Annotated in this window: 33 protein-coding genes and 1 pseudogene; 22 read left to right on the top strand and 12 right to left on the bottom strand. The window is 62.7% G+C overall.

Features of this window, described 5'->3' with window-relative positions:
* Positions 1–314 precede the first annotated feature (314 nt).
* The 3 genes from VIZ63_RS19965 to VIZ63_RS19955 are packed head-to-tail and all read right to left on the bottom strand — an operon-like array spanning position 315 to position 2,565.
* Entirely contained in the window at positions 315–1,400 is a 1,086-nt protein-coding gene (locus VIZ63_RS19965; RefSeq protein WP_331611514.1) for a phosphotransferase family protein, read from the bottom strand.
* Complete coding sequence (locus tag VIZ63_RS19960) at positions 1,400–2,167, bottom strand: enoyl-CoA hydratase/isomerase family protein (RefSeq protein WP_331611513.1); 768 nt, start codon at positions 2,165–2,167, stop codon at positions 1,400–1,402. Before VIZ63_RS19960 ends, VIZ63_RS19965 begins: the two co-directional genes overlap by 1 nt.
* Positions 2,164–2,565, bottom strand: a complete 402-nt coding sequence (locus VIZ63_RS19955) for a hypothetical protein (RefSeq protein ID WP_331611512.1) — start codon at positions 2,563–2,565, stop codon at positions 2,164–2,166. The genes VIZ63_RS19960 and VIZ63_RS19955 overlap by 4 nt, the downstream gene beginning before the upstream one ends.
* 338 nt (positions 2,566–2,903) lie before the next feature.
* On the opposite strand from VIZ63_RS19955, the gene VIZ63_RS19950 reads away from it, so the two are divergent.
* The 4 genes from VIZ63_RS19950 to VIZ63_RS19935 all read left to right on the top strand — a co-directional run bounded on the left by VIZ63_RS19950 (position 2,904) and on the right by VIZ63_RS19935 (position 9,160).
* Positions 2,904–3,884, top strand: a complete 981-nt coding sequence (locus tag VIZ63_RS19950) for a nitronate monooxygenase family protein (protein WP_349261234.1) — start codon at positions 2,904–2,906, stop codon at positions 3,882–3,884.
* A complete protein-coding gene (gene fadB / locus VIZ63_RS19945) occupies positions 3,881–6,049 on the top strand; it encodes a fatty acid oxidation complex subunit alpha FadB (protein ID WP_331611510.1) in 2,169 nt (722 codons plus the stop codon). Before VIZ63_RS19950 ends, fadB begins: the two co-directional genes overlap by 4 nt.
* A 145-nt stretch (positions 6,050–6,194) precedes the next feature.
* A complete protein-coding gene (locus tag VIZ63_RS19940; RefSeq protein ID WP_331611509.1) occupies positions 6,195–7,343 on the top strand; it encodes an acyl-CoA dehydrogenase family protein in 1,149 nt (382 codons plus the stop codon).
* Between the two features lie 134 nt (positions 7,344–7,477).
* Entirely contained in the window at positions 7,478–9,160 is a 1,683-nt protein-coding gene (locus tag VIZ63_RS19935) for an AMP-binding protein (RefSeq protein WP_331611508.1), read from the top strand.
* A gap of 175 nt (positions 9,161–9,335) precedes the next feature.
* Here VIZ63_RS19935 and VIZ63_RS19930 read toward each other — a convergent pair whose 3' ends face one another.
* Positions 9,336–10,535, bottom strand: coding sequence for an acetyl-CoA C-acetyltransferase (locus tag VIZ63_RS19930; RefSeq protein ID WP_331611507.1), 1,200 nt, complete (start codon positions 10,533–10,535; stop codon positions 9,336–9,338).
* 435 nt (positions 10,536–10,970) lie between these two features.
* On the opposite strand from VIZ63_RS19930, the gene VIZ63_RS19925 reads away from it, so the two are divergent.
* From VIZ63_RS19925 to hisC, 8 genes and pseudogenes are all read left to right on the top strand, one after another.
* On the top strand, positions 10,971–13,682 hold the full coding sequence (locus VIZ63_RS19925) for a LuxR C-terminal-related transcriptional regulator (RefSeq protein ID WP_331611506.1): 2,712 nt from the start codon (positions 10,971–10,973) through the stop codon (positions 13,680–13,682).
* 89 nt (positions 13,683–13,771) lie between these two features.
* The gene (locus tag VIZ63_RS19920) at positions 13,772–13,921 is read left to right on the top strand and encodes a hypothetical protein (protein WP_331611505.1); all 150 of its coding nucleotides are present in this window, start codon (positions 13,772–13,774) and stop codon (positions 13,919–13,921) included.
* Complete coding sequence (locus VIZ63_RS19915) at positions 13,918–16,245, top strand: TonB-dependent receptor (RefSeq protein WP_331611504.1); 2,328 nt, start codon at positions 13,918–13,920, stop codon at positions 16,243–16,245. Before VIZ63_RS19920 ends, VIZ63_RS19915 begins: the two co-directional genes overlap by 4 nt.
* Positions 16,246–16,393: 148 nt before the next feature.
* Positions 16,394–18,187, top strand: a complete 1,794-nt coding sequence (locus VIZ63_RS19910) for an acyl-CoA dehydrogenase C-terminal domain-containing protein (RefSeq protein WP_331611503.1) — start codon at positions 16,394–16,396, stop codon at positions 18,185–18,187.
* Positions 18,076–19,169: pseudogene (locus tag VIZ63_RS25705) on the top strand (zinc-binding dehydrogenase). Before VIZ63_RS19910 ends, VIZ63_RS25705 begins: the two are co-directional and overlap by 112 nt.
* Before the next feature lie 476 nt (positions 19,170–19,645).
* Complete coding sequence (locus tag VIZ63_RS19895) at positions 19,646–22,591, top strand: TonB-dependent receptor plug domain-containing protein (RefSeq protein WP_331611500.1); 2,946 nt, start codon at positions 19,646–19,648, stop codon at positions 22,589–22,591.
* Positions 22,592–22,737: 146 nt separating this feature from the next.
* Positions 22,738–23,871 carry a hypothetical protein gene (locus VIZ63_RS19890; protein WP_331611499.1) on the top strand — a complete coding sequence of 378 codons (1,134 nt, stop codon included), beginning with the start codon at positions 22,738–22,740 and terminating at the stop codon, positions 23,869–23,871.
* Between the two features lie 104 nt (positions 23,872–23,975).
* Positions 23,976–25,133 (top strand): histidinol-phosphate transaminase, encoded by a 1,158-nt coding sequence (hisC, locus tag VIZ63_RS19885; protein ID WP_331611498.1) that lies wholly within the window; start codon positions 23,976–23,978, stop codon positions 25,131–25,133.
* Here the strand turns inward: hisC and VIZ63_RS19880 are convergent.
* The 5 genes from VIZ63_RS19880 to hutI are packed head-to-tail and all read right to left on the bottom strand — an operon-like array spanning position 25,130 to position 31,014.
* Positions 25,130–25,720: a HutD family protein gene (locus VIZ63_RS19880; protein ID WP_331611496.1), complete on the bottom strand. Its 591-nt coding sequence runs from the start codon at positions 25,718–25,720 to the stop codon at positions 25,130–25,132. The genes hisC and VIZ63_RS19880 overlap by 4 nt on opposite strands.
* 14 nt (positions 25,721–25,734) lie before the next feature.
* A complete protein-coding gene (hutU, locus tag VIZ63_RS19875) occupies positions 25,735–27,405 on the bottom strand; it encodes a urocanate hydratase (RefSeq protein WP_331611495.1) in 1,671 nt (556 codons plus the stop codon).
* A 14-nt stretch (positions 27,406–27,419) separates the two neighbouring features.
* Positions 27,420–28,250: an N-formylglutamate deformylase gene (hutG, locus tag VIZ63_RS19870; protein ID WP_331611494.1), complete on the bottom strand. Its 831-nt coding sequence runs from the start codon at positions 28,248–28,250 to the stop codon at positions 27,420–27,422.
* Positions 28,247–29,788, bottom strand: coding sequence for a histidine ammonia-lyase (gene hutH, locus VIZ63_RS19865; RefSeq protein WP_331611493.1), 1,542 nt, complete (start codon positions 29,786–29,788; stop codon positions 28,247–28,249). The genes hutG and hutH overlap by 4 nt, the downstream gene beginning before the upstream one ends.
* Positions 29,785–31,014: an imidazolonepropionase gene (hutI, locus tag VIZ63_RS19860; protein WP_331611492.1), complete on the bottom strand. Its 1,230-nt coding sequence runs from the start codon at positions 31,012–31,014 to the stop codon at positions 29,785–29,787. The genes hutH and hutI overlap by 4 nt, the downstream gene beginning before the upstream one ends.
* A 103-nt stretch (positions 31,015–31,117) precedes the next feature.
* Here hutI and VIZ63_RS19855 point away from each other — a divergent pair, with 103 nt between their 5' ends.
* Both VIZ63_RS19855 and hutC read left to right on the top strand, forming a co-directional pair.
* Positions 31,118–32,473 carry a formimidoylglutamate deiminase gene (locus tag VIZ63_RS19855; protein ID WP_331611491.1) on the top strand — a complete coding sequence of 452 codons (1,356 nt, stop codon included), beginning with the start codon at positions 31,118–31,120 and terminating at the stop codon, positions 32,471–32,473.
* A gap of 32 nt (positions 32,474–32,505) precedes the next feature.
* Positions 32,506–33,282: a histidine utilization repressor gene (gene hutC / locus VIZ63_RS19850; protein ID WP_349261233.1), complete on the top strand. Its 777-nt coding sequence runs from the start codon at positions 32,506–32,508 to the stop codon at positions 33,280–33,282.
* A gap of 185 nt (positions 33,283–33,467) precedes the next feature.
* Here hutC and VIZ63_RS19845 read toward each other — a convergent pair whose 3' ends face one another.
* A complete protein-coding gene (locus VIZ63_RS19845; protein WP_331611489.1) occupies positions 33,468–33,839 on the bottom strand; it encodes a LysR family transcriptional regulator in 372 nt (123 codons plus the stop codon).
* 176 nt (positions 33,840–34,015) lie between these two features.
* Between VIZ63_RS19845 and VIZ63_RS19840 the strand changes: the two genes are divergently transcribed.
* The 8 genes from VIZ63_RS19840 (at position 34,016) to bla (ending at position 45,766) form a co-directional block, all read left to right on the top strand.
* Positions 34,016–35,251, top strand: a complete 1,236-nt coding sequence (locus VIZ63_RS19840; protein WP_331611488.1) for a cytochrome c — start codon at positions 34,016–34,018, stop codon at positions 35,249–35,251.
* 243 nt (positions 35,252–35,494) lie between these two features.
* A complete protein-coding gene (locus VIZ63_RS19835) occupies positions 35,495–36,952 on the top strand; it encodes a sodium:solute symporter (protein ID WP_331611486.1) in 1,458 nt (485 codons plus the stop codon).
* 55 nt (positions 36,953–37,007) lie between these two features.
* Positions 37,008–38,744 carry a DUF1592 domain-containing protein gene (locus tag VIZ63_RS19830; RefSeq protein ID WP_331611485.1) on the top strand — a complete coding sequence of 579 codons (1,737 nt, stop codon included), beginning with the start codon at positions 37,008–37,010 and terminating at the stop codon, positions 38,742–38,744.
* A gap of 34 nt (positions 38,745–38,778) precedes the next feature.
* Positions 38,779–40,122, top strand: a complete 1,344-nt coding sequence (locus VIZ63_RS19825) for a DUF1552 domain-containing protein (protein ID WP_331611484.1) — start codon at positions 38,779–38,781, stop codon at positions 40,120–40,122.
* Positions 40,122–41,492, top strand: a complete 1,371-nt coding sequence (locus tag VIZ63_RS19820; protein WP_331611483.1) for a hypothetical protein — start codon at positions 40,122–40,124, stop codon at positions 41,490–41,492. Before VIZ63_RS19825 ends, VIZ63_RS19820 begins: the two co-directional genes overlap by 1 nt.
* Before the next feature lie 7 nt (positions 41,493–41,499).
* Positions 41,500–42,621: a hypothetical protein gene (locus VIZ63_RS19815; RefSeq protein WP_331611482.1), complete on the top strand. Its 1,122-nt coding sequence runs from the start codon at positions 41,500–41,502 to the stop codon at positions 42,619–42,621.
* A 939-nt stretch (positions 42,622–43,560) separates the two neighbouring features.
* On the top strand, positions 43,561–44,118 hold the full coding sequence (locus tag VIZ63_RS19810; RefSeq protein ID WP_331611481.1) for a hypothetical protein: 558 nt from the start codon (positions 43,561–43,563) through the stop codon (positions 44,116–44,118).
* Between the two features lie 691 nt (positions 44,119–44,809).
* A complete protein-coding gene (gene bla, locus VIZ63_RS19805) occupies positions 44,810–45,766 on the top strand; it encodes a subclass B3 metallo-beta-lactamase (RefSeq protein ID WP_331611480.1) in 957 nt (318 codons plus the stop codon).
* An 18-nt stretch (positions 45,767–45,784) separates the two neighbouring features.
* Here bla and VIZ63_RS25700 read toward each other — a convergent pair whose 3' ends face one another.
* Positions 45,785–46,120 (bottom strand): hypothetical protein, encoded by a 336-nt coding sequence (locus VIZ63_RS25700; protein ID WP_331611479.1) that lies wholly within the window; start codon positions 46,118–46,120, stop codon positions 45,785–45,787.
* Between the two features lie 43 nt (positions 46,121–46,163).
* A complete protein-coding gene (locus VIZ63_RS19795) occupies positions 46,164–46,739 on the bottom strand; it encodes a cytochrome P460 family protein (protein ID WP_331611477.1) in 576 nt (191 codons plus the stop codon).
* Positions 46,740–47,022 lie beyond the last annotated feature (283 nt).

Here is a 47,022-nt window from a genome sequence, read left to right as displayed (position 1 = left end):
ACTTGTCCTGGCTGGCTCGAATCCGGCGGATTGCCGCGGTGCCGCGGCGTCGGCCATGTACACACTGCCGTCATAGATGGCGACGCCATTCGTGCCCGCGACCCGGGCGATGGTCGGCAGGATTCGGGGCGTCGCGCTAAGGTCAATGCACTGACTTTAGCTGTAAGTCCGAATTCCGAGCTTCGTGGGTCCGACTTCAGTGCCCCGTGTCACCCCGTCCCGCGGGATTTCCTTCGGTCATGTATCCCGCGGAGTTCTTCGGCTTTTCACCGCCCGCCACCGCCGCGATGCTCAGGTGAGTGCCATGGGCGGGTTCAGAACACACGCCCCAGGGAAATGTCTCGCGCGAACTCCAGCAGTCCTTCGCCCAGTTCGCCGAAGTTCGCATAGCGGGGGTCGCGCGTTCCGCCGTGGCGCCAGCGCGTGTGCAATTGCTGAAAGATGACCGCGGTCCGCAATTGCGCGAGTACGCGGTGAAAGCGAAAGGCCGAGAGATCGCGTCCGAGCGCCGCCGCATACCGCTCAGCGGCCTGCTCGCGCGTGGCGAACCCCGGGTGTGCTGTGGGCATCTGCGCCATCTGATGCATGGCGGGCGGATCGTCGCGCTCGGTCCAGTAACTGAGCAGGATGGCCAGATCGAACAGGCCATCGCCGCGCGTCCCTTGGTCCCAGTCGAGCACGGCGAGCGGCTGCAGCGACTGCGGATCGATCAGGACATTGTCCAGTTTGAAATCGTTGTGCAGCAGCACTGCGCCGTGGCCGTCCACCTGGTTTTCGCGCAGCCAGTGCGCGAGTTCGATGATCAGCTGCCGCGTATTGTTGGTGGCCCAGCCTTCGACCGCAATGCTGGCGCGCTTGATCCATCCCTCGGCGGCCCGCTGCAGAAAGCCTGATGGTTTGCCGAGTCCATCGAGTCCCACGCTGACTGGATCGACCCGATGCAAGTCGGTCAGCAGATCGATGAGCGTGTCACCCAGACGGCGCGCAATCGCCGGATCGTCGGCCAGTGCTGGCGGCAGACTGTCGCGCAGTGAAATCCCCTGGCGATACTCGATGATCTGGAACGGCGCGCCGATGACGCGCGTGTCCTCGCACAGATGCAGGCCGCGGGGTGCGAACGGAAACTCCTGCCACAGGGTCGAGAGGATCCGGAATTCGCGGGCCATGTCGTACGCGCCGGGCGGCCACGGTCCGCGCGGGGGGCGGCGCAGTACTGCCTGGGTGCCATCGATCCTGATCAGATAGTTGAGATTGGCGAAGCCGCTGGCGAACTGTTCCGGCGGCTGCTCGAGGTCGAGTCGTATCCCCTGGTCCGCGAGATAGGTGGCCAGGCGTCGCCAGTGTTGCGGCACGGTTTCGATGCGGGCGCGCATGGGTTCGGGTGCGGGGAGGGTGCTCATCATTCTCCCCGGAATCGCGCGGTGCGCCGTTCCGCGAACGCGCGCAAGCCTTCGGCCACATCGCTCGTATGCACCAGCAGGGATTGGGTGTCGCTTTCCCAGGCCAGCATCGTGTCGAGCGACAGCGGCAATCGCGACAGCACGGCCTTGGTCGTGGCGAGCGTCGCCGGCGGCGCCAGCGCCAGACGTTCGGCGAGCGCGATGGCTTCATCGAATACGCGACCAGGCTCGACGAAGCGGTCGATCAGCTGCCGCGCCTCCGCTGCCGCGCCGGTGATCGGCTCGCACAACATCAGGAGTTCACGCGTCTTCGCAATTCCTATTCGTTGCGGCAGCGTCCACATCAGGCCGTAGTCGGGTGTGAGACCGACTCGTCCGAAGGCGGCGCAGAAGGTCGTGGTTTCATCGCCCACGACGAAGTCGCAGGCCATCGCCAGCGAGAAGCCGGCGCCGAATGCATTGCCTTCCACGGCAGCCACGACCGGTAGTCGGCCGCCCGCCAACGCACGCACCGCGCGATGACCGATCGACATCGCCTGTCGCATCGCGAGCGGCGAGGTGCCCAGCGACGAAAGATCGCCGCCGGCGCAGAAATGCTTGCCGCCGTACAGCACCAGCGCGCGCAGCGACATGTCGTCCTGCAACTCGACGAGCGTGCGGGACAACGCCGCATAGAGATCTGCGCCAAGTGCGTTGCGCTTCTCGGGCACGTTGAGGGTGACGACCGCAACTTCATCGCGGCGTTCGACACGGACGACTTCGGTCATGCTGCTTTCCAGGTAAGAAGGCCGTCGTCGCCGGGGCTGACGATGCCAGGGTGGCCTATGGGTGATCGATCGAGGTTGGTCAAAAGCGCGAGCGATGCCGTGTCGTCTGCGCGGCTTTCACCACCGACTGTGCCGTATTCGCAGTGGCGCGGCCGATGACCCAGCCGTTGCGTCAGCAGCGAGCAGGTGTCGGCGTAGGGCCAGGAGTACTGCGCCACGATGTCCAGCGAATCGATCAGGCTGGCGGCGCGGTCAGCGGTAGCGTCCGCCGCTGCACGACGCACTGCTTCCTCCATGAGCGCGAGAGGTTCTCTGGCGGCCGACAGGTCCGGCGGCCCGTCGGTGATTTCGCCGCAGCCAACGATGACGGGGATTCGATCTGGGGCGAGTGCAGGCATTCGATGGTTCTCTCGTGCATCGTGCCTGTGCCGATCAGGCAGGGAATCGTCAGATCGGACGATGTCCATCCGCCGGCACCTTCCTATGGTTGCATCGCTTGGAGAGTCGGTTGACAGCTCTCGTATATACCAGCGCGCCGCTCGGCGCCTGGACCCTGCCACTACTCGATCAGTCCACGGTTCGCGCGCCATAGATGGCTTGCCTGCCAGGGCAAGCAGGTATGAACACGAATCCGGTCTTGTCTGCTCCGTCTCGTCGCATCGGACGATGCACCCCCAGCCTCCTGCCGGCCATTCTCGAGCCGAACAGGGGCTGATGTTTTTCAATGACCACGACTATTCAAACCCGCGTTACCGACCTGCTCGGCGTGCGCTATCCCATCGTGCAGGGCGGCATGATGTGGGTCGGTCTCGCCGAACTGGCGGCGGCTGTTTCCAATGCGGGCGGGCTGGGCATTCTCACGGCCCTGACCCTGCCGACTCCCGAGGGGCTGAGCGCTGAAATCGCGCGTTGCCGAACGCTGACCGATCAGCCGTTCGGCGTGAATCTGACGATGCTGCCGTCGATCGACCCGCCGCCGTACGAGCGCTATCTCGACGCCATCCTCGATGCGAAGGTCACGATCATCGAGACCGCCGGCAAGGTGCCGCCGGAATTTTTCGCCAAGGCGAAGTCTGCGGGCGCGAAGATCATTCACAAGTGTGTCTCGGTGCGCCACGCGCTTGCTGCGGAACGACTGGGTGCCGACGCCATTTCCATCGACGGCTTCGAATGCGCGGGGCATCCCGGCGAGGACGACATCGGCGGCCTGGTGCTGATTCCTGCGGCGGCGCGCCAGGTGAAAATTCCATTGATTGCCTCCGGCGGCATCGGCGATGGCCGCGGCATGGCGGGCGCACTGGCACTCGGCGCCGAAGGCGTGAACATGGGAACGCGTTTCTGCGCCACCCGCGAGGCGCCGATCCATCACAACATCAAGCAGGCGCTGGTCGCCGCGAGCGAGCGCGATACGCGCCTGATCTTCCGCACGCTGCACAACACCGCGCGCGTATTGCGCAATGCCGTTTCGGTCGAAGTCGTCGCGACCGAGCAGCAGGGCTGTCAGTTCGAGGACATCCGTCATCTCGTCGCCGGCCAGCGCGGCCGGACGGCGCTGCAGAGCGGCGATACGGACGGCGGCATCCTGGCGGCCGGCCAGGTAGTCGGATTGATCGACGACGTGCCGAGCTGTGCCGAACTCATCGAACGCATGGTCGCAGAATGCCGCAGCCGTCTCGACGCGGCGCAAGGTTATTTCGAGCAAGGGTATCCAGCATGAATGCAGTGACGCGGGACGCCGCCAGTCTGTTCGAGGGTCGGTCCATCCAGGTGCATTCGCTCGGCGATGGGCTGATCGATCTGTGCTTCAACGCGCAGGACGGCGCAATCAATAAATTCGATACGCGTACGGTCGAGGAACTCAAACAGGCCGTGGCCACGATTGCAGCGGCCGATGGCGTGACGGGCGTGCTGATCACGAGCGCCAAGGAGGCCTTCATCGTCGGCGCCGACATTACCGGCTTCGATAAACTGTTTGCCCAGACCGAAGCAGGACTCAGCGCCACGAACAGCCGCTCAAACCAGGTCTTCATCGCGCTCGAATCGCTGCCCGTGCCGAGCGTCGTGGCGATCAACGGCCTCGCGCTCGGCGGCGGACTCGAAGCGGCGCTCGCGGCCGATTTGCGCGTCATGTCGACGTCGGCGCAGATAGGACTGCCTGAAGTGAAGCTCGGACTGTTTCCCGGCTTCGGTGGCACGGTCCGGCTGCCGCGCATCGCGGGCGCCAAGGTGGCCATCGACTGGATCACCAGCGGCCGTTCGATCAAGGCCGGCGAGGCACTGGCAGCCCATGTGGTGGATGCAGTCGCGGAACCGGCGTCGCTGTGCGATCGCGCCATCGAACTACTCAAAGCCGCCATCGCGGATGAGGCGGGCTGGCGCGCACGTCGCGCGACCCGCGTCGGACCGCTTCACGAGCCGGGCATCGAGCAGTTGTTTGCCGAAGCGAAACAGACCGTGGCGGCGCGTTCGCCGCGCCATCAACCCGCGGCGCTGGCTGCCGTGGAACTACTCGAACGCGCTGCGCCGCTGGACCGCGATGCGGCGTTGGCGCTCGAAGGTGAAGCGTTCGCGCGCATCGCGAAGACCCAGGCGGCCGGTTCGCTGATTCAGGTGTTTCTCAACGATCAGTTCATCCGCAAGGCGTCGAAGACCTATGCACGCGGCGCGCGCGCAGTGAAAAGCGTCGCAGTGATCGGCGCGGGCATCATGGGTGGCGGCATCGCATTCACGAGCGCTTCGCGCGGCATGCCCGTGCGCATGAAGGACATCCGTCAGGACCAACTCGAGCTGGGTATTACGGAAGCGCGGAAACTGCTGGGCAAGCAGGTGTCCGCCGGACGCGGATCGCAGCAGCAGGCGGAGGCGGTGCTGGCCTCCATCGTGCCGCAGCTCGACTACACGGCCATCGATGGCGTCGATGTGATCGTCGAGGCCGTGGTCGAGAATCTGCGCATCAAGCACTCCGTGTTGCAGGAAGTGCAAGCGCTGGCGCGACCCGATGCGGTAATCGCCTCCAACACCTCCAGCCTGCGTATCGACGATCTCGCGCAGCCGCTCTCGCGGCCGGAGAATTTCGTCGGGATGCATTTCTTCAATCCCGTCCCGTCGATGCCGCTGGTGGAAGTGATCCGCGGTCGTCAGAGCAGCGACGTCGCCGTGGCAACGGTCGTGGCCTACGCGCTGGCGCTGGGCAAGACGCCCATCGTCGTCCGGGACGGTCCAGGCTTTCTCGTGAATCGCATCCTCACGCCCTACATGCAGGGCTTCGGCCGGCTGGTGGCAGACGGCGCGGACTTCGCCAGAATCGATCAGGCGCTCGAAGCGTTCGGCTGGCCGATGGGACCTGCGTATCTCAACGATGTCGTCGGCATGGATACGGGGATTCACGTCGCGGAGCTCATTTGCGCTGGATTCCCCGAGCGTCTGCGACGCACCTGGCCGGATGCATTGGGCGTGATGGTCGGGTACAAACGCTTCGGTCAGAAAAGCGGTGCCGGTTTCTATCGCTACGAAATCGATCCGCGCGGCAAGCCCAAGAAAATACTGGCGCCGGAAAGCTACGAACTGCTCGAGGCTGTCCAGCCGAATGGGCTGCAGGAGTTCCCGGCACAGGAAATGGTGGAGCGCATGATGCTGCCCATGATCATCGAAGCCGCGCGCTGCCTGGAGGAGGGGATCGTTGCCAGCGCACCGGAACTCGACATGGCCATGCTGCTCGGCGTGGGCTTTCCGCAGTATCTCGGCGGGCCGCTCAAGTACGCCGACTGGCTGGGAATGAAACAGATCGTCGAACTGTCGGAGCGCTACGCGCATCTCGGTCCGCAGTACGCGGTGACGGCGCGCATGCGTGAGATGGCAGAGAAACATGAGCGCTACTACTGAGGGGCCTCTGATTGATTCGTCATTCCCGCACGGGCGGGAATCCATCCGGGTCAGCAAGATGGACTCCCGCCTGCGCGGGAGTGACGAATGGGCAATTCATCAGACCTTCCAAAACGCTCGATTCACGAGAATGGACGACTGACTCATGCTCCCACGAACACTCTTCACCGCCGACCACGACGAATTCCGCAAGAACGTGCGCCGCTTCCTCGACGAGGAATGCGTGCCGCATCACGCCCGCTGGGAGGAGCAGCAGCATATCGATAGATCGCTGTGGAACCGCGCCGGCGCGCTGGGTTTTCTGTGTCTCACGATCCCCGAGGAATACGGCGGCATGGGCGGCGACCGGCTCTATAGCGCGGTGCTGATGGAAGAACAGATGTACACGGGTGTCACCGGCCCTGGCTTCGCGGTGCATTCGGACATCGTCGCCAACTACCTGCTGAACTTCGGCACCGAAGCGCAGAAGCGCGAGTGGCTGCCGAAGATGGCGAGTGGCGAGGCGGTCGGCGCGGTGGCAATGACCGAGCCGGGCACCGGCTCCGACCTGCAGGCGATCAAGACCCGCGCGCAGCTCGATGGCGATGAGTACGTCATCAACGGTTCGAAGATCTTCATCACCAACGGCTACCTGAGCGACATCGTCGTCGTCGCCGCACGCACTGGCGACAGCGGCTCAGGCGCGAAAGACATTTCGCTGATCCTGGTGGAGAACGGCCGGGCTGGTTTCACCAAGGGAGCGCCGCTGAAGAAGGTGGGCATGAAGGCGCAGGACACCTGCGAACTGTTCTTCGAGAACGTACGCGTGCCGCGCTCGAATGTGCTGGGTGGCGCGGAGGGCGAGGGCCGCGGCTTCATCATGCTCATGAAAGAACTGGCCTGGGAGCGGCTGATCATCGCCATCCTGTCGATCGCAAGCGCGCAGGCGGCACTCGACCTGACCGTCGAGTACACGCGCGGCCGCAAGGTCTTCGGCAAGGCAGTCGCGGAGTATCAGAATTCGCGATTCAAACTCGCGGAAATGAAAGCCCAGATCGCGGTCGGCCAGGTCTTCGTCGACCGCTGCCTCGAGCAGGTTCTGAAAGGTCAACTGACGCCCGAAGCGGCGGCTGTGGCGAAGTTATTCACCTCGGATCTGGTCTGCAGCGTCGTGGACGAATGCGTGCAACTGCACGGCGGCTACGGCTACATGCTCGAGTATCCGATCGCGCGCGCCTTCATCGACAATCGCGCCAGCCGCATCTACGGCGGCACCAACGAGATCATGAAGGAATTGATTGCGCGGACGATGTAGGAAGGGGAGAGCCGCAAAAGACCGCATGAAAGAAGGGATGTTTCCCTGAGCCTTTCGATATTCTATGCGGTCTTTCGCGGCCTCTCTGTTCCGTCCGTTTCCGCCACGAGCAGGAATGACGAGTAGCCGTTGCCATGAATGAAAGAAATAATCCGCTCGAAGCTCTGCAGCACTGGGCCACGACCGCGCCCGACCGGGTCTATCTCACCCAGCCACACGCGGACGGTTCCATCGCTGAATACACATGGGCCCAGGTGTGGGACCAATCGCGGCGCATCGCTGCGTACCTCGCGTCGCTGAATCTGCCTCAGGGCAGCAGCATCGCGCTGTACGGCAAGAACAGTGCGCACTGGATCATGGCGGATCTGGCGATCTGGATGGCAGGGCACGTCAGCGTGCCGCTATACCCGACGCTCAGCGCCGACTCGGCGAAGTACATTCTCGATCACTGCGACGCGAAGCTGCTGTGCATCGGCAAGCTCGACGGCAAGGCGGACAGCTGGAACGAAGTGCGGCAGATAGTACCGGAGTCGTTGCCATTGCTGCGTTTGCCGCTGGCGTCAGAGGGACGCGGCGAGCGCTGGGACGATCTGCTCGCCCGGTACGAGCCGCTGCCATCCATCGTGCAGCGCGACGCCGAGGCATTGGCCACGATCATCTACACCTCCGGCACGACGGGCCGACCCAAGGGCGTGATGCACAGCTTCCGTTCGATCACTGCGGCGTGTCTTGCGACCGCGGGAATGTGGGCGACAGGCGCTGACGATCGAATGTTGTCGTACCTGCCGCTCGCACACATCGCAGAGCGAGTCGCGCTGGAAATGCCGTCGCTGATCTTCGGCTTCAAGGTGTTTTTCAACGTCGGTCTCGAGACCTTCCCGGACGATCTGAAACGCGCCCGTCCGACCCGCTTCTTCTCGGTGCCACGTCTGTGGACCCGCTTCTATCTCGGCGTGCAACAGAAAATTCCCGCGGAGCAGCAGCAGAAGCTCTTTGCCGATCCGGTGCAGGGACCAGCGGTCAGGAAGAGCATTCTCGCGGGACTGGGGCTCGATGCCGCACACATCGGTTTCACCGGCGCAGCGCCGCTGCCAGCGCACATTCTCGGCTGGTACCGGGAACTCGGTCTGGATCTGATCGAGGTGTTCGGCATGACCGAGAACGCGGCGACGTCGCATGCGTGTCGGCGTGGCGATGTGAAGCCGGGCTACGTGGGAACCCCGCTGCCCGGTGTCGAATGTCGCATCGACGACAATGGCGAGGTGCTGGTCAAAAGCCCTGGACAGATGCTCGGTTACTACCGGATGCCGGGACAGGCGGAGTCCGAGACGACAGCCGACGGCTTCTTTCGCACCGGCGACCGCGGTGAACTCGACGACGCAGGACGCTTGCGCATCACCGGTCGCGTGAAGGAGCTGTTCAAGACCAGCAAGGGCAAGTACATCGCCCCGGTGCGCATCGAGAATAAACTCGCGCTGCATCCGCTCATCGAAGTCGTGTGCGCGACCGGTCACGGCGAGCCGCAGCCGTTCGCGCTCATCATGCTGCCGCCCGATCGCCATCAGCAGGTACGCAACACGCCGCAGGCAAGCGATGATCTGACGCGGCAGTTCGACGCGTTGCGCAATGAGGTGAACGCCGGCCTCGACGAACACGAGAAGCTCGACTATGTCGTCGTCGTGAAAGATCAGTGGACCATCGAAAGCGGACTCTTGACGCCAACGATGAAGCTGCGTCGCAACGTCATTGAGGACCGCTACCTGTCGCGCGCCGCTGCGTGGCGAGACAGCGGCCGCAAGGTGATCTGGGAAGAGTAGTAGTCCCCCCTGACAGGTTCTCGAACCAGTCTGACTGACTTTGTGTCGGTCCGACTTTGGTCGGACTTCTGAGATATCCACGGGGGCCACGGGGAACACAGGGTTCGGGACAGAAAGAAATTGCCTTCCCCGTGTTTCCCCCGTGTTCCCCGTGGAAATTCCTGCTTTTCCCTGATCAGAGTCTTTCGATGATCGTCACATTCGCCATGCCGCCGCCTTCGCACATGGTCTGCAGGCCGTAACGCTTGCCGCGCTTTTTCAATGCATGAACCAGCGTCGTCATCAGTTTTGCGCCGGAGGCACCCAGCGGGTGGCCGAGGGCAATGGCGCCGCCGTGGACGTTGAGGCGTTGCGGATCGGCGCCGGTGGCCTGCAGCCAGGCGAGCGGCACGGGTGCGAACGCTTCGTTCACTTCGAACAGATCGATGTCATCGATGCTGAGACCGGATTTACGCAGCGCGGCCATGGTAGCCGGCAGGGGCGCTTCGAGCATGATCACAGGATCGTCGCCCATCACGCTCATGTGATGGATGCGCGCGAGCGGCTTGGCCCCGAGGCGCTTGAGGCCTCGCTCGTTGGCAATCATGACGCCCGCCGCGCCGTCACAGATCTGGCTGGCCGTTGCCGCGGTGACGCAGCCGCCTTCGGCGAGGAGTTTGACGTTGCGGATGCTTTCGGGGGTGGCATCGAAGCGGATGCCTTCGTCGGCAACGTGCAGTTCGCCGGGGATCTCGGGTGCGGACGTCACGCCGCCTGCACCGATGCGTCGCACCTCGACGGGCACGATCTCGTCGTCGAACACGCCGCCCTGGGCTGCGGCGATTGCGAGCCGGTGACTGTGCAGCGCGTAGGCGTCGAGATCGTCCTTCGACAGTCCGTATTTCTTCGCCATCATTTCGGCGCCGGTGAACTGGCTGAACTCGACGTTCGGGTAGCGCGCCGCCATGGCGGATCCGACGTAGAAGCCGAAGCCGCTTTTCTGTGGCAGCGACACGCTCAGACCCATCGGCACACGTGTCATGCTTTCGACGCCGGCGGCGATTGCGATGTCCATGGTGCCCGACATCACGGCCTGCGCCGCGAAGTGCAGGGCCTGCTGGGAGGAGCCGCACTGCCGGTCGACCGACGTTCCGGGAACGCTCTGCGGCAGGCGCGAGGACAGCACCGCGTTGCGGGCGATATTGAATCCCTGCTCACCAACCTGGCTGACGCAGCCCATGATCACGTCTTCGATTGCGTCGGGCGGCGCCTGCGCGCGGTCGAGCAGTGCGTTCAGAAGCTGGCCGCCGAGATCGGCGGGATGCCAGCCGGAAAGACGGCCGCCCTTGCGAGCGCCGGCCGTGCGTGCAGCAGCAACGATGAATGCTTCGGACATGATTGTGGGATCCATGGAAAGATGAATGAGTGCGCCACAGTGCCTGCGGAGCGCCGGAAATTCCTCTCCGTTCGCCTGACGTTCCATGGGCGAGCGCAAGAGCTGGAGTGCTTCGACCAGGCTCAGCACGAACGAAGAAAGAAGCTCAGCACGAACGGAGAAAGAGTTGAGTCCATACTCCGTTCGCCCTGAGCTTGTCGAGGGTCCGGAATCTTGCGGAAGCGCTTCGACTCTTCGTCAGGCTCAGGGCTCAGCGCGAGCGGGGGAAGGAATCTTCCCGGGCACGACGCTGGCTGCCGGTGTGAATTCTCGGCGACGGACCCGCTCCCGGGCTTCGTCCGAAACGACGAAACCGGACGTAGGACCGACGAACCGGCTCGCGGCTTGCGCGCCTCGCCTCTATCATCCTGGTCAGGCGCTCCCAACGGCTTTCGCATGCACGACGTCCGGTCCACAACACTCGCACCGCGCAATCACCTGCTGCGCGCCAAGCTGACGCCGCCGCAATCTGCGCCTTTCCAGATCGCCCGCACGCAATTGTGCGAGCGGATCTGTACCGGCGTCGAAAAGCTCGTGCTGGTGCAGGCGCCCGCCGGGTTCGGCAAAACCACGCTGATGCTGCAGGCGATGTCGGCGCTGCAACAGCAGGGCGTGCGGACCTCGTGGCTGACGGTCGACGCCGCGGACAATGACGTCGGTCGCTTCCTGAGTTTTCTGGGTGCGGCGATCGATCGACTGGTGGATCACACTGATTCGCCCGTCGAAGAACAGGGGACGGAGGCGACGGGCCTCATGGCACTCGATCTGATCGACCGCGTGTCGCTCGCCGCGGTGCCGTTCGTGCTGTTCGTGGACGACGTCGAAGCGATCCAGAACGTCGCGGCCTTCGCGCTGGTGCGCCAGGTGATCGAGCATCTGCCGGCCGGCGGACGGGTGGTGATCGGTTCGCGCATGGTTCCCGACATCGGTATCGCACGACTCCTGGCACGCGGCCAGCTGCTGGAGGTTGAACCGGCGCAGTTGCGTTTCTCGCTGACCGAAGCCGGCGATTTCCTGCAGGCGCGTCGCGGCCTGAAGCTGCAGAGTGGCGACATCGCACGTCTGCAGGGCGTCACCGAAGGCTGGCCGGTTGCGCTGTGGCTCGCGTCGCTCGCGCTCGAACGCCGCGAACGTCCCTCCGAACTGGTCGCGCATTTTTCCGGCTCGAATGCCGCGGTGGCCGACTATCTCGCAGAAGAAGTGCTCGCGCAGCAGCCCGAGCACGTCCGCGACTTCATGCTGCGCACGAGCATCCTGCACCAGATGAACGCGCAGCTGTGCGATGCGGTGCGCGGCAGCAACGACAGCCGCGAGATTCTCGAACACCTCGAGCGCACCGGCCTGTTCGTGCAGCCGCTGAGCGAAGAGCGCGACTGGTTCCGTTATCACAGTCTCTTCGGCAGCTTCCTGCGCACGCAGCTCGAGCGGACCAGTCCACAGAACGTTTCGAAGCTGCATCGCGCGGCGGCTGGGTGGTACGAAGCGCAACGCCGGCCGATTCCTGCGATCGAGCATGCACTCGCATCCGGCGATTCTGCCTATGCCTTTCCGCTGCTCGATAGCCACGCGGAGCGGCTGCTGGACGAAGGACGATTCCGCCTGCTCGCACGCCTGCTTGATGCGGCGCTGCCGGAAGATCTGGTGCACTGGCCCGGCCTGCGCCTGATGCATGCGTGGTCGCTGTCGTTCTCGCGCGGCGGCCAGGATGGTATCCGGCTGCTCGAAAGCATCGAGCGGGTGGGGCCGCTCAGCGACGACCTGCAGGCGCATGCGCTCGCACTGCGACCCATGATCCTCAACATGCTCGACCGGCTCGACGAGGCCTATGCCGCGGGCCTCGCCGCCATCGACAAAGTGACGCCGCGGCAACCCTTCCCTTACAGCATCCTGCGCACCACGCTGGCGAACCTGTACGTGATCATGGGGAAGTACGCGAATGCGCGCGAACTCCTCGACCGCAGCCGCGGTTCGCAGGATGCGCCAGTGGGTCCGTTCATGATGATCTTCGCGCAATGCGTCGACGGCGTGATCGATCTGCTGCACGGTCGCCTGCGCCAGGCCACGGCGCGCTTCCGGCATTCCGCGAGCATCGGTTCGCGCAGTGCGTTCATCGATACCAACGGCAATGCGATGGCCGGCATCCTGTTGTCGGAAGTGTTGTACGAGCAGAACGAATTGCCCGAGGCCGAACGCCTGCTGAATGTGTACGTGCCGCTCATGCAGGAACTTGCGATGGCCGATCATCTGATCTGCGGCTACCGGATCCTGGCGCGCATCGCCTGGCATCGCGGCGAACACGACCGTGCGTTGCAGATCGTCACCGAGCTGGAATTCATCGGGCATCGCATCGGCCTGTCGCGCGCGGTTGCAAGCGCACAGCTCGAGCGCGCACGGCTGGCCCTGTGGAGCGGTGACACGCGCGGTGCGAAGGAAGCGCTGCAGCGCGCGCGGGTCACTGCCGACTGGAGCGAAGTCGCGAACCGGTCGCTGTTCGGCAATGACGCCGATACGCTTGCCGAAGGTCAGCTGCGCTGGATGATCCACAGCGGCGCGGCTGAGGAAGCCGTGCCCGAGTTGAAGCTGGAACTGGAGCGTGCCGAGGGCGCGCGTCGCCACCGCCGTGCGTTGCGGCTGCGCATCTTGCTGGCACTGGCGCTGGACCGCAGCGGCAATGAGAAAGCGGCGATGCGCACCTTGCGCGATGCGCTGCGCTTCGGCTCCACCGAGAAGTTCGTGCGCATGTTCCTCGATGAAGGCGAGCCGTTCCGCCAGTTACTGCAGAAATTATCGGCAGCAAGGCAGGCGGACGTCGTGGAAGGAGTCGCGGACGCCCTGCAGTATTTCCAGCGACTCACCCAGCCAGCACCGACGCCGCCGGAACCCGGTGCACCGCTCGCAGCGATCGGACAGTTCGAAGCCCTCACCCGCAAGGAGCTGGAAATTCTGCAGTTGCTGGCCGAGGGCCTCTCGAACCTCGCCATCGCCGGTCGACTGTTCGTTTCCGAAACCACCGTTCGTACGCACCTGCGCAACATCAACGCCAAGTTCCGCGTACACAACCGCACCCAGGCCATCGCCGTCGGCCGCAAGCTGCGCCTGATCGCTTGAGACGAAGCCAGGAAGATTCTCCTCGGGGGTCACGGGGTAACACGGGCTCGGAATAGAAACGTCTTGTCCCCGTCTAGCCCCGCCCCCCCGTGGAGATCCTGTTCTGGTCCGATGCCCGGCAATCAAAATTCGTCACTTCGGACGAGTCGCCCGACCCCGACCGGGCGGATGCTGACATCGAGAAACAACAAGCGGCGCCGATGGGCGTGATCATTCATATGCAGGGGGCTTTGCCATGACGGGTCGATCAGGTTGGACGTCGGGTAGCAAAAATGGCGGCATGAATCTGAAGGCCTGGGTCGCGGCGCTCGCGACGGTGCCGGCCGCCACGGCCTGGGGTGCTACGAGCGAGGGCGTTCCCGGCGGCCTCGAAGAAGTGATCGTCACGGCCCAGCGGCGCGCAGAAAATATCCAGCGCGTACCGATTTCGGTGACGGCAGTGACTGCCGAGCAGCTGGATGCGGCGCGCGTCGACAGCATCTCCAACGTGCAGGCCATTTCGCCGAGCATCTCCTTCGACGCCACCAACAGTGCGTCCAACAGCGCCAACATCCGCATCCGCGGCATCGGCACCGTCGGCAACAGCCGCGCATTCGAAGGCGCGGTCGGTGTGTTCGTCGATGGCGTCTATCGCACTCGCAGCGGTCAGGCGCTGCAGAACTGGCTCGACGTCGACAGCCTGCAGGTGCTGCGCGGGCCGCAGGGCACGCTGTTCGGCAAGAACACGTCCGCGGGCGCGCTGCTGATGGCCAGCAAGCGGCCGGAACTAGGCGACTTCGGCACCGACTTCGAGCTGACCTATGGCAACTACGACACGCTGATGGGGCGTGCCGCGCTGAATGCGCCGCTCGGCAACAAGGCGGCGCTGCGCATTGCAGGCCTGTGGGGCCAGTCGGACGGCACCATCGAGAATCCCAATGGCGGCAACTACAACGATCGCAACCCGCGCGCCGTCAAGGCGCAGTTCCTGTTCGAACCGACCGACTCGTTCAGCCTGCGCGTCATCGCAGACTGGTCGGAAGAAAAGAACAACTGCTGCTACGGGCAGCTCGACGATGTCGATGGTCCGCTGCAGCCGCTGATCAACAATCTCACCCTGGCGCGCGGTATGCAGTTGCCATCGGCAGACCTGGATGACTACGAGCAGGTGTTGAGCAACGACACCCGGCAGGACATCGTCGACAAGGGGATCGTCGTGCATGCCGACTGGCAACTCGCCAATGGCGACTCGCTGCACTCGGTTACCGGATATCGCAGTTGGGACTTCCAGCAGGACGAGATGGACGCCGACTTTACCGGCGCGAGCGTGCTGATCATCAACGAAGGATTCCAGACCGACTTCTTCTCGCAGGAGTTCACCTATAACGGCAGCGTCGGCGAGGCTGAGTACGTGGTGGGTGCGTACTACGCCGATGAAGACATCAAGGCGACGTACGAGATTCTCTGGGGCAATCAGGCCCAGACGTACTTCGACGTGCTGTTCTTTGCGCAGGCCGGGTTGCCGCCGGGCACCAGTGCTGCGCCGGAAGGTACATGGAACTACGCGGAGTTTCCGGCCACGAGTCGTTCATACGCTGCGTTCACGCACTGGACGATTCCCTTGAGCGACCCGCTCAAGCTGGTCGCCGGCCTGCGCTATTCCAAGGAAGACAAGACCGGCGCGTTCGATCTCCAGTACTTCACGCCGGCACCGAATGCCGCGTTCCGCTTGCTGGGCGTACAACCGGGGCCCGAATACAGCGACAAGCACAGCGACGAAGCCGTCAGCGGCACGCTTGGTCTGCAGTATCAGTTCAGCGACGACGTGATGGGCTATCTCACGTACAGCCGCGGTTTCAAGGCCGGTGGAGTGAACATCGACAATACGGCCGCCGGTACACGCCTGAACAATCCGGCGGAATTTCCCGGCGCGATACCGCAGGATCCGACGTACAAGCCGGAGTTCATCGACGGCTACGAACTGGGACTGAAGACGCAGTATGCCGATAACCGCGGCCGGACCAACGTCGCCGTGTTCTACGACGAGATGAAGGATCTGCAGGTCGCGCAGTTCCTCGGCACGCAGTTCATGATCGTGAATGCGCCCGAGGCGACGGTCTACGGCGCCGAAATCGAGAACAGCTGGTCGTTCACCGACGCGCTGTCCCTCGGTCTCGACGCCACCTGGCTGCCGAAAAAGGAGTTCGGCGAGTCCGCGAATATCCTCAACCTGTCGGGACGCGAATTCGCGCAGGCGCCCGATATCGCCGCCAACCTGTCGCTGAACCTGGATCAGCCCGTGTCGGGCAGTCTTGCACTGATCGGTCGCGCCGCGGCGCAGTACAACGGCGAGGTCTACACCACCACGTCGAACGATCTCATGCGTGATGCGCAGACCGAAGTGAATCTGAGTCTCGGCCTGCGCTCGCTGGACAGCGGCTGGTCGATTACCGCGTGGTGCCAGAACTGCACAGACGAACGCTACGTCGTGCAGCACTTCAACACGCCCCTGCAGGGAACGGATTCCAACGGCTACGTGTCAGCACCGCTGACGTATGGACTGACGGTGCGGATGTCGTTCTGACATAGCTGAGGCGGAGAGGGAGAAAGACTCCACGGGGATCACGCGGCTACACGGGGAAAGAATCCCGGGTTTGAACCCCGTGGTGCCCCGTGTCCCCCGTGGAGTTTCTTTCTCCGTTTTCCTGTTCTTTCCTTGCCCCCTGATTTCGATGACTTCCTATCATCCCCCGCTACGCGATCTGCAGTTCTGCCTGGACGAACTGCTCGACTATCCCGCGCATTACGCGACGCTGTCGCTGGCTGCGGATCTGGGGCGCGAGGATGTCGGGTTCATCCTCGGCGAGGTGGCGAAATTTTCGCAGGAGGTGCTCGCGCCGTTGTACGTGAGCGGTGATACAGAAGGCGCGCATTGCGATAACGGCCGGGTCACATCGCCACACGGATTTGCCGATGCGTATCGACGCTATGTCGATGGCGGCTGGCCGCGGCTCGGCAATCTTCCCGAGCATGGCGGTCAGCCAGCGCCGTACTCGCTCAAGGTCGCCGCCTCCGAGTTCATGCAGACCGCCAATCATGCGTGGTGCATGTATGCGCTGCTGAACGATGGCGCCATCAGGACGCTCATGAGTTTCGCGTCGCCGGCGCTGGTCAAAGCCTTCGTGCCGAAGCTGGTCAGTGGCGAATGGATGAGCACCATGTGCCTGACGGAGCCGCAATGCGGCTCCGATCTCAACCTGGTCCGTTGCAAGGCGGAGGCGACTGCCGACGGCAGCTATCGCATCACGGGCAAGATTTTCATCAGTTCGGGCGAACAGGATTTCTCGCAGAACATCGTCCACCTCGTGCTGGCCCGCTTGCAGGACGTGCCGGTCGGTACTCGCGGCATTTCTCTGTTCGTGGTGCCGAAGCGGAAGTTGCTCACTGACGGTACCGCGGGCGATGCGAATGCCATGCGCTGCCTTTCCATCGAACACAAAATGGGTCTCAAGGCGAGCGCCACCTGCGTCATGGCGTTCGACGCGGCTGAGGGCTGGCTGGTCGGCGAGCCGAATCGCGGACTGAATGCGATGTTCGTCTACATCAACAAGTCCCGGCTCGGCACCGCGCAGCAGGGCCAGGCGCATGCCGAGGGCGCGTACCAGACCTGCCTTGCCTACGCGCGCGAACGTCGCGCTGGTCGTGCGCCATCGGGTCGCGTGAGCGACAGGGACGCCGATCCGCTGCTGGTGCATCCGGACATCCGCCGCATGCTGCTCACGCAGAAAGCCATTGCCGAAGGCGGGCGGACGCTGGTGCTGTACTGCGCGCAATGGGTCGATCGCGCTGACGGTGACGATCCGGTTCAGCGGGAGACTGCAGAACGTTATCTCGCACTGCTGACGCCGATCGCGAAAGGCGCAGTCTCGGAGTGGGGCAGCGAAGCCTGTGATCTGGGGATTCAGATTCTCGGCGGCCACGGCTACATGAAAGAGTGGGGCGTCGAGCAGCGCGTGCGCGATGTGCGCATCACGCGCATCTACGAGGGCACCACCGGCATTCAGGCGCTGGATCTGCTGGGTCGGAAAATACTCGGACCACAGCGTGAGACATTGCAGGCGTTCACGCAGGAGATCCTGGATTTCTGCGCGGGCGCTACGTCCAACGGTCCGCTGCGCGTGATGACGGCGGCATTGAACGATGCCGTAGCGCGCTGGCGCGCAGCCACGAATCGCATCGAGCAGCAATCCGGCGATGCCAACCACGTTCCTGCCGTGGCCGTCGACTATCTGATGCTCGCCGGTTACGTCACTGTGGCCTGGCTGTGGGCGCGTGCGGCGGAAGTCGCGCTACGCAAACTGTCTGCGTCGCCGGACGAGCGCGAGTTCTACGCGGCCAAGGTCCAGACCGCACAATTCTGGTTCGAGCGCATTCTGCCGCGCATCGCTGTGCACGAAGCAGCTATTGCTGCCGGCAGCGGCTCATTGATGGGCATATCGGAGGAGGGCTTCGGTGCGGGACGGTAAGTGGTCGTCGCGGGTCGTCGCCACGGTCGCCGTGCTGCGCGAGAAGTCCGGACGCTTCTCTCTTGCAACCGGGCGATCACGTGGTGCTGAGCTTCGCCTACTGTGGCCACTGCCATCGTTGCCAGGATGATCGCGTGGCGTACTGCCAGCATGCGCCGCGTCTGAACTTCGGCGGCGTCAGTGTCGATGGCTCGGCGCTGCTGACCGATGAAAATGGCAGCGGCATTGCAGCGCAGTTCCTCGGGCAGAGTTCCTTCGCCACTCACGTCCTGGTCAACGAATCCAGCGTCGTTCGCATCGACCACGACGTGCCGCTCGAACTGATGGGCTCGCTCGGCTGTGGCATGCAGACGGGCGCGGGGACGGTGCTTAACGTATTGCAGCTACGCCCCGGCACTTCGATGGCAATTCTGGGTGCGGGGTCGGTGGGGCTCGCCGCCCTGATGGCCGCACGCATTGCCGGTTGCGGGACGCTCATCGCAGTGGACATCAATCAATCGCGCCTGCGCCTTGCACAGGAGCTCGGGGCGGATGTCTGCATCCACGCCGCGTCGACGATAGGGTGAGATCCCTGCGTGCGGCGACCGGCGGACGCGGGGCCGATTTCAGTATCGAATGCACTGCCGATGTGCTGCGTGAGGCGGTCGACGCACTGGCGCCCTGCGGGACCTGCGCCATGGTGGGTGTCGCCAGCGCGGCCACCGAGGTTGCCATCAACATGGGCGCCATGCTGCGAGGCCGCAGCCTGCGCGGTGTCACCGAGGGTGACAGCGTGCGACAACGATTCATTCCGCAATTGATCCAGTGGTGGCGTGCAGGCCGCTTTCCCTTTGAGAAACTCGTACAGTACTTCGAGCTGTCGCAGATCAACGCGGGCGGTAGCGGCCTGTGCATCCGGCTCGGTGATCAAACCGATCGTGACGATGCCGGGCCCTTGCTGATCGAATCCGCTGCCGACACGGACCGTCTCGTGTCGATCTGATCTTCATGGCCCGTGCGAAGTAGTCCGCACGCAGCGCCAATCCTGCCTCGTTCCATCGCCCTCGGCCCAGTCGTCCCCAGGACGTCCGCGCAGTTCGTGCTGCCGGCCTATGCGCGCGCAGTTGCTGTTGTTGCGCACCTCACTGTCACGGTTGCGTTCGCCCTCCGCGCGGGTCGCTGTTCGCAGCGACGTCGGATGGATGCTCTTTGCATCAACTTGGAGCCATGTTGGTTTTTTTTGCACCAACTTCGGCAGCGAAAACGACTCAGTGTGAAGCACATTTCTTCAGTGCCGCTCCAATACGGGGAGTTTTTCTTCGATCAAAAAAACATCGAAGCAGCGGGCTGCTTATGTGTGGACATTAGAAAATACATATGTATAGATATAAAACAGATGGCGCGTCACCGAACCCTTTCGACTGACGCGATGGGCGTCGGGCGGAAAAATTATTCGTTTGTTACGGGAGGCAAGCTGAGATGAGGTCAACCCAACTGAAGCTGAAGCGGGGCAACGCGGCACTCGTTGTAGAGGCGGTACGCACCCGGCTTCGGAGTGAGCGAAGTGGCGCGGTGCGTGATGGCTCGACCATACCGCTGCTTGGTTTGATGACGCTGGTGCTGACTCAGTCAGCAACGGCGCAAACGGTTGAAGCCGCGTCGGCGGATGCCGCGGACGCGGCCCCAGTCGCCGAGGTGATCGTCACCGGGTCGCGAATCGCGACCGCGGACGGCTATTCGGCGCCCACGCCCGTCAGCGTGCTCGGTGCCGAGATGCTGCAGTCATTCGGTTCGCCGAATGTCGCAGACGCGGTCAATACGCTGCCAGCGTTGTCGGGCAGCGTCTCGCCGGCCACGTCGGTAACGACGGCGAGTACTGGCAACTCGAACATCAACGCCTTGAACCTGCGTGCACTGGGTGAGAATCGCACCCTGGTGCTCGTCGACGGCCAGCGCTCGGTCGCCTCGTCGCTCTCGGGCCTCGTCGACGTCAACCTGATTCCCCAGGATCTGATCTCGCGGGTCGAAGTGGTCACGGGTGGTGCGTCAGCCGTGTACGGCTCGGACGCGCTCGGCGGTGTGGTGAACTTCATCCTCGACAAGGATTTCACTGGCTTCAAGTCGACGGCGCAGTACGGTGCCACCACTCACGGCGACGGTGCCAACTGGATGACCGGCCTGACCTACGGCACGCCGTTTGCCGACGGGCGCGGTCATTTCATCTTCAGCGCCAGCGTTCGCGATCAGGACGTCATCGCCATCAATCGACGTGACTGGAATCTCAAAGGAATCCAGTTCATGAACAACCCGAGCTATACGTCGACCAATGGTCAGCCGCAGCGACTGCTGCTGGATCAGGTGTCGGTCAGCACGGGTATTTCCGGCGGCATCATCACCAATACACCCCTGCGTGGTACTGCATTCGGTGCCGGCGGCACGCCGTATCAGTTCCAGTTCGGCGACCTCGTGTCGGATCCGGACATGCGCGGCGGCGACTGGGAGAGCACCCAGATTCGCGGTACTCGCGCGGGCGCCAGCCTGTCGGGCGGATCGCGCACCACCAGCGGCTTCATGCGTGCGTCCTGGGATCTCACGGACAACGTCAACGTCTTCTTCCAGGCCGCGCGCGCTCGCGACGAGAACCACAACTATGCGTTCTCGCTCGAGGACACCGGCAGCATCTCCCTGAGTGTGGAAAACGCTTTCCTGCCGGACAGCATCCGGCAGCAGATGCTCGACGCCAACGTTTCAACCTTCCGTCTCGGCACGATGCACCCGGATCTCGACATCGCCGTGCCGACCAATGATCGTACGATCACACGGTTTGTCGTCGGTGCGTCGGGGAGCTTCGGTGATTCCTGGGAATGGGATGCCTACTATCAGCGGGGCGTGTCCGATCTGCACGCGATGACCAAGGGCATCTGGGTCAACTCCTATCTCGCGCTCGCCTATGACTCGGTCGTCGATCCATCCTCCGGGAACATCGTCTGCCGCTCGACGCTGACCAATCCGAGCAATGGCTGCGTGCCGTACAACCCGATGGGTACTGGCGTCAACAGCCAGGCGGCCGTCGACTACGTGGAAGGCAACGGCGAAAAGATGTGGCGCTATCAGCAGCTCACACAGGACGTCGTGGCCGTCGCGCTGAATGGCAAGCCGTTCTCAACGTGGGCCGGCGACGTTGGCATCGCGACCGGTGCCGAGTGGCGCAAGGAGTGGATCGGCAATGGCCGCAACGACGCCATCTCCAACCGCTGGGGCTGGTGGGTAGGTGGCTATCCGTCGACCCAGGGTAGTTACGAAGTGTCCGAGGCCTATCTCGAAGCAATCGTGCCGTTGGCGAGGAACCTGCCTGCCTTGCAGGCGCTGGATCTGAGCGGCGCCATCCGCGTCACCGACTACAGCACGTCGGGCAGCGTTGAAACGTGGAAGGTGGGTTTGAACTGGACGCCGATCGATGACATTCGTTTCCGGACCACACTCTCACACGACATCCGCGCGCCGAACCTGGAAGAACTCTTCAGTCGCGGCAGCGGCGGCGCGCCGGCGGTCACCAATCCATGGCTGGGCGACAGCACGGAGTACATCACCTCGCCGCGCCTGGGTAATAGCAACCTCACTCCGGAGCAGGCGGACGGTTTCGGTGTGGGCTTCGTGCTGACGCCGACGTTCATGCCTGGCTTGGCGCTGGCGATCGACTACTGGAGCGTCGAAATCGAGGACGCGATCGGTCTGCCCACGACCCAGGACATCATCGACAACTGCTATCAGGGCCTGACAGCGTTCTGTTCAGCGGTCCAGTTCACACCGGGAACGCAGAATCTGTTCATTGTCGATCGAACCCCGTTCAACTACACCTTGCAAGTGGCACGAGGTGTCGATTACGAGGCCAGCTATCAGTTCAGCGCGGATGCTTTGCACGCCAGCTTGCCGGGCTCGGTCATGATTCGTGCGCTCGCCACCAACTACAAGCGCAATGCGACGACCACGGAAGGAATCGTTGATGACACGGCTGGCCAGAACACCTCGTTCGGACCGCCAGACTGGAAGTGGAGCGCGTCCATCGGTTACAGCCTGGACTCCTTCAACGCGTCGTTGATGGCGCGTGGTGTCAGCTCCGGTGTGTATGACAATGACTGGATCGAGTGCACCAGTGGTTGCCCGGCCTCGACGACGAAGTACGTGACGGTGTCGGAGAATGACATTGAATCCGTGGTGTTCTTCGATGCCTCGGCGTCCTACAAGTTCTTCGCCGGTGATGTGCAGGTCGAAGGGTTCCTGAACGTACGCAACATCACCGACAAGGATCCTCCGGTCGTGGCGGCGAACCCGGGTGGCTTCAACTACACCATCGCGCCGGCGAATGCGCGCCTCTACGACGTGCTCGGCCGCACGTTCACGGTGGGCTTCCGCATGAACTGGTAACGGGTGACGGTGGATGCGGGCGTTCAGCGTGACGCCCGCATCCGCGCTCCCTCTCTTGCGGGCGCTGGATTCTTGCCAGACGACGGCACTCACTTCCTATGAGTCGGCCGCCACGCGTAGCCGCAGCAATTTTCCGGAGATCGACGATGCGACGTTTTTCCACGGTTCTATCTATCTGTCTGCTTGGGCTGCAGACACTCACGCTGCCGGTAGCGCAGGCCGCCGAGAAGGTGCCCGAATATGCACTCGACGCCAGCTGGCCGAAGCTGCCGTTGCCGAACCAGTGGGCGCTCGGGCTCATCAACGGTATCCACGTCGATGCCAGGAATCATCTGTGGTTGTTTCATAGTCCGGAGCTCGTGCCGAAGTACGCGCTCGGCGCGCAGCAGGATCCGCCGGCAGGCAAGTGCTGTGTCGCGGCACCGGCCATCATGGAGTTCGACGAAGCGGGCAACGTGTTGCGCGCGTGGGGTGGCCCCAACGAGGCCAAGGGTTATGACTGGCCGACGGCTGGTCATGGTCTGTTCGTCGACTACAAGGGCAACATCTGGATCGGCGGCAGTCAGACGCGTGTCGGTGCCGATGGCACCCCGCCGGACGGCATGTATCTGAAGTTCAGCCCCGACGGCAAGTTCCTGCTGCAGATCGGCGGCCGCGGCCCGTCGAAAGGCAGCCTCGATACCACACAGCTGAGCGGCGCTTCCGCTGTGGATATCGATCCTGAGACCAATGAGGTGTTCATCGCCGACGGCTATGGCAATCACCGCGTCATCGTGTTCGATGCCGACACCGGTGAGTTCAAGCGTCAGTGGGGCGCGTACGGTTTGCCGCCGACCGATGAAGTCCTGCCGCGCTACGACGGTGGTCCGACGCTGCCGAAGCAGTTCAACCTGGTTCACTGCATCCGCCTCGCCAGGGACGGACTGGTGTATGTGTGCGATCGCCTCAACAACCGGATTCAGGTCTTCCGCCGGGACGGCACCTACGTCAACGAGTTCGTCTATGAGCCAAAGACCAGGGGTTCCGGGTCTGTGGGTAACGTCAGCCTGTGGCCCGACAAGCAGCAGACGCTCATGGTGATGAACGATCCGGGCAATTTCGAAAGCGTGATCCTGCGGCGCGCCGACGGCCAGGTGCTGAGCCGATTCGGGCACTTCGGCACATGGGCTGGCGAATTTCACCGCAATCACCAGATGGAGTTCGATCTGAAAGGAAACATCTACACGTCGGAAGACCATCGCGTGCAGCGGTTCAAGGTCGTCAATGGCGTGAAGCCCTGAGCGGAGTCGTTCGAGCGGCCAGACTCGGCTGATCTTTTCTAAAGAATCGATCAGCCGGGCTGTGTGGTATCGCGCAGGCCGCCCACGACAATGATCGAATCGAAATGAGTGACATCAAGATGGTCATCAAGCACAGTCTTTCTACCAGGCAGAGCATTTCGCCGCCGGAGCCTTACTACAATCCCCACGTCGAAGCGCTGCCCAAGTACAACTCCGGCCTGAGCCTGGCGGCCGCGCGTGCGGCCAGTGGTCTGACGCAGATTGCGCGATTGGCGAGCAATGAGAATCCCCATGGTTGTTCGCCGGGCGTGATGCAGGCGATCGACGCGGTGGAGCTGTGGCGCTATTCGGATCCGGGCTGCGAGCTGTTACGCGCCACGCTTGCAACGAAGCTCGGCGTCGATCCGGCGCAAATCGTGATCGGCAACGGATCAGAAGAAATGATTGCCGCCGCCTCGCGCGGATTTCTGACGGCCGGTTCGCACGCTCTCACCGTGACGCCCAGCTTTGGTCTGCATGAGATCGAACCGCTGGCGGTCGGTGCACGAGTGACCAAGGTGCCGATGACAGCCGATCTGGAATTCGATGTGCCCGCGCTTGAACTGGCGTTGGCGCAGCACCCCCAGGTGTTTTTCCTGCCCTCGCCATCGAATCCTGTCGGCCCAGCGCTGGACACCAGAGAACTGGCGCGTGTGATCGGCGCTGTTTCAGGCGCGACCCTGTTCGTGCTGGACGAGGCGTATCGCGAGTTCACGAGCGAGGCGATTCCCGACGGGCTTGAGATGCTGCGTGAGAGCGCACTGTCCTACGTCGTGCTGCGAACGTTCTCCAAGGCGTTTGGTCTGGCCGGGCTACGTGTCGGCTACGCCGTCTGCTCCAGTCCAAGAATCGCGAAGATGCTGACGGCCGCAAAGACGCCCTTCAACGTCAATGCGCTGGCGCAGGCCGCTGCGGTCGCCGCCTTGCAGGACGAGCCGTGGATGGAAGCTGCGGTCACCAGGATCCGCGACGAACGCGAGCGGGTGTCACAGTCGCTGCGTCAGATGGGGCTGCGGGTGGCGCGTTCGGAAGGTAACTTCCTGTTCGTCGACGTGGCGCGCCCGAGCACCGAGGTCGCCACGCAGTTGCTGAAGGCTGGTGTCATCGTGAAGCCCTGGCTCGAGCCGAACTATCAGAGCTTCATTCGTGTCTCGATCGGATCCAGTGCCGAGAACGATCAGTTCATCGAAGCGCTGCGCAGGATTCTGCAGCCGGGTTTCTAGGTGGTCACCCGGTAAAACTGAATCAGATAAACCGACGCAATGGATTGCGTCGTGAGCTGCACTGGGCCGGATGGTTCATCAAGCCGGATGCAGTCGCGTGGTTCGAGTGAAAACCCGGCGCCGTCACTCGCAACGCACGTCACTTCTCCGCGCTCACAGAACACCAGCGACTGATCGGCGGTGGACGTGATCTGCAGCGCGCTGTTGATCTCGAGACGCTGCACCGTATGGCGGTAGCGATCACGGCGCGTCATCACGTTCAGATCGGTAATCGTGCCGCCGCGCAGTCGCGCGTACAGCGGCCGGTCGGCGCCGAAACTGAGAGGGGCGCTTGCAGCGGTCACGGCGTGCACGCCGCCACCCTCCCCGAAGTCGAGGTCCATACCCGCACCATCGAGGATGCTGAGTGTTCGATCAACGCCAGGAAAGATCGAGAACGGTCCATCCTGAGATACGACCGCCATGCTGACGCGCCAGTCGAGCGCGTCAAGCGTGGCGGCCGGCGGAGAGATCGCAATTTCGGAAGTCTCGCCGCCGCCATTCTTCCACGGCATGCGTCGATACGCCGCCGCTCGCAAAATGTTCAATCGCTTCGCTCCGCTCAGCCGTTGTGGATGCTGGGCAGATCGAGGCCGCGCTCGCGTGCACAGTCGAGCGCAATCTCGTAGCCGGCATCGGCATGGCGCATGACGCCGGTGCCCGGATCGTTCCAGAGCACGCGCGCCAGCCGCTCATCGGCTTCCTGGCTGCCGTCGCAGACAATGACCATGCCCGAATGCTGCGAGAAGCCCATGCCGACGCCACCGCCATGGTGCAGCGATACCCACGTGGCACCGGACGCGGTGTTCAGCAGCGCATTCAGCAACGGCCAGTCGGAGACCGCATCCGAGCCGTCCTGCATCGATTCGGTTTCACGATTGGGCGAGGCGACAGAACCGGAGTCGAGATGATCACGGCCGATGACGATCGGCGCTTTCAGTTCACCGGAGGCGACCATCTGATTGAACGCGCGACCGAGTCGATCGCGATCGCCGAGGCCCACCCAGCAGATGCGCGCGGGCAATCCCTGGAAGCTGATGCGCTCGCGTGCCATGTCGAGCCAGTTGTGCAGGTGGGCATCGTCCGGAATGAGTTCCTTCACCTTCTGGTCGGTGCGGTAGATGTCTTCCGGGTCGCCTGATAGCGCCACCCAACGGAAGGGGCCCACGCCGCGACAGAACAGCGGACGGATGTACGCCGGTACGAAGCCCGGGAAGGCAAAGGCCTCTTTGACACCGTGGTCGAAGGCCACCTGGCGAATGTTGTTGCCGTAGTCGAAGGTCGGAATGCCCTGTTTGTGGAACTGCAGCATCGACTGGACGTGCACCGCCATCGACTGCTTGGCGGCGGACGCCACGGCTTGCGGGTCCGAGACGCGCTTTTCGTCCCACTCCTCGACCGTCCAGCCGAGCGGCAGGTAGCCATTGATGGGGTCGTGCGCCGAGGTCTGATCTGTCACTGCATCGGGCTTCACGCCACGGCGCAACAGCTCAGGCAGCACATCGGCAGCGTTGCCGCGCAGCGCGACCGAAATGGCTTTGCCGGTGCGACGTGCGTCGTCAAGAATCGCCAGCGCTTCATCGAGGTTCTTGGCGCAGACGTCGATATAACGCGTGCGCAGACGGAAATCGATGCTGGACTGGCGGCATTCGATGGCCAGACAGCTGGCGCCGGCCATGGTCGCGGCGAGCGGCTGTGCGCCACCCATGCCGCCCAGACCGGCGGTCAGAATCCAGCGGCCCTTGAGATTGCCGTCGAAGTGCCGGCGACCCATCTCGACGAATGTTTCGTACGTGCCCTGCACGATGCCTTGCGAGCCGATGTAGATCCACGAGCCCGCGGTCATCTGGCCGTACATCATCAGGCCCTTGCGATCGAGCTCGTTGAAGTGCTCCCAATGCGCCCAGTGCGGCACGAGATTCGAGTTGGCAATGAGCACGCGTGGCGCGTCGCGGTGCGTGCGGAAGACACCCACTGGCTTGCCGGATTGGATCAGCAATGTCTGGTTGTCTTCGAGGCGGCGCAGTGTCGCCACGATGCGGTCGAAACTGTCCCAGTCGCGCGCGGCACGGCCGATGCCGCCGTAGACGACGAGTTCCTCGGGACGTTCCGCGACATCCGGGTCGAGGTTGTTCATCAGCATGCGCAGCGGGGCTTCTGTCAGCCAGCTGCGAGCACTCAATGTGGAACCGTGAGGAGCGCGGATGGTGCGGGACTTGTCGATTCGTCGCATGTCGGGACCTGGAGTTACGAAGCGGGTTGGAAGGTGAAGGCAATGCAGCGTTCGAGCACGTTCTGCAGCACAGTGCGCAACGGCATCGCGTAGTGAGGATCGAGCGGCGTCGGCCAGTTGTCGGGCGTCACTGGCGCGTGGGGTTCGTTCAGGTAGCCGCGACAGGCCAGTTCCATCTGCACCGCGTGTACGCCACGATCCGGCTGGCCCAGCGATCGCGTGATGTAGCCGCCCTTGAAGCGGCCATTCACGACGTGCGTGAAGGCCGGGTCAGCGCACGCGGCGGCGATGGCCTCGGTCAGGATCGGATCGCAGGAGCGACCGTCATTGGTGCCGATGTTGAACTGCGGCAGCGCCCCGTCGAACAGTCGGGGAATGTGTGAGCGGATCGAATGGCAGTCGTAGACGACGACGCGGCGATGCAAGTCGCGCAAGCGCGCCGTTTCGTCTCGCAGCGCGGCGTGATACGGATCGAAGTAGGCGAGACGGCGGGCGTCGATCTCATCCGCGGCGATTGCAGCCGCATCCCGGTACAGCGGCTCGCCATCAAAGGTGGTCGTCGGGCACAGCTCGGTGGTCGCCATGCCGGGATACAACGAGCGTCCGGACGGGTCGCGATTGACATCGATGACGCTGCGCGACACGGCGGTGCGGACGATGGTGGCATTGAGGTCCTTCGCAAACGAGTACAGCTCGTTGATCCACCAGTCCGCGTCTCGCCGTGCCAGCCACGGCGAAACGAAGCGGTCTTCGAGGCCGCGCAGATCCGTACCCGAGTGCGGAATGCTCAGCAGCAGCGCCGCCTCGCCACGATCGATCGACAGCCAGTCGGGACGGTGGCTCAATGAGCTTCCCTCAACACCTGGGGCAGTGGCACGCCCACGCAGGACGCAATCGCTCCGGAGCGCACCAGCGACACCGCCTGTTCCATATCGGGATGCATGTAGCGGTCATCGGTGAGTGTCGGCACGCGCTCGCGCAGCAGGGTGCGCGCAGATTCCAGCGATACGCTGGTCGTCAATGGTGCGTGGAAATCGCAGGCCTGCGCGGACATCAGCAGTTCGACGGCGATCACGGCTGACGCGTTCTCGATCATCGGCAGCAGGCGGCGTGCGCCGTGGGCAGCCATCGAGACATGGTCTTCCTGATTGGCCGATGTCGGAATCGAATCGACGCTGGCCGGGTAGGCGCGCTGCTTGTTCTCGGAAACCAGCGCCGCTGCCGTCACCTGCGGAATCATGAAGCCAGAGTTCAAGCCCGGTCGTGGGGTGAGAAACGCCGGCAATCCGGACAGCACCGGATCGATCAGCATGGCGATGCGACGCTCGGCAATCGAGCCGATCTCGCACACGGCAATCGCGATCATGTCGGCCGCGAACGCCACGGCTTCTGCGTGAAAATTACCGCCGGAGAGCGCCGTGTCATCGTCAGCGAAGATCAGTGGGTTGTCCGAAACGCCATTGGCCTCGGTGGACAGGAAGGTGGCGGCGTTGCGCAGCATGTCAAGACAGGCGCCCATGACCTGCGGCTGGCAGCGCAGGCAATACGGGTCCTGCACCCGATCATCATTGATGAGGTGGGACGCGCGCAGGGCGCTGCCGGCCATCAGTTCACGCAATGCGCCGGCGGTTTCGATCTGACCGCGGTGGCGGCGCAGCGCATGAATGCGTGGGTCGAAAGGCACGTCGGTGCCACGTGCCGCATCGGTGGACAGTGCGCCGGTCACCAATGCGCTCTGGAACAATACTTCGGCTTCGCACAGTGCGGCCAGAGCGACCGCAGTCGAGAACTGGGTGCCATTGAGAAGTGCGAGTCCTTCTTTTGGCTGCAACGTAATCGGTGTGAGCTTCGCGAGTGCCAGGCCATCGAGCGCCGGCATGCGACCGACGGGCGTGTCGACTTCGCCAACGCCGATCATGGCAGCCGTCATGTGTGCGAGCGGTGCGAGATCGCCCGACGCACCGACGGAGCCCTGGCAGGGAACGATCGGAATTATTTCCGCGGACAGCATCGTTTCAATGAAGTCGAGCGTGTGCGGTTGCACTCCGGATGCGCCTTGCCCAAGGCTCGCCAGCTTGAGCGCCATCATCAGTCGCACAATGCGCGTTGGCAGTGGCTCGCCGGTGCCGGCGGCGTGTGACAGCACGATGTTCCGTTGCAGCTTGTTGAGATCGGCAGCGTCGATGCTGACATTGGCGAGCTTGCCGAAGCCGGTATTGATGCCGTACACCGGTGCGCCACGTTTGACGATGCGCGTGACAGCGGCCGCGCTGCGTTCCACGGCGCTGCGGCATGACGCATGCAGTCGAGGGGTCGCGCCGCGATACACCGCGCGCCAGTCGTCGAGCGGTGTGGAACCAGGAATTAACTCGATCGCGATCATCGACCTCTCCAGATACGGGAATGCAACGGGTTGAAGCCCATCCGATAGACGAGCTCAGCAGGATGTTCGATGTTCCAGATGGCCAGATCGGCGCGCTTGCCGGCCTCGAGGGTGCCGACAGCGTTGTCCATTCCCAGTGCGCTCGCAGCGTGGCGAGTGACGCCGAGCAGGCATTCGTCGACCGTGAGCCGGAACTGGGTTGCTGCCATGTTCATCGTCAGCAGCAGGGAGGTGAGTGGCGACGTGCCGGGATTGCAGTCGGTAGCGACTGCAATCGGAACATGGTGGAGGCGTAGCAGGTCGACTCGGGGAGCGGTTCTCTCCCGGAGGAAGTAGTACGCACCTGGTAGCAGCACGGCGACTGTGCCGGATAGTGCCAGTGCCTGGATGCTGGATTCGTCGGAGAACTCAAGATGGTCGGCCGACAACGCGTGATGGGTCGCCGCAAGCCTGGCGCCGGCCAGATTGGAGAGTTGGTCAGCGTGCAGTCTCACGCGCAAGCCCAGCGACGCGGCCGTTGCGAACACGCGCTCGATCTGCGCGGGCGTGAATGCAATGTGTTCGCAGAAGCCATCGACTGAGTCGATCAGATTCTCCGCAGCGAGTGTCGGCAGCATTTCCTGCGTGAGAAGCTCGATGTACGCATCCGCACGGCCCGCCATCTCAGGCGGTACCGCATGTGCGCCAAGGAAAGTCTTGTGAACATGGATAGGGCGGATGCGGCTCAGTTCCTGTGCAGCCTCCAGCAATCTCCTCTCCGTCGCGAGGTCGAGGCCGTAACCGGACTTGATCTCGATCGTCGTGACGCCTTCGCCGATCAGGGCATCGAGGCGCGGTAACGACGCGTCGATCAGCTGTTCTTTCGACGCAGTGCGCGTCGAGCGCAACGTGGAAATGATGCCACCGCCCGCCGCAGCGATCTCCTGATACGTGGCGCCGCGCAGTCGCAGCTCGAACTCATGCGCTCGGTTGCCGGCGTGCACAAGGTGGGTATGACAATCGACGAGTCCCGGTGTGATCCAGCGACCTTCGCAGTCGATTTCTTCGCGTTCGGAATGGGTGCAGGAAGGCAGGTCTTTTTCGCTGCCCACGAATACGAGGGTGCCGTCGCGCGACACGACCGCGCCGTTCTCGATGATGCCGATTCCTGCTGTACCGCGTGCCATGGTCGCCAACCTGGCGTTGCGCCATACGCGCTCGTTCGGTTGCTGTGTGGGCACGTTCATCATCGCAGATCTCAACGCATGGATGTCTATCTGCGAGATAATGTATAGGCATATAATTGGCTAAAGCAAGCGACTCATTGCTGTTACGCGCCGGAGTTAATTCATGACCGTGTTGTATGCAGAGCACCTTCTCACGAATGCAGGATGGGTAAGGTCGGCGCGCGTTCATTTGACGCAAGGGCGCATCGCCACGATCCAGATTGGGGCAGCGCCGCAAGCGGGTGATGAGCGTCACGCCGTGATCGTTCCTGCGGTATCCAATCTGCACAGTCATGCGTTTCAGCGTGGCATGGCCGGATTGGCAGAGATGCGTGGGCCTGGCAATGACGACTTCTGGAGTTGGCGGGACACGATGTATCGGTTCGCATCGCGTATGTCGCCGCAGCAGTTGCAGGCCGTTGCAGCGCAGGCCTACATGGAAATGCTGGAAGCCGGCTACTGTCGTGTCGGCGAGTTTCACTACCTGCACCACGACATCGACAGTCGGCCGTATGGCGACCCCGGTGAGATGGTCGCTCGCATCGCCGCTGCGGCCGAAGACACGGGGATAGGGCTGACCCTCCTGCCCGTGTTCTATGCGCATTCATCCTTCGGCGGGCAGCCGCCGCGGCCGGCGCAAGCTCGATTCATTACGGATCTGGATAGCTACGCTCGCATCGTCGAGCGCAGTCGCGAGGTGGTGGCGTCGTTACCGGCGGGTGTGGCGGGCGTGGCGCCGCACAGTCTCCGAGCCGTGACCCCGGATGAGTTGGCGCAGGTGGTTCGATTGCTGCCTGGCAAGCCAGTACACATTCATATCGCTGAGCAGATGAACGAGGTGCGCGACTGTGTCGCATGGTCGGGGTTGACGCCGGTGCGATGGTTGCTGGAGAACGCAGCGGTGGACGCGCGCTGGTGCCTGGTGCATGCGACGCATGTCGACAGTGACGAGCTCAAAGGGATTGCTCACGCAGGCGCGGTCGCCGGTCTGTGTCCGGTAACGGAAGCCAACCTGGGCGATGGCATCTTTCCGGCCGCCGATTTTCTGGCCGCCGCCGGGCGATTCGGTGTCGGCACCGATTCAAACGTCTGCATTTCGCTATCGGGGGAACTCGCACTTCTGGAGTACACTCAACGCCTCTCACGCAAGGCGCGCAATGTGATTGGCCTGCATTCGCGATCGACAGGGGCGGCGCTTTTTGAGCGTGCGCTTCACGGTGGTGCAGCTGCGCTCGGCGTGTCGACCGCGGGAATCACCGAGGGCAATGCCGCCGATCTGGTGAGTCTGTCCATCGAGGAGCCGGCGATGATCTGCCGTGCCGGCGACTCACTCATCGATTCATGGTTGTTTGCCAGCCAGAGTGGCGTGGTCGACTGCGTCTGGGTCGGTGGGCAGAGGCTGGTCGAGCAGGGGTGTCATCGGCAGCGACGCCGGGTGCGGCATGCCTATGCGGAGGCAATGAAGGAGTTGTGCGCTTGAAGAAAAATGAAAACGCCGAGAGCCTGCGAAGTGTGAAGGGGAAGGCGGCTGCGCCGCAGGGCAAGGAACGCACACGGAAGGTCCCGGCATCGCTGCATCAGCGCATTCTGGGCGATATTCAGGGCAATATTCTGTCCGGTCGGTGGGGGCCAGGGCAGCGCATCCCGGTGGAACACGAGCTGATGCGGCAGTACCGCTGCTCGCGCATGACGGTCAACAAAGTGCTCACGCAGATGGCGCAGGCGGGCATGATCGAGCGTCGTCGCAAGGTTGGCAGCTTTGTGAGACGGCCGCAGTCGCAGTCGGCGGTGCTGTCCATTCCCGATATCAAGGCGGAAGTCGATGCGCTCAATCTTCCGTATCGATTCGAGATCCTGAAGCGATCAAAGCGCGCAGCGTCGCGTGAACTGCGGGCGCTGCTGGGCACTGATGAGTCCGTGCCGTTGCTGGAGCTGGTCTGCCGGCATTTCGCGGGCGATCAGCCCTTCTGCCTGGAGTATCGTCTTGTGAATCTGCAGGCAGTCCCGGCAGCGGCGACGGCCGACTTCGACGAAACTTCTCCCGGCGCCTGGCTGCTACGCCAGGTGCCCTGGAACGTGGCGGACAATCGCATCCGTGCCACCGGCGCAAACGCCGACGAAGCTGCGCGATTGCAGGTCAAGTCGGGCAGCCCGTGCCTCGTTGTGGAGCGCACGACGCGTGCCGCGCAGTCGCCAATCACTTTCGTGCGGCTGACGTATCCCGGAAATCTCCACGAACTGATTGCGACCTTTACGCCGCTGGGCGCATCGGCGCCGCAGCCGGCGTAGGCAGAACGGCAGCAGCGACCCGTCAGGGCATTGTTACGCCCGAGGAAAGATCCTGTTGCAGGCGGGCGATGGCGATCAGTGCGTTACGGACTCCGCGCAGATCGGCCGCTCCAGCGCATCTCGCTCCCAGGCAAGGTCGTAAAGCTCGGGCAGATCGCTTATCCCAGGATGAGACTTGCTCCAATTCAGGAGCGGTTCTTGCAACCAGTCGGCCACGGACAGCGGTGCGCTGACGACGATGCTGCATTTGTGCGAGCCACTGCGAGTCGTTGCTGTCCGCGGCGCACTTCTTCGAACGCAGTGCGTACCTGCTCGTAGCAGATGCGTCCCCATGACGTGAGCGAGAGCGAGCGTCCCTCGCGTTCCAGCAGTCGCGCATTCAGATCGCGCTCGATGTTGCGCAGCTGTTGGCTCACTGCGCCCGACGTAACGCCAAGTTCGGCAGCGGCCTCAGCGACGCTGCCGAGGCGAACCATTGCTTCGAATGCCTGAATCGCTCGCATCGGCGGCAGCGTTGTCGTCAGCGAATCGCGCGTCACGTGAGTGTTGTTGCTCATGGAATTCGTCACGCAGCTTTATGGTGCAGGTCTGTGAAAGAACGCATCATTTTGGTGAGCAAAGTGCGTGAAAAATTTTAATGTACAGTCTTTTGATTCTGTATGTATAGACGTTATAGTCAGTACGAATCGTGTTGACTCGTCGGGCACGATCCACCAAGTCAGAGAGATTCAGAATGTCGTTGTTGAAGCTAGTTTCTCGATCTGTCATCGCAGCCTCACTCGCATCGGCGTTCTCTGTGGCATTGGCGGACGCGGATCCCGACCGTGGCGAGTACCTGGTGCGTGCTGCAAATTGCGTGAGCTGTCACTCGGCGCCGGGCGGCGCAGTGTTCGCCGGCGGAGTGCCGTTTCCGACGGACTTCGGCACGATCTACTCGACCAACATCACTCCAGATCAGACGACGGGAATCGGCGGCTGGACGTTCGAGCAGTTTGAGGCAGCGATGCGTCGCGGCGTGCGTCCCGACGGCCAGCATCTCTATCCGGCATTCCCATACACCAGCTTCACCCGGCTGACCGATGACGACATGCGCGCGCTGTACGACTACTTCATGCGGCTGAAGCCGGTGAGTGCGCAGGCGAAGGAAAACCAACTGCGCTTCCCATACAACCAGCGCGGACTGCTGAGCATGTGGAAGCGGTTGTACCTGAATGAGTCAGCCTTCACGCCGGACGCGACACAGTCTGAGCAATGGAACCGCGGTGCCTACCTGGTCGAGGCGCTCGCGCACTGCAGCGCCTGCCATTCACCCAGAACGACGTTCGGTGCCGAAGATTCGAGTGACCTTTATCGTGGCGGCGTCCTGCAGGAGCTCGACGAAGAGCGGGGTCTGCGCAAGCGCGGCGCGCCGGATCTCACACCGTCGCCGCACGGCCTTGGAGCGTGGTCGGAAGATGACATCGCCAGTTATCTGAAGGCTGGTATCAATTCTCGTGCCCGGCTGATGGGCACGATGAACGAGGTCGTGCTGAACAGTACGCGTCATCTCACGGAAGCGGATACGCGAGCGATGGCGGTCTACCTGAAGAGTCTGACGCCATCAGCGAACGCCAGCGCGCGTCCGGGCACGAAAGTCATGGAGCTCGGTTCAAAGCAATACGACATTCACTGCGGCACGTGTCATCTGCCGACGGGTCTCGGCTCTGCGGACACGGGTCCGCCGCTGTCCGGGAGCGCGTTCGCGCAGGCACCCGATCCATCGTCGCTCATTGACCTCGTCCTGAACGGACCGCGCTTGCCGATCGAGGCACCGTCGAGCGCGTATCTCAGTCGTACGTGGCAGGCGATGAAGCCCTTCGCTCAACAGATGAGTGATGAACAGGCGGCGGCACTGCTGACATTCGTTCGAAATTCCTGGGGCAACGCGGCATCCGCCGTTGAGCCGATGGACATTGATCGGCTGCGGTGATGGCGGACGTCGTATTTCAGGTGGGTGTGCTGGTGGCGTGTGGCTGGGCTGGTCTTTAGCCCTGCTAAAGCGAGATGCGCCAAACCTCATTGATCTGATAGCGATGCCCGGTTTAACAACTCAACAAACTCATTCGGCCCTGCAACGAAATTGTGAAACACACCTGCACTCCGACCCGATTGGCCTGTTCGTGCCCGTCCGCGTCGGTAGTGCAAATGCGGCGGCCGTGAGGAGCGAATGACGATGGATCTGCTTGTAATCGCACTTTATATGCTCGGGATGATCGGTATCGGCTGGTACGCCAAGTCGCGTGCGCGAACTCAGTCGGACTTTCTCGTGGCAGGCCGGCGGCTCGGGCCCGTGTTCTACGCCGGCACGCTTGCGGCGCTCGTCATGGGTGGCGGTGCCACGCTCGGCGGCATCGGGCTCGGCTATGAGCACGGGTTGTCCGGCGTGTGGCTCGTGTTCTCCATGTCGGCCGGTGTGGCGGTGATCAGTCTCGTGCTGGCGCCGCTGATCAATCGGTTGCGCGTCTATACCGTGAGTCAGATGCTGGAGCTGCGTTACGGCGCGATGGGGACGCGGGTCTCCGGCATCGTGATGATGGCCTACACCCTGATGATTGCCGTGACGTCGACCATCGCCTACGGCGCGATCTTCTCAGTGCTGTTCGACATCGGCAAAGTGCCAGCGATCATGATCGGCAGCAGTGTCGTGATCACGTACTCCGTGCTGGGTGGCATGTGGTCGATCACGTTCACCGACATGGTCCAGTTCGTGCTGAAGTCGGTCAGCATATTTCTCATCCTGTTGCCGATGGCGTTGTTCAGCGCAGGTGGGTTAGAGGGGCTGCACGCGCGGCTGCCGGCTGAGGCGTTCAATTGGACGGAGATCGGCCCCGGAAAGATCTTCATGTATCTCCTGCTCTACGTGCCGACGATGGTCATCGGTCAGGATCTGTGGCAGCGCGTGTTCACGGCGCGCACCGACGCCGTGGCGCGTTGGGCCGGCTTCTCCGCCGCCTGCTATGGCTTTGCTTACGGCGTTGCCGGGGCCCTGATCGGCATGTCCGCGAAGGTGCTGCTGCCGGGTCTCGTTGGGCGTGATGCGGTCTACACAGAAATTGTTCGTCATGTGTTGCCGGTGGGATTGGCTGGCCTGGTCGTGGCCGGTGCCTTGTCCGCCATCATGTCGACCTCCAGCGGTGCACTGATCGCAACCGCAACCGTGGCGAAGGAGGATGTGCAGGGTAAGCGCAGCACTGGCGATGGCCACTACGACGAGATTCGCAATACGCGCGTCTATATCGCCTTCTTCGGCATCACGATGGCGGTGATCGCCTGCCTGGTCAAGGACGTGGTCACTGCGTTGACGTTGGCATCCGATTTTCTGGTGGGCGGTCTGCTGGTAGCGGTCATCGGTGGAATGATCTGGCGCCGTGGCACCGCCCGCGGCGCAATCGCCAGCATCTTCGCCGGCCTGATCGGCACGCTCGGCACCATGGCGATTCTCTGGGACGTCTTCGCAACACTGCCGATCTTTGTCGGTATCACCTGCAGCCTGGTCTCGTATGTGGTGGTCAGCTTGCTGGACCAGCCGACATCGCCTGCGGTGCTGGCTCGCTGGGATGAGCGTGTGCGCGCGAAGTCTGCGGCCCCCGCGTCACCTGAAGATCTGGCAGTCGAACGTGCCCCGTCATGATGGCATGCGGCCTGTTTTGCGGCTCAGCCACAACGTAGCTTCTGAGAGGTTCTAAATGGGTGTGTTTCTGTCGAGGCGGTCAAACGCGCATGGGCGTCGTCGTCTGATGATCGGTGGTGGCATCGTCACAGCGCTGGCGGTGGGGGCCGCCGCTGTGTTCTCGAGCTGGAGTAGCGGCACCGAACCCGAATCAAAAGGTACGCCGGCCACGCTGCGCCTGCTGACGCAGGAGCAGTATCTGAATTCGCTGTCATATATCTTCAGTCCTGATGTGCGACCAGTGACCAACTTCGCGGCCGTGCCGCGGATCGATGGACTGCTGGTGAGCGGCACGTCGATGGCTGGCATCACCGCCACCCAGCTGGAGATCTACCAGAAGACGGCGACGACGGTCGCAGCGATGATTGTCGACGAGCGCAGTCGCAGGTACCTCGTACCCTGCGAGCCGAAGTCGACCAGCGAGCCCGATGCAGAATGCGCCAGGGAGTTCATCTCGCAGGTGACACCGCTGCTGTATCGCGGCCCCGTGCCCGCAGAACGGCTGGAGGCGCTCGTCACCGGCGCGAACGAAGCGGCCGCATCGCTCAATGATTTTTACCAGGGCTTGAGTGTTGCCATCGAAGGCATGCTGGTCAGCCCCAGTGTGTTGCTCGTGACCGAGAAGACCGAGGACGATCCGGACCACCCCGGCGAGCTGCGGCTGGATGCCTGGTCGCTGGCCACGCGTCTCAGTCTGTTTCTGTGGAACGCAGGACCCGATGCCGAATTGCTGCAGGCAGCCAGCTCAGGAGAGCTGCTGACGCGCAAAGGGCTCCAGCGTGAAGTGGATCGCATGCTGGCCAGCCCGCGACTGGAAACGGGCGTGCGGGCATTGTTCGACGACATGTTCGCCTTCGAGAGCTTCGTGACGCTGGCGAAGGATTCGCTGATCTATCCCTCCTTCTCCGGTGAAACCGCCGTTGATGCGCGCGAGCAAACGCTGCGTACCGTCGTCGACCACCTCATCACGCGGCGTCAGGACTATCGCGATCTGTTCACGACGCGCAAGACATTCATGTCGCCAGCGCTGGCGCCGGCCTACAAGGTCGCTGCGTCCGGTCCGGGCTGGATGCCTTATGAATTCCCTGACGACAGTCCGCGTGCAGGCTTGCTGACACACATCAGCTTCCTCGCGCTGCATTCTCATCCGGGTCGCAGTTCCGCAACGATGCGTGGCAAGGCGCTGCGTGAAGTCCTGTTGTGCCAGAACGTGCCGTCGCCGCCGCCGAACGTGGATTTCTCCAAAGTGCAGAATCCCGATGAGGGCATGAAGACGGCGCGTGAGCGGGTTGGTTTCCATCTGGAAGAGCCGGCCTGTGCAGGCTGTCACCGGATCACTGATCCGATGGGACTCACGATGGAGGCCTTCGACGGTGCCGGTGACTTCCGTCACTCGGAGAACGGTGTCGATATCGACACTACCGGCAGCCTCGACGGTGTCGAGTTCACCGATGCAGTGGGATTGAGCTCGGCGTTACGGAATAACCCGCAGCTCCCCTGGTGCATGGTTCGCCGGGCCTTCGCCTACGGCACGGGTACCGCAAGTGCTGCGAATGATCGACGCGTGCTTGAGTTCCTGTCGGCGCGCTTCGCGGCCGACGGCTACGTTGTGCCTGACTTGCTACGCGAGATCGCGCTCAGTCGTGCTTTCCAGAAAGTCTACTTGCCGAGCGAACGCCAGACCCATCCACTTCCTGACTTGACGACGGTAAAGCTGATGTCGAACGACGCACCCGCATCGGCGACGCACTGATCCAGAGCACAGAAGACAAAAGGATAACCATCCTATGAACATCAAAGATCTGAATCGCAGGCGAGTCCTCCGCGGCATGCTCAATGGCACTGCAGTGGCCGTGGGTCTGCCTCTCCTTGATTGCCTGTTGAATGACAACGCCACCGCCATGGCCGATGGCAGGCCGATGCCGGTGCGATTCGGTACCTGGTTCTGGGGGCTTGGAGCGACCAACAATATCTTCGTGCCGCAAAAGACCGGGACGAACTACGATATTCCAGAGCAGTTTGCGCCGTTAACGCGCGTGCGCGAGCACGTCAATCTGATCACGAATCTCACGGCGTTTCGCGACGGTGAGCCGAACCTCTGCCATTACTCGGGATGGGTCATCGGCCGAACAGGATCGGCGCCAAAGTCGGGCGCCACCCGGCCCGGTGAGACACTCGATATCACGATCGCGAATCAGATCGGACGCACCACCCGATTTCGCACGCTGACGGCGGCTGCCACCGGCGACTTTCGCAACACCGTGAGCTACGAGGGCGCGAATACGCCCAATCCGCCAGAAATCTCCCCCGTCAGTTTCTACGGACGTCTGTTCGGCCTGGGCTTCCAGGATCCGAATGCGTCGACCTATACACCTGATCCAAAGACCGTGGCGCGCCGCAGCGTGCTCTCCGGTGTGATGGATGAGATCAAGACGCTGGAGAAATCAGTGGGCTACGCGGATCGACAGCGCCTCGATCAATACCTCACAGGTCTGCGGCATCTGGAACATCAGTTCGATCAACAACTGGTCAAGCCGGAGCCCATCGCTTCCTGCAAAGCGCCTGCGGCCATCGGTGATGAGCCGGCGATGGGTAGCGAAGTGGAGATGGTGAAGAAGCGTCACCGTCTGCTGACTGATCTCATGGCCATGGCGGTCGCCTGCGACCAGACCCGTGTGTTCAACATGAGCTATTCCAATGCGCAGGCCAATACCACCAAGGCCGGTTACGAGAAGCCCCACCACACGACGACCCATGAAGAGCCGATCCACGGCAAGCTCGGCTATCAGCCGAACTGCGCCTGGTTCGCCCATCGCGCCATCGAGGAGTGGGCCTACTTCGTGGAGGCCTTCTCGAACATCAAGGAGGGTAGCGGCACGCTGCTCGACAATGTGCTGATCTATGCCAACACCGATCACGGTGATGCGCGCATTCATTCGCTCGACAAGATGGTCGCGTTCACCGCCGGCCGCGCGGGCGGTCGCGTGAAGACCGGATTGCACGTCGATGCAGGCGCGACCGGCGTCTCGCGCCTCGGCTACACGATGATCCGGACGATGGGGGTGGATACCCCGGGTTGGGGAACCAAGAGCAATCGCACCTCCAGTGACCTGGGAGAAATACTCGCGTGATGCGTTCTCTAATCAAGAGTCTGTTGGCGTTCACCCTCGGCGCTGCACCGTGGTTCGCGATGGCGGCGACGCCACAAGCACCCGCGGCATCTGCAGCTCCAGGGACTGAGCAGTATGAGTCGGTGCCGATGCCGCCGGGGTTCCAGGTCGTCGTGAGCGAGTTGGAGGGTCCCGTGTTCGCAGACGCGAGTGGACGCACGCTGTACCAATGGCCGGTGAAGACACTGCGTAACGGCGCAGTCGGCGAGCGCAAGCGCCAGCCAACCTGCGATCACACGAAGTACCGCGTGAACTCCGGTCTGATGAGTCCTTATCCACCGGGTCTGGAATTACCCGAGGTGGACACGCGGCCCAGCTGCCTCGACGTCTGGCCCGCCGTTATCGCCGGCAGCGATGCGAAGGCCATCGGCAAATGGAGCGTGATCGAACGCAAGGATGGGATCCGGCAGTGGGCTTATGACGGCAACGCACTCTATACGTCCGTGCTCGACGAGCAGCCAGGCGATGTCTACGGCGGAACGTTTCGCCGCACCGGCGGCGATGCGCCAGGTGAACGTAAACCGATCGGACCGCCGTCAATGATTCCGCCGCAGTTCACGATCGTCCCCTCGCTCGCCGGTCGCATGCTCGTCACCAGCGATGCACGCTCGGTCTATGCCTACGCCAAGGATGCTCCGGGCAAATCCAACTGTCTGGCGGACTGTGCTCGCCAGTGGACGCCCGTATTGGCGCCTGCGTACGCGAAAGATCGCGGCGAGTTCTCCATCGTTCAGCGCGAGCCGGGGATTCGGCAGTGGGCATTCAGAAATCAGCCGCTCTATACCCGTGTGGCGGATGAAAAAGCTCGCACTCAGAGCGGCAGCGACGTGCCTGACTGGTCGAACGTCTACACACAGCGCGCGCCTGCGCCACCGGCGGATTTCACTACCCAGGATTCGGTGTCGGGCATCGTCCTCGCGGACAAACAGGGCAAGACGGTCTATCTGTACAACTGCGGCGACGACGCGCTGGACCAGCTGGCCTGCGATCATCCGGATTCTCCACAGGCGTATCGCTTCACGGTGTGCGGTGCCGGCGACCCGCAACGGTGTCTGGAGAACTTCCCGTACGTACTTGCTGCGAAGGGCGCGAAGAGCAACAACCGGATCTGGAGCGTCATGCAGATCGATCCCATGACCGGTAAGCGCGCAGCGCCTGGACAGCCGGGCGCACTGAGCGTGTGGGCATTCCGCAAGCGGCCCGTCTATACGATGTTCCGTGACAGCAAGCCCGGTGACGTACAGGGCGATACCTGGGGCGAGTTCTACGGCCTGCGCAATGGCTACAAGGCGTTCTGGCTGCGCGATGACTTCGGCAATGGCGGGGAGTGACATCACCATGAATCGATCGCAACGTTTGCTGCAACGACCGCTCGTGAGTCTGATTCTCGGCGCCCTGGCGCTACCGCTGCTGACCGGTGCAGCGCCGACCAATGGGCCGGCGGCTGACGACTGGAAGCCGCCCGGCGGCCGGATTGGCTATGTGCTGTGGGACGAGTACTGGGGAATTCGCGAGACCGCTGATGCGAAAGAAGAATGCCCGCAAGGCTTCAATATCGGTCCGCGTGAGCAATTCGCCATTCTGTATCCGCAGAACGGCAAGCCGCACAAGCTGGTAGATAGCCAGCTCGCGTATGAAGCGGACGTCTGGTTCCCGACAACGAAGCCCGATCGCTTCGAATTCCACGAGGCGACAGGAAAGTACGCGCTGGGCATCGATCTCGACGGCAAGAACTCACCGGAGGATTTTGTCAGCGACGATGGCCGCACGGGTATCGACAACGAGCTTTTCCGTGTGGTCGGCTGCGTGCGCAACTACCGAAAGGAGGGGGAGCTGGGAATCATCACCACCAAGTGGCGACAGCAGAACCCGTTCAACCGCGTGACGTTCGAACTCACGAATGTCGACAGCTTGAAGAACGATCCAGAGGTAACGGTTTCCTACTACCGCACCAGCGATCATCTCCTGTCAGGAACCACCGGGAATTTCCTGCCTGGCGGTTCACAGCGCATCGATGGCCGCTGGGGCAAACGCTTCACGGCCACCACCAGGGGGCGCATCGTTGATGGTGTCCTCGAGACCGATCCGTTCGATCTTGAGCTACCCGAGTGGGCGCTCTCGGACCCGTCCATCATCAAGTTCAAAGGAACGAAGTTGCGACTGGCGCTGACTCCTGAACGGGCGGAAGGTGTGCTGGGCGGCTATGCGGATGTGGAGCAGTGGTATTACGCGATGAATACGTCCTGGGCGACACACCATGCGGCCTATGGGCAGGCATCGGCACCGTCCATCTATCGGGCGCTGCGTCGGCGAGCTGACGGCTATCCCGATCCGAAGACCGGTGAGAACACCGCCATCTCCGCTGTGATGGATATCAAGCTCGCTCAGGTCTATGTGATTCATCCCGACCAGGCGGCGGATCGGCCGACGGATATGCCCGCACGCGGGGCAACGAACTGAACTGAACGGATCTCGCTTGGTGCCTCTGTCGATTCACGGGAGTCGGTGGTGGCTTGATGACATCGTTATGGCGCAGTGCTGCCCTGGTGCGCTGCGCCGGATTCATGCCCAATGACAATACACACGACATTTCTTCCCCGTGCTGCGGCCTCCTGGTCCACGGACGAACTCAATCAGTTGAGAGTGATGGCGAAATCAGGCGCTTCCATCTCGACGATAGCGAAATCGCTAAAGCGTTCTGTGTCAGCCGTTCGCAATAAGGGTGCGATGCATGGGATCTCGCTCTCGGCCGCAGGCGCAAAGGTGCGCGTCTGCGAGGTCCGGTGTGCTGACGACGGGGTGACGTCGCGACTGGTCGGCTGATCGCCCGCATGCGGCGGTGGCATTGACCATCCGACTTGCTGCAAAGACCCAGGCAGGAAGCACGTAAAACGTCGCCAGACGTTGCGTTGTCAACGTATAAGTTCACGACGCCGTAAGTGGCTCGTCGACGATCCCCCTCCCACAATGGGCAGCCTGCGTTGACGTGAACGCTATTCAGGCGCGAGGGCTTGGATCATCGTAGTCGAGATCAGTGTGCGCGGTCGCTGCATGGAAATGTCCACACCATAGAGCGATTTGAGGAATGACTGGTCCCACACCGTGATCCTCGAAGGGGGCGGGGTGGCCGCGCTGCGCGACGGCGCCTGATCAACGCACTACGGAACAGAGTTCGGGTTTACCGGATATCCGATGTCCGGCACCGATGGCGCGCAGTCGTCAGTAGCTGCCGATGAACTGGCCGTTCTGCCCGCATTACGTATCGCGGTGAAAGGAATGGCGCAATACCCTCGGAACGACGGCGCCGCACGCTCGAACGCAACGGTACGCCGCAGCGTGCCATCTCCGGCCCCGGAGTGAGCACGACGCCATACGTGGACCTACCAGCAGGAGACAGCCATGCGAAACACGGTTCTCATGACCATACTGACGGCCACGCTTGTCTGGCCTGCCATGGCACCGGCCCAACAGGCAGCGACGCCCCTGACGAAGGCCGCATCCGTCGAAGCCCGCGCCACTGTCACGGACATCGACCCTTCGACGCGCACGGTGACACTCAAGACCGAAGGCGGCGAGACTGTCGACGTTGCGGCTGGGCCCGAGGTGAAGAACTTCGATCAGATCCGGGCCGGTGACGTGGTCAAGGCCACGTACACCGAGGCGATCGCCTTCCAGGTCGTGCCGAAGGGAGAGACTCCCGGCGGTGCATCACAAACCGCACAGCGCATTCCCGGCGGCGCAGAGGTCGGAGAGCAGGTGACGACCTCGTTCAAGGTAGCGGCCGTTGATCAGGACACCAACACCCTGTGGGTGACACTGCCCAACGGCAATACCAGGAAGATCCATGTCCAGGATCCGGCAGCGCAGAAACGACTGGAAACCCTGAGTCCCGGCAACGTCGTTGCGGTGACGTACAGCAAATCGATGGCAATCCAGCTCGAGAAACTTGCCAGGTAGACAAGTTCGCTACTGGTTCGGTGCCGGTTGCGGGGTATCGGAAAACCCGCAGCCGGCACTACAGGAATTTTCTCCTTCGCCAGATCATTTCCCCGGGTTGTTCTCCAGTTTCTTCATTGCTTCATCGAGCACCTTCTTGGCGCTCAGGCTGTCGGCACCCCGGCGCGACGGATACGCGAGCAGACTCTGCACCAGCTACCCACATCTTCGATGCATAGAACTTGCGGCCGATGTAGCACGTATTCGTGCGACTCGGGATCCATCCTTTCCATCGGATCCATGCGCAGTTGAAGACGTGTCTCGATTCATCCGCACGACCGTCTGCTTATCGATGGGCGTAGGTTCGCGATCGTGAGCAAGCTCGCCAAAGCCGCCATTCCTGACGGTGTTGCCGAGATACATGTCAGTTTCGGTCGAACGAAGCTATCGACGGTGACCGGGGTGGTGCAGCGATCGCCGTCTGGCCGGTTATCGCAAGGACCGCAATCCTCCGTACTGGTGCGAATGCATAAGCCAATGGGTTGTTGATATATGCGAGCTATGCTTGTCTGAAAAGCACACGGCTGCTATGGGCTGGCCGTGCCGGAACAACGGTATCAAACAAACCGAGCCGCCTTGTCGCAGCGGAAGCCGCGATCCGCTGCAGACGCCTGTGTGTAACTACAGCGGCCTCATCACGTGGGAGTCAGGCATGCGCGCGAGTGTCCAATTGACCGGTGCAGCGATTGCATCTGCGACCCTTCTTATTGCCACTGCTGTCCACCCTCAGGGACAGCCATCGAAGCTGCCGACCAGGGAGCAACTCGCGAACGACGACAAGCTGTTCCTCTCCACTCTGGGCAAGACACTGAAGTGGGAAGAGCCCGCCGAGCCGGTCCGGATCGCCGGCCCCATGTACTTCGTCGGCACACAGGGCCTGGGTGCTTTCCTGTTCACGACCTCCGAGGGCCACGTCCTGATGAATACAGGCATGCCATCGTCTGGGCCGATGATGGTCGAATCGATTCGCAAGCTCGGTTTCAAGCCCGAAGACATCAAGGTCATGATCAATGGCCATGCGCACTTCGATCACGCCGGTGCCTTCGCCTATTTCAAAGATCATTTCGGTGTGCAGCTGGCGGTCATGGAGGGTGACGTTGCCGCGATGGAAAGCGGCGACAGAAACGACTTCAGGTACGCGGACGACTTCGCTTACCCGCCAGTGAAAGTGGATCGCATTCTGCGCGATGGCGACACGATCAGGATGGGCGATGTGTTGTTGACGGCGTATGACACGCCCGGGCACACACCCGGATCGACGACCTGGATCGCGAACATCGTTGCCGAAGGCAAGGCTTACGTCGTGGCCTTCCCCGACGGTGCGGGTTTCAATCCAGGCTACAGGCTGGTCAAAAACCCGTCGTATCCGGGCATCACCGACGACTATCGCCGCACACACCATCGTCTCGAAATGCTGAAACCGGATATCTGGCTCACTCATCACAACGAGTACTACGGCCTCGAAGACAAGCGACAGCGGGCGAAGACGGAGGGTGTGAAAGCCTGGATTGACCCGGAAGGCTATCGCCGCTTCATCGCCGTGAAGAAACGGCAGTTCGAAGACGAAATCGATGCGCAATCCGCGGTGCCGACGAACGCACAGAAGTAAGCCAGACGGCTTCTCGTTCTACGTCCGCTCCACGATCTGCGCGCCAGATTTCGCTGCGCGCAAGAGGCCGCGCTTGGTTGGCTCGTCCAGCTTCTTCCAATCGAATCCATTGCCTAGGGTCAGACCGATCTGTGCGAACGACGCGATGAGACTGTCGGTTGAATGCGCTGAGGCGGGCAGGCGGTCGCGCATCGCGAATCCGAGCTCATCGAAGGCTCGAAGCTCTGGCGGCGCCTGGACGATGCTCACGTTGTAGCCCTCGCGCCGCAGCGCTTTGTAAACATCCTCCCACGCGGCGCCATCGACGAAGCCGCCGTGAACGAGAACGACATTGAAGCCCTGTGATCTCGACATGACTGTTCTCCTGGTTCGCCTCGCCCCTGGGCGCGGAGCAGGGTCATCTGTGACCGTACTCCGTGAAAACGTAGTCACGGTTCTTCACGATCGTGTGGCACGCGGCCCCGCACTTGGCGTCGTTTCCCTGCGGAGGCTTGTTAGCCGTAGTTGCCGGCGTGAACGTGTCGGACGCGGCGTCATACGCGAACGCTGCATATCCCCATCCGCCGCTGTCCGCGAACCGTTTGCTGTCCTTGACCATGAAATCAACGTTAGCCTGCGCGCCTGCTACCGTCGGCGGACCGGGATAGGCCTCTTTCCTGGTCGCGTTCCAATGAACCTTCGCCATCCTGGCGCCGTCCGGGAATGGCTTGCCGTTCTCGGGAATGCCGGCCTTGAAGGCGTCGATCATCGCAGGATTTCCCAGGATTGCCGCGAGGTGATCGCCGTTGTGACTGACGGAAATCACCGGCCAGCTTTCGTATCCCTTGAACTCAGAGAACGCCAGTCCACCCGGAACTTTCACTTTGTATTTGTCCGGGGCAGTGGGTGCTGCGTACTCCGCAGCGGAGACAAGCGTGGCGACCAGCGCGGCGCAACTGGTCAACGCAGCTACACACTTGAAAGCGGCGTGCATGAAGATCTCCTTGGCAACGAGTGGCAGGGTTGAAGTATCGCGGCAACGAAGCTGAGCTGGATCTCGTCCTTTTCGCCCGCAAAGCGGACACTCGGGTGCGCTCAGCCAGTCAAGGAGCAGGCAAGAATTCTGATATCCGTCACTTGCTCCTTACGCTAATGATCGCGGGAACGCAGAGCTATCCGTGCAACGGGCAATGTCTGCAAGTAAAATCCGTGGGGCCCAAAGCTCCCCTGGCTGGTTGCCGGCACCCGGGTCGTCGGCGACGGGTCACGCCCCCGAT

The organism is Povalibacter sp. (assembly GCF_036520495.1).
GTDB lineage: Bacteria > Pseudomonadota > Gammaproteobacteria > Steroidobacterales > Steroidobacteraceae > Steroidobacter.
This window is presented reverse-complemented; position numbering and strand designations above follow the sequence as displayed.

Excerpts from the sequence above, each read along its gene's own strand:
- VIZ63_RS19965 (WP_331611514.1), bottom strand. The coding sequence starts at position 1,400 with ATGAGCACCCTCCCCGCACCCGAACCCATGCGCGCCCGCATCGAAACC.
- VIZ63_RS19960 (WP_331611513.1), bottom strand. The coding sequence starts at position 2,167 with ATGACCGAAGTCGTCCGTGTCGAACGCCGCGATGAAGTTGCGGTCGTC.
- VIZ63_RS19955 (WP_331611512.1), bottom strand. The coding sequence starts at position 2,565 with ATGCCTGCACTCGCCCCAGATCGAATCCCCGTCATCGTTGGCTGCGGC.
- fadB (WP_331611510.1), top strand. The coding sequence starts at position 3,881 with ATGAATGCAGTGACGCGGGACGCCGCCAGTCTGTTCGAGGGTCGGTCC.
- VIZ63_RS19940 (WP_331611509.1), top strand. The coding sequence starts at position 6,195 with ATGCTCCCACGAACACTCTTCACCGCCGACCACGACGAATTCCGCAAG.
- VIZ63_RS19935 (WP_331611508.1), top strand. The coding sequence starts at position 7,478 with ATGAATGAAAGAAATAATCCGCTCGAAGCTCTGCAGCACTGGGCCACG.
- VIZ63_RS19930 (WP_331611507.1), bottom strand. The coding sequence starts at position 10,535 with ATGTCCGAAGCATTCATCGTTGCTGCTGCACGCACGGCCGGCGCTCGC.
- VIZ63_RS19925 (WP_331611506.1), top strand. The coding sequence starts at position 10,971 with ATGCACGACGTCCGGTCCACAACACTCGCACCGCGCAATCACCTGCTG.
- VIZ63_RS19915 (WP_331611504.1), top strand. The coding sequence starts at position 13,918 with ATGACGGGTCGATCAGGTTGGACGTCGGGTAGCAAAAATGGCGGCATG.
- VIZ63_RS19910 (WP_331611503.1), top strand. The coding sequence starts at position 16,394 with ATGACTTCCTATCATCCCCCGCTACGCGATCTGCAGTTCTGCCTGGAC.
- VIZ63_RS19895 (WP_331611500.1), top strand. The coding sequence starts at position 19,646 with ATGAGGTCAACCCAACTGAAGCTGAAGCGGGGCAACGCGGCACTCGTT.
- VIZ63_RS19890 (WP_331611499.1), top strand. The coding sequence starts at position 22,738 with ATGCGACGTTTTTCCACGGTTCTATCTATCTGTCTGCTTGGGCTGCAG.
- hisC (WP_331611498.1), top strand. The coding sequence starts at position 23,976 with ATGAGTGACATCAAGATGGTCATCAAGCACAGTCTTTCTACCAGGCAG.
- hutU (WP_331611495.1), bottom strand. The coding sequence starts at position 27,405 with ATGCGACGAATCGACAAGTCCCGCACCATCCGCGCTCCTCACGGTTCC.
- hutH (WP_331611493.1), bottom strand. The coding sequence starts at position 29,788 with ATGATCGCGATCGAGTTAATTCCTGGTTCCACACCGCTCGACGACTGG.
- hutI (WP_331611492.1), bottom strand. The coding sequence starts at position 31,014 with ATGAACGTGCCCACACAGCAACCGAACGAGCGCGTATGGCGCAACGCC.
- VIZ63_RS19855 (WP_331611491.1), top strand. The coding sequence starts at position 31,118 with ATGACCGTGTTGTATGCAGAGCACCTTCTCACGAATGCAGGATGGGTA.
- VIZ63_RS19845 (WP_331611489.1), bottom strand. The coding sequence starts at position 33,839 with ATGAGCAACAACACTCACGTGACGCGCGATTCGCTGACGACAACGCTG.
- VIZ63_RS19840 (WP_331611488.1), top strand. The coding sequence starts at position 34,016 with ATGTCGTTGTTGAAGCTAGTTTCTCGATCTGTCATCGCAGCCTCACTC.
- VIZ63_RS19835 (WP_331611486.1), top strand. The coding sequence starts at position 35,495 with ATGGATCTGCTTGTAATCGCACTTTATATGCTCGGGATGATCGGTATC.
- VIZ63_RS19830 (WP_331611485.1), top strand. The coding sequence starts at position 37,008 with ATGGGTGTGTTTCTGTCGAGGCGGTCAAACGCGCATGGGCGTCGTCGT.
- VIZ63_RS19825 (WP_331611484.1), top strand. The coding sequence starts at position 38,779 with ATGAACATCAAAGATCTGAATCGCAGGCGAGTCCTCCGCGGCATGCTC.
- VIZ63_RS19820 (WP_331611483.1), top strand. The coding sequence starts at position 40,122 with ATGCGTTCTCTAATCAAGAGTCTGTTGGCGTTCACCCTCGGCGCTGCA.
- VIZ63_RS19815 (WP_331611482.1), top strand. The coding sequence starts at position 41,500 with ATGAATCGATCGCAACGTTTGCTGCAACGACCGCTCGTGAGTCTGATT.
- VIZ63_RS19810 (WP_331611481.1), top strand. The coding sequence starts at position 43,561 with ATGCGAAACACGGTTCTCATGACCATACTGACGGCCACGCTTGTCTGG.
- bla (WP_331611480.1), top strand. The coding sequence starts at position 44,810 with ATGCGCGCGAGTGTCCAATTGACCGGTGCAGCGATTGCATCTGCGACC.
- VIZ63_RS25700 (WP_331611479.1), bottom strand. The coding sequence starts at position 46,120 with ATGTCGAGATCACAGGGCTTCAATGTCGTTCTCGTTCACGGCGGCTTC.
- VIZ63_RS19795 (WP_331611477.1), bottom strand. The coding sequence starts at position 46,739 with ATGCACGCCGCTTTCAAGTGTGTAGCTGCGTTGACCAGTTGCGCCGCG.